Source organism: Lysinibacillus sp. JK80, from assembly GCF_027557635.1.
In the GTDB taxonomy this organism is placed as follows: Bacteria; Bacillota; Bacilli; order Bacillales_A; family Planococcaceae; genus Lysinibacillus; species Lysinibacillus capsici.
On the sequence record NZ_CP058997.1, the window covers coordinates 4,585,177 to 4,642,847 of the forward strand.

At 37.2% G+C, this 57,671-nt stretch carries 52 protein-coding genes, 1 rRNA gene and 1 riboswitch (1 of these 54 running past the window's edge); of the genes, 13 read left to right on the forward strand and 40 right to left on the reverse strand.

All coding sequences use genetic code 11. The features are described 5' to 3' along the window. Nucleotides 1-215 precede the first annotated feature (215 nt). Nucleotides 216-1,406, forward strand: coding sequence for an MFS transporter (locus HXV90_RS23055; protein WP_269898063.1), 1,191 nt, complete (start codon nt 216-218; stop codon nt 1,404-1,406). Between the two features lie 116 nt (nt 1,407-1,522). Here the strand turns inward: HXV90_RS23055 and HXV90_RS23060 are convergent, their stop codons facing one another. The 5 genes from HXV90_RS23060 to queF form a co-directional block, all read right to left on the reverse strand. Continuing rightward, complete coding sequence (locus HXV90_RS23060; RefSeq protein WP_054548832.1) at nt 1,523-2,062, reverse strand: VUT family protein; 540 nt, start codon at nt 2,060-2,062, stop codon at nt 1,523-1,525. Between the two features lie 41 nt (nt 2,063-2,103). Then, entirely contained in the window at nt 2,104-2,832 is a 729-nt protein-coding gene (gene queE, locus HXV90_RS23065) for a 7-carboxy-7-deazaguanine synthase QueE (protein WP_054548831.1), read from the reverse strand. Then, on the reverse strand, nt 2,825-3,295 hold the full coding sequence (gene queD / locus HXV90_RS23070; RefSeq protein ID WP_004233408.1) for a 6-carboxytetrahydropterin synthase QueD: 471 nt from the start codon (nt 3,293-3,295) through the stop codon (nt 2,825-2,827). Before queD ends, queE begins: the two co-directional genes overlap by 8 nt. Nucleotides 3,296-3,298: 3 nt before the next feature. Further along, complete coding sequence (queC, locus tag HXV90_RS23075) at nt 3,299-3,958, reverse strand: 7-cyano-7-deazaguanine synthase QueC (RefSeq protein ID WP_054548829.1); 660 nt, start codon at nt 3,956-3,958, stop codon at nt 3,299-3,301. A gap of 104 nt (nt 3,959-4,062) precedes the next feature. Continuing rightward, a complete protein-coding gene (queF, locus tag HXV90_RS23080; RefSeq protein ID WP_269898064.1) occupies nt 4,063-4,563 on the reverse strand; it encodes a preQ(1) synthase in 501 nt (166 codons plus the stop codon). A 125-nt stretch (nt 4,564-4,688) separates the two neighbouring features. Then, nucleotides 4,689-4,735, reverse strand: a riboswitch (PreQ1 riboswitch). A 309-nt stretch (nt 4,736-5,044) separates the two neighbouring features. On the opposite strand from queF, the gene HXV90_RS23085 reads away from it, so the two are divergent. Then, the gene (locus HXV90_RS23085; RefSeq protein WP_269898065.1) at nt 5,045-8,896 is read left to right on the forward strand and encodes a S8 family serine peptidase; all 3,852 of its coding nucleotides are present in this window, start codon (nt 5,045-5,047) and stop codon (nt 8,894-8,896) included. A 199-nt stretch (nt 8,897-9,095) separates the two neighbouring features. Here HXV90_RS23085 and HXV90_RS23090 read toward each other — a convergent pair whose 3' ends face one another. From HXV90_RS23090 to HXV90_RS23145, 12 genes are all read right to left on the reverse strand, one after another. Then, complete coding sequence (locus tag HXV90_RS23090) at nt 9,096-9,824, reverse strand: amino acid ABC transporter ATP-binding protein (RefSeq protein ID WP_167444822.1); 729 nt, start codon at nt 9,822-9,824, stop codon at nt 9,096-9,098. Nucleotides 9,825-9,851: 27 nt separating this feature from the next. Continuing rightward, on the reverse strand, nt 9,852-10,517 hold the full coding sequence (locus HXV90_RS23095) for an amino acid ABC transporter permease (RefSeq protein WP_004233396.1): 666 nt from the start codon (nt 10,515-10,517) through the stop codon (nt 9,852-9,854). A 31-nt stretch (nt 10,518-10,548) separates the two neighbouring features. After that, on the reverse strand, nt 10,549-11,331 hold the full coding sequence (locus HXV90_RS23100; protein WP_259951254.1) for a transporter substrate-binding domain-containing protein: 783 nt from the start codon (nt 11,329-11,331) through the stop codon (nt 10,549-10,551). A 232-nt stretch (nt 11,332-11,563) separates the two neighbouring features. Continuing rightward, nucleotides 11,564-12,043: a 23S rRNA (pseudouridine(1915)-N(3))-methyltransferase RlmH gene (rlmH, locus tag HXV90_RS23105; protein ID WP_054548823.1), complete on the reverse strand. Its 480-nt coding sequence runs from the start codon at nt 12,041-12,043 to the stop codon at nt 11,564-11,566. 90 nt (nt 12,044-12,133) lie between these two features. Continuing rightward, nucleotides 12,134-12,298: a CxxH/CxxC protein gene (locus HXV90_RS23110; protein ID WP_004233391.1), complete on the reverse strand. Its 165-nt coding sequence runs from the start codon at nt 12,296-12,298 to the stop codon at nt 12,134-12,136. 245 nt (nt 12,299-12,543) lie between these two features. Continuing rightward, complete coding sequence (locus tag HXV90_RS23115) at nt 12,544-13,839, reverse strand: S1C family serine protease (RefSeq protein ID WP_048395254.1); 1,296 nt, start codon at nt 13,837-13,839, stop codon at nt 12,544-12,546. Nucleotides 13,840-14,006: 167 nt separating this feature from the next. After that, complete coding sequence (locus tag HXV90_RS23120) at nt 14,007-14,795, reverse strand: MBL fold metallo-hydrolase (RefSeq protein ID WP_048395252.1); 789 nt, start codon at nt 14,793-14,795, stop codon at nt 14,007-14,009. Then, complete coding sequence (locus HXV90_RS23125; protein ID WP_048395249.1) at nt 14,795-15,619, reverse strand: two-component system regulatory protein YycI; 825 nt, start codon at nt 15,617-15,619, stop codon at nt 14,795-14,797. The genes HXV90_RS23120 and HXV90_RS23125 overlap by 1 nt, the downstream gene beginning before the upstream one ends. Then, a complete protein-coding gene (locus HXV90_RS23130) occupies nt 15,606-16,931 on the reverse strand; it encodes a YycH family regulatory protein (protein WP_269898066.1) in 1,326 nt (441 codons plus the stop codon). Before HXV90_RS23130 ends, HXV90_RS23125 begins: the two co-directional genes overlap by 14 nt. Then, nucleotides 16,928-18,793 carry a cell wall metabolism sensor histidine kinase WalK gene (gene walK / locus HXV90_RS23135; RefSeq protein ID WP_048395245.1) on the reverse strand — a complete coding sequence of 622 codons (1,866 nt, stop codon included), beginning with the start codon at nt 18,791-18,793 and terminating at the stop codon, nt 16,928-16,930. Before walK ends, HXV90_RS23130 begins: the two co-directional genes overlap by 4 nt. Before the next feature lie 5 nt (nt 18,794-18,798). Continuing rightward, entirely contained in the window at nt 18,799-19,512 is a 714-nt protein-coding gene (yycF, locus tag HXV90_RS23140; RefSeq protein WP_036077923.1) for a response regulator YycF, read from the reverse strand. 214 nt (nt 19,513-19,726) lie between these two features. Further along, a complete protein-coding gene (locus HXV90_RS23145) occupies nt 19,727-21,187 on the reverse strand; it encodes a peptidoglycan DD-metalloendopeptidase family protein (protein WP_269898067.1) in 1,461 nt (486 codons plus the stop codon). 401 nt (nt 21,188-21,588) lie between these two features. Here HXV90_RS23145 and HXV90_RS23150 point away from each other — a divergent pair, with 401 nt between their 5' ends. Continuing rightward, the gene (locus HXV90_RS23150) at nt 21,589-22,428 is read left to right on the forward strand and encodes a YitT family protein (protein WP_227744975.1); all 840 of its coding nucleotides are present in this window, start codon (nt 21,589-21,591) and stop codon (nt 22,426-22,428) included. A gap of 46 nt (nt 22,429-22,474) precedes the next feature. Here HXV90_RS23150 and HXV90_RS23155 read toward each other — a convergent pair whose 3' ends face one another. From HXV90_RS23155 to rpsF, 8 genes are all read right to left on the reverse strand, one after another. After that, on the reverse strand, nt 22,475-23,764 hold the full coding sequence (locus tag HXV90_RS23155) for an adenylosuccinate synthase (protein WP_004233375.1): 1,290 nt from the start codon (nt 23,762-23,764) through the stop codon (nt 22,475-22,477). 244 nt (nt 23,765-24,008) lie between these two features. Then, entirely contained in the window at nt 24,009-25,370 is a 1,362-nt protein-coding gene (gene dnaB, locus HXV90_RS23160; RefSeq protein ID WP_004233370.1) for a replicative DNA helicase, read from the reverse strand. Between the two features lie 13 nt (nt 25,371-25,383). After that, nucleotides 25,384-25,830 carry a 50S ribosomal protein L9 gene (gene rplI / locus HXV90_RS23165; RefSeq protein ID WP_004233368.1) on the reverse strand — a complete coding sequence of 149 codons (447 nt, stop codon included), beginning with the start codon at nt 25,828-25,830 and terminating at the stop codon, nt 25,384-25,386. Then, nucleotides 25,830-27,800 carry a DHH family phosphoesterase gene (locus HXV90_RS23170; RefSeq protein WP_004233367.1) on the reverse strand — a complete coding sequence of 657 codons (1,971 nt, stop codon included), beginning with the start codon at nt 27,798-27,800 and terminating at the stop codon, nt 25,830-25,832. The genes rplI and HXV90_RS23170 overlap by 1 nt, the downstream gene beginning before the upstream one ends. A gap of 13 nt (nt 27,801-27,813) precedes the next feature. After that, nucleotides 27,814-28,755, reverse strand: a complete 942-nt coding sequence (locus tag HXV90_RS23175; RefSeq protein ID WP_066038355.1) for a YybS family protein — start codon at nt 28,753-28,755, stop codon at nt 27,814-27,816. A gap of 250 nt (nt 28,756-29,005) precedes the next feature. Continuing rightward, nucleotides 29,006-29,242, reverse strand: coding sequence for a 30S ribosomal protein S18 (gene rpsR / locus HXV90_RS23180; RefSeq protein WP_004233359.1), 237 nt, complete (start codon nt 29,240-29,242; stop codon nt 29,006-29,008). A 40-nt stretch (nt 29,243-29,282) separates the two neighbouring features. Next, a complete protein-coding gene (gene ssb / locus HXV90_RS23185) occupies nt 29,283-29,849 on the reverse strand; it encodes a single-stranded DNA-binding protein (protein ID WP_054548816.1) in 567 nt (188 codons plus the stop codon). A gap of 43 nt (nt 29,850-29,892) precedes the next feature. Continuing rightward, nucleotides 29,893-30,180, reverse strand: a complete 288-nt coding sequence (gene rpsF, locus HXV90_RS23190) for a 30S ribosomal protein S6 (protein ID WP_016992320.1) — start codon at nt 30,178-30,180, stop codon at nt 29,893-29,895. Nucleotides 30,181-30,356: 176 nt separating this feature from the next. On the opposite strand from rpsF, the gene HXV90_RS23195 reads away from it, so the two are divergent. Continuing rightward, on the forward strand, nt 30,357-30,926 hold the full coding sequence (locus HXV90_RS23195; RefSeq protein ID WP_269898068.1) for a DUF3267 domain-containing protein: 570 nt from the start codon (nt 30,357-30,359) through the stop codon (nt 30,924-30,926). A 67-nt stretch (nt 30,927-30,993) separates the two neighbouring features. Here HXV90_RS23195 and HXV90_RS23200 read toward each other — a convergent pair whose 3' ends face one another. The 4 genes from HXV90_RS23200 to HXV90_RS23215 form a co-directional block, all read right to left on the reverse strand. Beyond that, complete coding sequence (locus HXV90_RS23200; RefSeq protein WP_054548814.1) at nt 30,994-32,034, reverse strand: acyl-CoA dehydrogenase family protein; 1,041 nt, start codon at nt 32,032-32,034, stop codon at nt 30,994-30,996. Between the two features lie 87 nt (nt 32,035-32,121). Continuing rightward, nucleotides 32,122-33,222, reverse strand: coding sequence for a redox-regulated ATPase YchF (gene ychF / locus HXV90_RS23205; protein ID WP_016994923.1), 1,101 nt, complete (start codon nt 33,220-33,222; stop codon nt 32,122-32,124). Between the two features lie 97 nt (nt 33,223-33,319). Beyond that, nucleotides 33,320-33,520 carry a DUF951 domain-containing protein gene (locus HXV90_RS23210; RefSeq protein ID WP_048395226.1) on the reverse strand — a complete coding sequence of 67 codons (201 nt, stop codon included), beginning with the start codon at nt 33,518-33,520 and terminating at the stop codon, nt 33,320-33,322. Between the two features lies 1 nt (nt 33,521). Next, entirely contained in the window at nt 33,522-34,394 is an 873-nt protein-coding gene (locus HXV90_RS23215; protein ID WP_048395224.1) for a mechanosensitive ion channel family protein, read from the reverse strand. Nucleotides 34,395-34,485: 91 nt separating this feature from the next. Between HXV90_RS23215 and yyaC the strand changes: the two genes are divergently transcribed. Next, nucleotides 34,486-35,118: a spore protease YyaC gene (yyaC, locus tag HXV90_RS23220; protein WP_048395222.1), complete on the forward strand. Its 633-nt coding sequence runs from the start codon at nt 34,486-34,488 to the stop codon at nt 35,116-35,118. Here yyaC and HXV90_RS23225 read toward each other — a convergent pair. The 11 genes from HXV90_RS23225 to rpmH all read right to left on the reverse strand — a co-directional run bounded on the left by HXV90_RS23225 (nt 35,038) and on the right by rpmH (nt 45,642). Next, a complete protein-coding gene (locus HXV90_RS23225) occupies nt 35,038-35,751 on the reverse strand; it encodes a DUF554 domain-containing protein (protein WP_048395220.1) in 714 nt (237 codons plus the stop codon). The two genes, yyaC and HXV90_RS23225, sit on opposite strands and share 81 nt — an antisense overlap. A gap of 78 nt (nt 35,752-35,829) precedes the next feature. Next, complete coding sequence (locus HXV90_RS23230; protein ID WP_048395218.1) at nt 35,830-36,678, reverse strand: ParB/RepB/Spo0J family partition protein; 849 nt, start codon at nt 36,676-36,678, stop codon at nt 35,830-35,832. Further along, a complete protein-coding gene (locus HXV90_RS23235) occupies nt 36,671-37,432 on the reverse strand; it encodes a ParA family protein (RefSeq protein WP_048395216.1) in 762 nt (253 codons plus the stop codon). The genes HXV90_RS23230 and HXV90_RS23235 overlap by 8 nt, the downstream gene beginning before the upstream one ends. Nucleotides 37,433-37,655: 223 nt before the next feature. Next, nucleotides 37,656-38,555 (reverse strand): nucleoid occlusion protein, encoded by a 900-nt coding sequence (gene noc / locus HXV90_RS23240; RefSeq protein WP_048395215.1) that lies wholly within the window; start codon nt 38,553-38,555, stop codon nt 37,656-37,658. 179 nt (nt 38,556-38,734) lie between these two features. Then, entirely contained in the window at nt 38,735-39,451 is a 717-nt protein-coding gene (gene rsmG / locus HXV90_RS23245) for a 16S rRNA (guanine(527)-N(7))-methyltransferase RsmG (protein ID WP_066038358.1), read from the reverse strand. A gap of 115 nt (nt 39,452-39,566) precedes the next feature. Beyond that, complete coding sequence (gene mnmG / locus HXV90_RS23250) at nt 39,567-41,459, reverse strand: tRNA uridine-5-carboxymethylaminomethyl(34) synthesis enzyme MnmG (protein WP_269898069.1); 1,893 nt, start codon at nt 41,457-41,459, stop codon at nt 39,567-39,569. Between the two features lie 27 nt (nt 41,460-41,486). Further along, nucleotides 41,487-42,872 carry a tRNA uridine-5-carboxymethylaminomethyl(34) synthesis GTPase MnmE gene (gene mnmE / locus HXV90_RS23255; protein ID WP_048395209.1) on the reverse strand — a complete coding sequence of 462 codons (1,386 nt, stop codon included), beginning with the start codon at nt 42,870-42,872 and terminating at the stop codon, nt 41,487-41,489. Nucleotides 42,873-43,121: 249 nt separating this feature from the next. Next, nucleotides 43,122-43,922 carry an RNA-binding cell elongation regulator Jag/EloR gene (gene jag / locus HXV90_RS23260; RefSeq protein WP_269898070.1) on the reverse strand — a complete coding sequence of 267 codons (801 nt, stop codon included), beginning with the start codon at nt 43,920-43,922 and terminating at the stop codon, nt 43,122-43,124. Then, nucleotides 43,919-44,689 carry a membrane protein insertase YidC gene (gene yidC / locus HXV90_RS23265; RefSeq protein WP_025115704.1) on the reverse strand — a complete coding sequence of 257 codons (771 nt, stop codon included), beginning with the start codon at nt 44,687-44,689 and terminating at the stop codon, nt 43,919-43,921. Before yidC ends, jag begins: the two co-directional genes overlap by 4 nt. Before the next feature lie 373 nt (nt 44,690-45,062). Next, entirely contained in the window at nt 45,063-45,407 is a 345-nt protein-coding gene (gene rnpA, locus HXV90_RS23270; protein ID WP_048395204.1) for a ribonuclease P protein component, read from the reverse strand. A 100-nt stretch (nt 45,408-45,507) separates the two neighbouring features. Further along, nucleotides 45,508-45,642: a 50S ribosomal protein L34 gene (rpmH, locus tag HXV90_RS23275; RefSeq protein ID WP_004233310.1), complete on the reverse strand. Its 135-nt coding sequence runs from the start codon at nt 45,640-45,642 to the stop codon at nt 45,508-45,510. Between the two features lie 547 nt (nt 45,643-46,189). Between rpmH and dnaA the strand changes: the two genes are divergently transcribed. The 8 genes from dnaA to HXV90_RS23315 all read left to right on the forward strand — a co-directional run. Next, entirely contained in the window at nt 46,190-47,584 is a 1,395-nt protein-coding gene (gene dnaA / locus HXV90_RS23280) for a chromosomal replication initiator protein DnaA (protein WP_369700628.1), read from the forward strand. A 169-nt stretch (nt 47,585-47,753) separates the two neighbouring features. Then, nucleotides 47,754-48,890, forward strand: coding sequence for a DNA polymerase III subunit beta (gene dnaN / locus HXV90_RS23285; protein ID WP_004233305.1), 1,137 nt, complete (start codon nt 47,754-47,756; stop codon nt 48,888-48,890). A gap of 113 nt (nt 48,891-49,003) precedes the next feature. After that, on the forward strand, nt 49,004-49,228 hold the full coding sequence (gene yaaA, locus HXV90_RS23290) for a S4 domain-containing protein YaaA (protein WP_269898071.1): 225 nt from the start codon (nt 49,004-49,006) through the stop codon (nt 49,226-49,228). Between the two features lie 3 nt (nt 49,229-49,231). Beyond that, nucleotides 49,232-50,347 (forward strand): DNA replication/repair protein RecF, encoded by a 1,116-nt coding sequence (gene recF / locus HXV90_RS23295; RefSeq protein ID WP_048395200.1) that lies wholly within the window; start codon nt 49,232-49,234, stop codon nt 50,345-50,347. Nucleotides 50,348-50,440: 93 nt separating this feature from the next. Next, the gene (gene gyrB / locus HXV90_RS23300) at nt 50,441-52,375 is read left to right on the forward strand and encodes a DNA topoisomerase (ATP-hydrolyzing) subunit B (RefSeq protein ID WP_048395198.1); all 1,935 of its coding nucleotides are present in this window, start codon (nt 50,441-50,443) and stop codon (nt 52,373-52,375) included. Nucleotides 52,376-52,400: 25 nt separating this feature from the next. Further along, nucleotides 52,401-54,866 (forward strand): DNA gyrase subunit A, encoded by a 2,466-nt coding sequence (gyrA, locus tag HXV90_RS23305; RefSeq protein ID WP_269898072.1) that lies wholly within the window; start codon nt 52,401-52,403, stop codon nt 54,864-54,866. A 141-nt stretch (nt 54,867-55,007) separates the two neighbouring features. Then, on the forward strand, nt 55,008-56,090 hold the full coding sequence (locus tag HXV90_RS23310; RefSeq protein WP_269898073.1) for an HD-GYP domain-containing protein: 1,083 nt from the start codon (nt 55,008-55,010) through the stop codon (nt 56,088-56,090). Between the two features lie 395 nt (nt 56,091-56,485). Then, nucleotides 56,486-57,671, forward strand: a 16S ribosomal RNA gene (locus HXV90_RS23315) (it continues 366 nt past the right edge of the window).

The window sequence follows — 57,671 nt, forward strand, 5'->3', positions numbered from 1 at the left end:
TAGATATCAAATTGATAAAATTGTAAAGTTAATCTTCCAATTAAAAAATTCGAGTAATATTTACAAAATCCTTCTTTAGAGGAAAATAACCGGAAACAAACACTGATATTTACAGAAAACCAATCTAATTTCTCATAAATGCATTTTATGATATGATGTTTAAATTGTGTGTCTACTAAGTAGCACAGTTACATTCTTCAAAGAAAGAGGTATTTATGCATCATACACACTTATCCAAGCGACATTGGTTACTTATCTTAACACTTGCATTATTAACATTTGTTCTTGGGACAAGCGAATTTGTTATTGTCGGGATCTTAACTGATATTTCTTCAAGCCTTCATATGACAAATGCAAAAGCAGGCACACTCGTTTCTGCGTTCGCTATCACATTTGCCATCGCTACACCACTCGTGATGTCAGCAACAAGCCATTTTCCAAAGCGTAAATGGATGTTGTTTTTGATAGGTTCCTTCATTGCCTTAAATGCTCTGTGTGTAATTTCAACGAGCTATATTATGCTCCTTATACTTCGGGTTATGACCGCGATTGTAACAGGTGTATTGATCTCTCTAGCCATGATTGTTGCAAGCGAAACCATGCCAATTAATAAACGCGGCCTTGCTATATCATTTGTTTTCGGTGGTTTTACACTGGCCAATGTAGTTGGAGTACCCATTGGAATTGTAATCGCTGAATGGTACGGCTGGAATGCCACTTTTATGTTAACCACTCTTCTCGGAGGGTTGGCGTTTGCGGCATCTTTTTTTGTCTTACCTACTCGACTCAGCCAAGTACGAAGCTCAATACGGGATCAATTTTCTTTAATGATTCAGCCTCGAATTTTAATTGCCTTTTTCATTCCTGCTCTCGGGTTTGGTGCAACCTATGCAGTCTTTACGTACCTTGTTCCTATTTTAAAGGGAATGGGTGCACCAAATAATTCTATAAGTTTAATCTTATTCGGCTACGGCTTTCTTTCGATTTTCAGCAACATTCTTGCCGGTAAAATTGCCACTCACAATGCCATCGGCCGACTTCGGTTTGTCTTTCTCGCACAAGCTATTGTATTGACAAGCTTATTTTGGACAACAAACCATTTTATTTTAGGATTAGCGAATATCGGACTAATGTCACTAATGGCCATCCTCTTAACAACATCTACTCAACTTTATTTAATAGATTTGGCCGAAATTTATAAACCAGATGCTAAAGGACTCGCTGCTTCTCTTATGCCCGTGGCAAGTAACGTAGGCATCGCTTTTGGGTCTGCATTAGGCGGCATTGTATATCATCAAGGAAATTTGATGAATGTCACATGGGTCGGTGGTATAGTTGCCGTCAGTGCAAGTCTACTAACTTTCTTTAGTTATCATTTAGACCTTAAACAAAAGAAAACAGCATAAAAAATGCAAGAGGTACCTTAGAAAGAATATAAATCAAACAGACCCATTCGAATAAAGCGAATGGGCCTGTTTTTAAAAAGCTTACTTGTGATCCGTATCTTCATAATAAGGAATAATTATTCTGGAATAATATATTTTTCTTTCATTGGCCCAACTTTATTTAAAATAATTGCGCCAATCATTTGTATAATCGTCTTCACAATAATTTGCCCCAAAATGGCGGCAGGTACCGCTTCCCATGGCAATATATTGGCACCAAGTGGACTTAAGCCGATTACTACGAAAATTGCAGAATCTAGAAATCCTCCAACAATACCACTGTAGAACACACGCCAAGCCATTGGTAATTTTAATCGAGTATAAATTTCAGTATCGGCCGTTTCTGCGACAACAAATGATAGTGCTGAGGCTACCACAATTAAAAGTGTATCACCTAGTAGGAATGACACCACAGCTGATAAAATTAAAGCTGTAATAATAAATAAATACGTCTTTTTTCTACCATATTTATTTTGTACTAGATCCCGAAAAATAAAGGTGGCCCCAATTAAAAGCGTTCCCATTGGAACAATAAACATACCAAAATGGAATGGTGCAAATGCTGCCGTTACCACATTAGCAATAACAATAGATAATAAATAAAATAATATTCTCAAACTATTACTCCTCAAGTAAATTTAATTTTTGTAATGGCACACTATACACCTCTTTTATTTCCCCACACAAGGGCATGTAACTGTGGCAGTACTTTAACATCTCTTAAATCCTCATCCTTCATTACTCTATCAATCAGTGCACGATATTTATCCAATAAATCCATCATTAATTGTGAATTATCAGTTGCCGTGAGATCATCATTACCGACTTGAAGATAAAAAGGAATCATTGGATATCGATGGTGAATTTGTTTAGCATAATCGTAATCCTCTTGATTAAAAACGACTATTTTGAGGGATACATGGTGATTGCTGTTCCGATCTTTAAGTTTTTCGAAGATATAAGAGAGCACCGAGTAGTCTGTGGTCATTCCAGAACTAGGTGGCTTTGGAGATATTGTCAGTTCATCAATCTCATACATCCATTTTTGCCACCTACTCCCCTGTGTTTCTACCCCGATTTTTATGTCATTTTCTTTTAAAATGGCAATAAGCTCTGCTAGATTCGGATTGAGTGCAGGATTGCCGCCTGAAATTGTGACAAATGAAAAACCATTGCCCCCTAAACGTTTCAACTCAGACCAAATCTCTTCCGCTGTCATTTGGACAATAAGGTGCTTTCCACTGCCATCCCACGTAAACGATGAATCACACCAAGAACAGGAATAATCGCAGCCCGCAGTTCTTACAAACATTGTCTTCTGGCCAACGACCATACCCTCTCCTTGAATCGTTGGCCCAAAAATCTCGATAACAGGTACTTTACTCAACTTCCATCCACTCCCTTCTAGCTTCTGCATAGCTTGTTGGAGTCTCGTAAAGCCTGATAAACTCTACACGTACACCGTTATATCCTTCATCAAGCAAGGCCTCAGTCAACTTTTCGTAAATCCAAACAACAATATTCTCTGCCGTCGTATTCATGAGTGGAAGCGTTTCATTTAAATAACGGTGATCCAAATGAATCTCTATTTTATGTTTCCATATTTCTTTTATATCGCCGAAATCAATCATCAAACCACGTTCATCTGTGTAGCCACTCAGTCCTAATATAGCTCGATAGGTATGCCCATGTAGATTTTTACATTTCCCTTCATAATGATGTAGATGATGGGCAGCATCGAAGGTAAATTCTTTGCTTATGAGAACACGCTTTGCATGATATTTCAATTGATTTCTTTGAATATCCACATCAATTCTCTGGAGTCTCTCAACGATTTTAAAATCTGACATGCCTTAAGACTCCTTCCTATAACTTAAATACTCATCAAGCCCTTTATTTCGCAATTTACATGCTGGGCATTCACCACATCCATCTGCTATGACACCGTTATAGCAAGTCAACGTTCTTTGTCGTACAAACTCAAGTGCCCCAAGCTGATCAGCTAATTCCCATGTTTGTGCCTTATTCAGCCACATCAAGGGTGTATCAATCACAAAGGAATCATCCATCGATAAATTTAACGTTACATTTAAGGATTTAATAAAGACATCTCGGCAATCCGGATATCCACTAAAATCAGTTTCACAAACACCTGTTACAATATGCTTTGCCCCTACTTGGCTCGCTAAAACGCCCGCAAATGAAAGAAAAAGGAGATTGCGGCCAGGCACAAAAGTCGATGGGAGCTCACCATTTTCTCCGTCCTTCACCTTTATGTCTTGTCGTGTCAATGCATTCGGAGCAAGTTGATTCAGGAGAGACATATCAAGTATGTGATGCTTGATACCAAGCTCCTCTGTTATCACCTTCGCACAGTCAATTTCAAGACGATGCCTTTGACCATAATCGAAAGTTACTGCCTCAATCTCTTCAAAGCGTTCTTTTGCCCAGAACAAACAAGTTGTGCTGTCCTGACCTCCACTAAATACTACAATTGCTTTTTCCTTTTTCATCTATAAAGACTCCCTTATATCGAAAAAACAGCACTCTAAGAAAAAGTGCTGCTTTCTTCTTAGTTTTTTTAAGAGGGTAGCTAAAAACCTCTGTCTTGCTTCATTTATCGATTATCAATTTTTTCTGGGTTAAGATCGTGGTTCATTAAACGATAATTGGCGATTTCTTCGTATTTAGTTCCTGGCTTCCCATAGTTACACCATGGATCAATCGAGATACCCCCACGTGGAGTAAATTTCCCCCAAACCTCTATATATCTTGGATCAAGTAATGCAATTAAATCATTCATAATGATATTCACGCAATCTTCATGGAAATCGCCGTGATTTCTAAAACTGAATAAATACAACTTTAGAGATTTACTTTCAACAATTTTTTTATCTGGGATATATGAAATGTACATCGTTGCAAAATCCGGCTGACTTGTAAGCGGACATAAACTGGTAAACTCTGGGCAATTAAACTTAACAAAATAATCTCGATTAGCATGAAGATTATCCACTGCCTCTAATACCTCAGGTGCATAATCATAGGAATACTTTGTACCTTGATTACCTAATAGGGTCAAATCCTTTAATCCTTCTTCATGACTTCTGCCAGACATAAAAAAACCTCCTTGTAAAATGTTTCCCAACACTTTTCAAGAGAGGCATCACCAATCATTCTATTTAAAACATAAGTAAACAGATAAAAAAAGCCACGTCCGATATGGACATGGCATATTGTCATGTTTCCATAGTTTTTTATAGAGGGTATCAGCTATGAACCTCTCCCGTTCTAGTCCGGGCATTCTTTTCTTCAATATCGTACAAAAAATAATACAGGACGTCAAATGGATTTTTTATAAAACTCTTAAATGATAAAAAGTATGAATCACTGTAAGTCAATACTCATTTGAAAGTTCTACTTTTTTATTAAATTACTAGGAAAATAGAATTAATCCATTTTTAACAAAGTAATACTAATTATCAATATTTTGAGATTTTTCAATATTCCGATATTCGAATTATCTCACCTGTGATAAATTGGAAATATCACACTAAACTGAAAAGTGTGATAATTAAGAGCGGAGGGAGAAATGAGATTTGAAAAAGTTTAAGTTTACGAAGTTTTTAAGTAGTATGATAGCTTTCGTTATGGTGCTTTTTCTATTGGTTCCATTATCGAGTGCTAATGCTGAAGATTCGAAGCCATTCAAGCAGGATAGCCAAAGTGAAAGTATACTTCAATTAAAGGCGGCTATCGCTGAACAGCTAAGCTTGTCTAAAGATGGTCCAACTCTTCACGAAAGCTTACAAAATGTATCAGGCAATCAAGAAGTTGCAGTCATCGTACATTTATCTGAAAAGCCTGTGGCACTAGAGCAAGGAATGAGCCAATTGAAAGGCCAAAAGTTCTCTAATGCGCGAGCAAATGAAGTTCGATCAAATGTAAAATCTCAACAAGCACAAGTTAAGAAAGAATTAGCTACTAAAAATGTTCAAATGACTCAAGGCTACACATTTGATACTGTTTTAAACGGTTTTGCAGCAACTGTGAAAGCAAATGATCTCCCAAAGCTGCTTTCAATAGAAGGAATAACATTAATTGAACCTGATGCAATTGTTTACGCATCTGAAGATAATACAATGAAATCATCAGAACTGATTAAGGAAGATCAACTAGAGGCTCAAATGAATACAAGTATTTCTTTCCTCGGCATCGAACAGCTTTGGAATGAAGGAATTGAAGGACAAGGTATAAAGGTAGCAGTATTAGATACTGGTATTGACGCAGATCACCCTGAGTTCGCTGGAATTTACAAGGGTGGGAAAAACTTCATTCCAAATTCATCAACTTACACAAAGCCTCGGGCAGATGACGATGCATCGGAAACCTTGCCTTCTGAGCGTCCTGCTGGAACACCTGAATTTAATGAAAAGGGAAGCTCGTTCTATACTTCTCACGGTACCCATGTTGCTGGAACCATTGCAGCAATTGGAGCTAACAATTTCGGCATTAAAGGAATTGCTCCAAAAGTAGACCTTTATGCTTACCGTGTTCTTGGTGCATATGGAAGTGGGGCTACATCTGGTATTGTTAAAGCAATTGAAACGGCTGTAACAGAAAAAATGGACATAATCAACCTTTCTCTTGGTGGGGGGGCTAACTCTGAAACGGACGCTGGTTCATTTGCTATTAATAATGCAATGATGGCTGGAACAATCGGAGTAATTGCAACAGGGAACTCCGGCCCAAATCGAGGAACAATGGGCACGCCTGCAACCGCTCGTTTAGGAATTGCTGTGGGTAACACAACAAATCCAGAAACAATGTATAACGGTGAAGTGAATGTTACAGTTGGTGACTACAACTTAACAAAACAGCTCCCATTAATGGGAACAACTTTTGGAAGGGATTTAGCAACACAGCTTCAAGGAGAATTTGACCTAGTTGCTATTCCTGGAAACGGAGAAGTAAAAGACTATGAGGGAATTGATGTAGAAGGTAAAGTGGCATTAATCTCTCGTGGCAGTATCGCATTTGTTGATAAAATTGCGAATGCAAAGGCAAATGGAGCAGTCGCCACAATTATTCATAACTTTGCTGGTGGAACAAATGCACCTAATATTTCAGGTACATTCCTAGGTGATTCCTTTGCTTTTCTACCAACATTTGATATGTCCCAAACGGATGGCAATGCAATTCGTGCTGCATTAGCCGGTGGAACTGGAAAAGTTAGCTTTAGTCAATTTACTTCCACAAAGACACTGGGAGATGAAGTAAACGATTCAAGCTCCCGTGGCCCATCTACGCCAAACTTTGATATTAAACCAGATGTAAGTGCACCTGGAACAAACATTATGTCAACGATTCCAATGTATAAAAAGGACTTCCCTAATGCAGATTATGCAGAGGCATATGATCGTAAAACAGGAACCTCTATGGCAACACCGCATATTACAGGTATTGTTGCATTACTTAAACAAGCAAATCCTGATTGGAATGCGTTCGACATAAAAGTGGCGCTTTCTAATACAGCAAAGGTTTTAGATAAAACAAAATACGATGTGTTCTCTCAAGGTGCAGGTCGTGTAAATGCTTATGCTGCAGCACATCCAGAAATTCTTGCCTATGCATTGGATAGTGCAATTTTAGATGGAACAGGAGCTGTTTCAGAAAACTTAAAAGGGACAGTTACTTTTGGTCCACAATCACTTAAAGACCAGGATATTTCCGTAACGAAACAAGTTTTAGTAAAAGATATAAAGGGGAACGGCGGTAATTATAATGTATCAATTGATGTGACAAAATCATTTGGTGATGCAACTGTTACAGTCGACCAGCCAACATTTAATCTAGTTGGTGAGCAAGTGTTAAATCTTACATTAACGGCTTCACAAGCTAAAGCTCCAAACGGCTCGGAAATACTGGGGTATATTCACATCAGCGGTGGTGCTACAGAAATTTCATTGCCATTCGCAGCTGACTTTGGAAGTGAGGCAGTAACTGAAATTAAAGATTTAAAGATTACAGAAACAGACCTATCCTTTAATGGAGATGGCGTGAAAGATTCAGCTGTTCTTTCATTTACATTAACTGGCGATGTAACAACTAACTATATCGAGCTATGGGATATTATGAATCCTCAAGGTGGAGAATATGGTGATGGCTACATCGGTTATCTACATGCAGGTACTGCGCTAGGAAAAGGCTCTTATACGCTAAATATCGCTGGGCAATACAAACCATGGGGAACAGAACCTGCCACAACAATTCCCGATGGTCTCTATACTATTGACTTTACTGGTCTTGCGGCATCAGGGGTAGTTTCCGATTATGTTGGACCAATTATCGTGAAAACGACTAAACCAGAAATTACTGGTTCAGTAGCTGAAGGTGTCGCTACAGGAAAGGTAACAGATAAGTATATCGACTACAATGAAGAGTTATATTTATATGGTTTAAACTACAATTTAAATGATAAATTAAAAGCTTCCTATATTGCGACTGTGAATGGCGAAATACAAGCGCCTGTTCCTTTTGAATTAAATCAAGACGGTAGCTTCACATTCCCAGTAACAACAGAAACTAATGCTGTATCAGTAAAAATTGAAGACGCTGCTGGGAATGTTGGTGAAGCACTAATATTTGAAAAAGATGTAGTTGAACCAAAAGTAACACTTTCTGTCAATCCAACTGAGCTAGACCTAACAGCTGGGGAATCTGCACAACTTACGGTAACAGAGACATCTACTCCTCCAGAAGGTGAAGCAACAGAGGAAGATGTAACTTCAAAAGCAACTTATGTTGTGGGAGATGAAAATGTTGCAACAATAGCAAATGGATTAGTAACTGCTGTAGGTGAGGGCACGACTACGATTACTATTTCATATGGTGATCATGAAGTTACGGTAAATGTTACAGTAAAAGCACCTGTTGTAGAAACACCAATCGTAACACTAGAAATTGACCAAGCTCAGGTTGAAACTAGAATAGGTAAAGAGGTTATGGTTAAGATTACTCAAGTAACTACTTTTGAGGGTAGAACAACAGAAAAAGATGTTACTACGCTTGCAACCTACGAAGTAGCAAATGATAAAATAGCTACTGTAAAAGCAGGGGCTGTAAAAGGTAAAGGTCAAGGTACTACGACAATTACAGCAACGTATGGTGACCACACATTAACATTTGATGTATTAGTTGAAAAGCCGGGCAATGGTAACGGCAATGGCAATGGCAATGGCAATGGCAATGGCAATGGCAATGGCAACGGCAATGGTAATGGCAATGGCAATGGCAATGGCAATGGCAATGGCAACGGCAATGGTAATGGCAATGGCAATGGCAATGGCAACGGCAATGGTAATGGCAATGGCAATGGCAATGGCAACGGCAATGGTAATGGCAATGGCAATGGCAACGGTAATAATGAAGTTACCGAAGTTGAGTTATAATTAAATAAGTACCGTTCCAGCAAAAAGAGAAATTGCGCTTTGCAATTTCTCCTTTTGCTATTTAAATTTCACTTACTCATGATAAGGTTGGCTGTAACGAGTCTATGTACAGTTTTTCTGTACAAGCTTTATCTAGTAATCGAATATTTAATGCAAAACCATAAGAGATCCTAACATTACCGTTCAGAACCTTTTAGTTTTATTTAAGCATTGTTGCAGTTAAAAATTCTCGTGTTCTCTCCTCTTTTGGATGATTGAAAAATTGTTCAGGTGTGCCGCGTTCAATAATTCTCCCATCATGCATATAGACAATCCAATCAGCTACCTCTTTTGCGAATCCCATTTCATGGGTTACAACAACCATAGTCATTCCTTCTTCAGCCAAATCTTTCATGGTTGTTAAAACCTCTCCCACAAGCTCAGGATCGAGTGCCGATGTTGGCTCATCGAAAAGCATAATGTCTGGTTCCATCGCAAGTGCTCTAGCAATCGCCACCCGTTGCTTTTGCCCCCCTGATAGTTTACTAGGATAGACATCCGACTTATCCTCCAAACCTACTTTTTTCAGTAATTGTTTTGCTTTGATGATAGCTTTTTCTTTGTCTACACCCTTTACCATAACAGGTGCTTCAATAATATTTTCTAAAACCGTTTTATGTGGGAATAAGTTGAAATTTTGAAACACCATCCCAACCTTTTCTCTAATCTTGTTAAGATCATCTGTCCGTGGATTGACTTCATTTCCCTCAATTATAATATTGCCATTATCTTTTCTTTCTAAAAAGTTCAAGCAGCGAAGGAGGGTGCTTTTCCCTGACCCACTCGATCCTATTAGACAAACAACATCGCTCTCGTAGACTGTCATGTCGATATTTTTCAATACATGTAAGTCTCCAAACGATTTATTCAATTGACTTATTTTAATCATTTCCTTAGTGTCCAATTTTTTCAGCTCCTATCTGTCGCTTACTGCTAATTTTAATTCAGTTCGGTTCACTACAAATGTCATCAACGCTACCAGCAATAAATAGTAGACTGCTACAATGAGTAAGTAGGTCATTTCATCGAAATTATTCGACCCAAGTGTTGTCGCCACATTAAACAGCTCATTCATGGAGATAAATGCGGCTAACGAAGAATCTTTTAAACTGATGATAAATTGATTGCCTAAAGGCGGCAATGCTCTACGGAATGCCTGTGGGAGAATAATCCTTCTTAATGTCAGTGTCTTTGTCATTCCCAAAGAGCGTCCTGCTTCAAATTGGCCATTATCGACTGACTGAATTGCTCCACGAAGGATTTCAGAAATATAAGCTCCATTATGTAGCGCTAGAGCAAGGGAAGCAGCCCAAAAATCAGGAAGAAGGAAAATCCCGCTAATTCCGAAGTAGAGGATAAATATTTGAACAATCAGTGGTGTTCCTCGAACCAAATAGACATATATATCTGAAATAAGTTCTAAAATTTTTATATTAGAAATTTTTAATAAGGCAAAGACTAGTCCGATGATGATTCCCAGTAAGATAGAAACCACCGTCAGCTCTAATGTTAAAAGCATAGCTTTAAAGAATACACCTTTTGTTTCCATTAGTATTTGAAAAAAATGCGAAAAACTTGGCAAAGTACTACTTCCTTTCTTTTATAGCATTGGTTTATTCTGATTTTTTGGTAATGTCCTCACCAAAATATTTGATGCTAATTTGAGTCAATGTTCCATTTTCCCGAAGTTGTTCCAAAGATTCATTAACTCGCTTCAATAGCTTTGGATTATCCTGAGGCAAAACAATCGCTTGTTCACTGCGATTAATTAATTGTTGTCCTTTAATCTTAAAACCTTCCTTTTCAGCAGTTTTTCCTGTAACAAAATCTGTAATTACTGCATCATGACGCCCACTACTCAACGCCTTTAATGCCGTAATATCGCTGTCATATGTTTTGATGTTGTCTGTATACTTGGAAGCTGTATCGGCATATGTTGATCCTTTTGCAACAGCTACTTCCTTTCCCTCTAAATCTTCGACAGTCCTAATTTTACTATCTGGTCTGGTGAAAATTTTCGGTCCTGAATAATAATAGGGGGTAGAGAAAGAAACATGTTTACTCCGCTGCGGGTTAATCGTGTGACTTGCAACGGCTGCATCCGCTCTTCCCGTTTTCACCCCTTCAACAATCCCTTTGAACTTGATTCGTTTCTGAACCGGCTCAAGGCCCATTTCCTTTGCAATCGCTTCACCAACCTCAATATCAAAGCCCGACATTGTAAGATCGTCATTTATATAACTAAATGGCTTAAATTCACCAGAAGTAGCAAAAACAAATTGATTTTTATTGATCAGTTCAGATCCATCTTCAAGCTTCTGCTTCTCTCCACAACCAGACAACATGCAGGCTACGATTGTACTTAAGACCAATAAAAACTTTTTACTCAACAACATGTTGGCTATAACTCCTTTCTCTTTCGATTATTCCTACAATCCTTTCTTGCTATATAACTTGCTTATGATAGTTAATACCCAATCCACTCCCAATAAAACAAAAAAGTATCAGGCACTTTTAATAGTGCCTGATACTTTTTCTACAAATTTCGCATTATATAATTATCTTTCAAGTCTTCTCTTTCCTCTAAAAATGTAGCTTTTTAGATGTATAGAACTAAGAAAACCGCACTTACTTATGATACGGTTCACCCTTCATAATCCTAAAACTACGGTAAATCTGCTCGACTAGTACAAGCTTCATGAGCTGGTGAGGAAGTGTCATTTTGCCAAAGGATTGCTGTTCGTCGGCTCGTTTTAGGACATCTTCATGTAGACCGAGGGAGCCGCCGATGACGAAGGCGATTTTGCTTTTGCCGTAGGTCATGAGGGATTCCATATCGGCAGCCATTTGTTCGGAGGTTTTCATTTTGCCATTGATGGCTAGGGCGATTACGTAAGCATCTGGGCTAATTTTCGCCAGGATGCGTTCGCCCTCTTTTTTCTTGACGATATCCATTTCAGCTTCACTTAGCTGTTCAGGTGCCTTTTCATCTGGCACTTCAACCAAATCCATTTTTGCATAGCCGCCAAGACGTTTTACGTACTCATCGATCCCCATTTTTAAGTACTTTTCTTTTAGTTTGCCGACTGATACAATCGTTATATTCACACGTTATCCACCTTTACAATTCATTTACAAACAAATTATCCACAAAAGTTATCAACATATCCACAAGCACTCTCTATATATTGTGTAAAGTTATTTACTTGATACAATATATTCTGCTGCCTGTTCACAGTAGCTACACTTTGTGGATAACTTTTTATCCTCTTCGATTTTATCCATAATTGGGAACACTTTTTGCTCTGCTACAAACATGTCTAAAGCGTGATCTATATGGCTTTCACAGCTGTACTTTTCCATTTTTTGATGTCTCCTTATTTTCCGAAATTTCCACAAACTTATTCACAAATCAGTCTATGTTATCCACAATCTATTGTAACAAAGTAATAGCATGTATGGAAGAAGTGCCTTTTACTCCCGATTTACTGTGCGGAATTAGTATTCGCAATTTTCTAGTTATCCACAATATTTCATAAAAGTATTTTCTCCATCCTCATAAAAAAAGCGATGGAGATTGATTAGATCTCCATCGCTTTTCATATTCTTTACAATGTATTACCGTTTGTTAATGTTAGTGATAGCTCGACTAATTTACCTTGACGGTACACTTTTAATGTTAGCTTATCACCAATTTTTTTGTCATTATATAAATGTTTGCGTAAATCAATAGTTGTTTCAATTTTTTGACCATCCATCTCTACAATAACATCGTATTGTTGAACCCCTGCTTTTGAGGCTGGTGAGTTATTCATGACATCTGTTACAACAACGCCTGTTGTCACCTCTGCAGGTAATTTTAATGTTTGTTGTTGATAGAATGATGGCACATCTGTTAAATCTGCAAGTGAAACTCCCATTGTTGGACGTTTCATTTCTCCATTTTTCTCTAGTTCCTCGATAATTGGAATAGCTGAATTAATTGGAATAGAGAACCCTAAACCTTCAACTGAGGATTCAGCAATTTTCATGGAGTTAATTCCTACTAATTCTCCAGCTAAGTTCACAAGTGCTCCACCACTATTCCCTGGGTTAATCGCAGCATCTGTTTGCAATACTTCTTGTTGCCAATCTTCTGTGCCATCACCATTTAAGTCTACTGGTACAGAACGGTCTTTACCTGAAACAACACCAGTTGTCACAGAACCATAGAAGTCTAAACCAAGTGGGTTACCAATGGCAATCACTGTTTCACCTTGTTTTAATACATCCGAATTCCCGAATGTCGCAACTGTTTTAACATTTTTAGAGTTAATAGAAATAACTGCAAGGTCCGTCCAAACATCGTGACCCACTAATTGTGCAGGTTCTTTTGTTCCGTCTGGCATTGTGACCTCTAACTGCTTTGCCCCTTCAATAACATGGTTATTTGTGATGATAAAGGCTTTGTCACCTTCAATTTTATAAACGACACCTGAACCGCTTCCTGCCTCTTTTGTTGTCGTTGATGGTGGGCTCCAAAAACCTCCGCTTGTGACTTCTTGAATATTTGTGATACCAACAACTGCTTGTGAGGCTTTATCAACTGCAGTTGTCACATCTGTCGTTACTTCTGTAGCTACCTGATTAATTGTTGTGTTATTTTTTCCTGTATTACTTGTTGTTGTTCCAGGCATTTGATTGACAAGTCCCGGTAGCATAAGCCACACAAGTAAGGCACCTATAATGACACCGACCAGACCACTAAAGAAATAGCCGCCTTTACCTCCTCCACCTTTCTTTTTCATGCGCTTAGTCTGCATTTCTTGCTCCTCGCGCTCTAGTCTTTCTTGAAGAGGTGATTTCGGTACTTCATCATTTTTAAGGAAATCACTGTTTTTATCATCATCTTGGAAATAGCTCATGTTCGTCATCCTTTCCTTTGAGTGCTATCTAATTAGTTGTTACCCTAATCTTACGATTCAAACATTAAAATCAGATGAAAACCAAATAAAATAGGCATAAAAAAAAGCTGCTCAATGCATTTTTTTATGCGTTGAACAGCTTCAAATTTTATCTAAATAGCCTATGATTAAACCGTCACCAATTTTGTTGGTTCTTCTGCATCCGTATCAAATAGATGAACATGCTCACCAACAAGGATGCCACAAGATTGTAAGGTTTGTGCGACACTCATACGTGCTAGCTCTTTCATATTATTATCTTTACTTAAATGTGAAAGATAAATATTGGTCGTCTTATCAAATACAACCTCACTCATTGCAATTGCTGCATCCTCATTAGACACATGTCCTACATCACTTAAAATACGACGTTTAATAGACCAAGGATAGCGTCCCATTTGCAGCATATTGACATCATGATTACTTTCAAAGACAAAAGAATCCGCGCCTCGAATAATTCCTTTCATACGATCACTGACATAGCCTGTATCTGTAATAATAACAAGCTTGCGATCATTTTCATGAAAAGTATAGAACATTGGATCTGCTGCATCGTGTGAAACAGCAAAGGATTCAACAGCTAAAGAACCAAAATGCTTCACTGTATCCATTTCAAATTCAAAACGTTGCTCTACAGGAATGTCCCCAATAAGCCCATCCATTGCCTGCCACGTTTTGGCGTTTGCGTAAATTGGTACATTATATTTCCGTGCCAGTACACCAATTCCTTTAATATGATCACTATGCTCATGTGTAACAAAGATACCACTGAGCTGCTTCATATTACGGTCAATTTTTGTAAATAACTGCTCCATCTTTTTCCCACTAAGACCCGCATCAACGATAAAAGCATGATCGTCATTCTCTACATAAATCGAATTCCCTGTACTGCCACTTGCTAAAACACTAAATCGCATTATTCAACTCCCCAGTCTTCTTCTTCGCTCTCTTGCTTGTCCTCCTGGATTTCGATGACTTTACCTTCTACTGCATTCACAAAGTACTCCTCTTTTGTCCCATCAGATAATTTCACTTGAACTTCCCATGTTGGCACCAATACCTGAGTACGTGTCAATTTAACAAGCGTTGAGTAACCTAGTTTCATTTGTGTAATGCGAGAATCTGGCTTGAGCGGTCCCTTTGCATACAAAGTTTGAATAATTTGAAGTGGAGGAATAACTGTTTCCTGCTGTTCCATTTCTTCAATATTATCAATCATTGTTTGTTCATACATTGTTACTTCGTTATTAGCATTCCATTTTATTTTTAATGAACCACTATAATAGAACATTCGATTGTTTGTCTTTTGGAAAAAAATTGCGACTCGTTCTTCGCGGTCTATTTTCCATAAAGCATAAGATGCACCTTCAATGATGTTTGCTAAGACAAAATCTGTAAAGCTTGCGTCATCACTTACATTACGTAATTTAACAGGCCTCATAAAAATAACACGAGCCTTTGTATTATTATCATCCTTAAATTTAACTTGCTGGTTACTATTATTAAATTCGGCTGGTGTGAATTTATGCACTTGAGCTGTCATATACGAAGCAGATTCAATATTATTTGGTAATGTGCCGTACGTAATATTATCATCCTTTAAACGAGCTTCTATTGTTCTTTCACCTGGTACCTCAATATCTTTTGCTTCATTATAGCGATTGACATAAAGTGAATACAAGAAGATGTTCAGTATTAAAAAAACGAATATAAAAATAGATTTTGTTCTATTCCAATCCATTTTTAACACCTCCTAATACTTCAGGAGTCAGTTTAGTCCATGTACCATTACGAATAACAAACCAACAAGGTTCAAATATAAATATATTCTGTTCTTGATTTTGTGTTAAATAATAGCCTAAGACGATTTCATCGATATCAGGCAGAGGAATACTGTTAGCGCTTTTTAATCTCTCTGCGATCTCCGCACCTGATGCTAATTCTTTGATTTCTTTCTCCAATGATATATCCATATCCAATGAGAAGTATGGACGCTTATAATGGAAAATTCGACTATCTCCCCAAATCGTTGTCATTCGTGTAATGACATGATTGCTATAGACAGGGAAACCTTGCAAATACATTTGATAATCTATTTGATTTTTATTGGTATTGGATGAAGCATAGCGGAAATCTGCGGTAAATCCTCCATGCTCATTAATAAATTCAAAGCTATCCTTTAAAAGCTTGGATGGCTCGACTCTAATACTACTTTCTGCAGCAGGATAAACATAGTTTAATGATTTAAGATTTGTTTCTAAGGTCATTAACGACATACCATCTGTATATTTTTCAGAGGATGCACTTTCCACATTCCGCTGCACAATATTTGGATCTGGGAATAATACATTTTTAAATAGTTCTGGCGTAATATCCTCAATAAAATACGTATATTTTACAGATTCAATATTACTGTTCGCCAAATAAAGAGATGTATAGCCTTCTCTTTCTACTTCTTTAAAAACCTCATATTTTTTGGCAGGCTCTATGACTTCCTGTATAAATTGATTCATGTTTGGCACACTGACATGTGAGCGGAATAATGATTGGTTATTACCACTAATGTAATACAACATCAATTCTTTGCTATTGTAATTACTCCAATCTATAATCATACGATTGAACGTTGTTTCTGGTAATTCCTTATCAGTGAACTGAAAGGTTGTGTTAAAAGCTGAAAAAGGAATCTCTCCTGTAAAAAATATTGTCATTCGATGATCTGCGCCAATAATTTGATTCACATAGTTTGCAGAAAGATTATTGTTTACAGACACCAAATCTAAAACATTCCAGCCTTTAAATACTTTCATCATGTCTTTCATAGCTGCATTAGAAACAGTGCCTGTAAACTCTTCTTCAGATCGGAAAATAGCCTTGTATGGTCGAATAATATCCTCCATATCCTTTTGCGGCTTAATTAAAATTTCCTCGCCCTCTGTTTTTTCAATATATTTATAATCAGGTGTATAGGTCCAAATTAAAAAAGTTAAAATCACACTCAGCATAACAAGTAGAAATAATACAACAGATTTAACTGGCTCTATATATTTCATTCCCACTCACCTGCCTCACCAAATTCATCTGCATCATATGGTAATGTGAAGAAAATTGTTGTACCCTGTCCTTCTTCACTTTCAGCCCAAATCTTACCGCCGTGTGCTTCAATCATTTCCCGCGCAATAGCTAGTCCCAAGCCTGTTCCTCCCATAGAACGAGCGCGTGCACGATCCACACGATAGAAGCGATCAAAAATACGGCCAACATTTTCTTTAGGAATACCCATGCCATCATCTGAAATCATGACTTTCAACATGTCATCCTGTCCCGTAAAGCCGAAGCGAATATTGCCACCATCTGGAGAATATTTAATAGCATTGGAAATGATATTATCAATAACTTGTGTGATTTTATCCGTATCAATTTCTACATAAAAGGAGGTTTCAGGGAATAATCGTTCAAAATGTACCTTGTCAGACTTAGACATTTCAAATCGGTCTATAATACGGTTAAAGAATGAATTAAATAAGACAATATCTTTATTCAACTCGTAATCTGAACTATCCATTCTTGATAACTGCAGTAAATCATTTACTAGACGAATCATACGCTCTGTTTCGGTTTGTGTCACATTTAAAAACGTAGGAGCAATATTTTCATCTTTCCATGCACCATCTGCAAGTGCCTCTAAATAACTACGCATTGTTGTTAATGGCGTTCTTAACTCATGTGAAACATTCGAGACGAATTCCCGACGATCCATTTCAATCTTTTCTTGCTCTGTTATATCGTGCAAAACAGTAATCAGACCATTAATAAAGCCTGTTTCTTTTTGAATAACAGAGAAATTAGCACGAAGTATATAGGGAGCATCTGCTGTACTGAAGTTTAAATTCACGGCATCATTCATATGAATTAAGTCTTCAAAACTATATTCCTGATCAATCCCCAATACAGAGGCGATAGGGCGCCCTAATGTAATATCTCTTGAAATATGCAGTAATTCCAATGCAGGGTCATTGATGAGAATAATACGTCCCTTACGATCTGTTGCAATTACACCATCTGTCATATTACTCAGAACTGAATCTAGCTTTCGACGTTCAGCTTCTGTGGTCGATTGTGCTTCCTGCAAACGGTTGGTTAGATGATTAAAGGTAATGGCTAGCTGGCCGATTTCATCTGTACCATATACACGTACCTTTCGAGAATAGTTCCCCTTCGCCATTGCCTGAGCCTGCTTTCGCATATCAGCAATAGGCTGTGTAATCGTTCTTGCCACAAGAATACCTAAGAAGATGGTAATGACCAAGGACATTGCCGTACCACCAAGGAAAATCTGATTAATATCATTCATTTGTTCAAAAACGGATTCAATATTGGCTTCAATATAGAGTACACCAATGATTTCATCATCTGGTCCTGCACCCGCACGAATGGGATTCGCTAAAACCCACACACGATTTCTCGTCTTATTGTCCAGCTTAATAATATCAAACAGTGTTTCGGCAGATATCGCTCGACGTACAAGATCAGTATTAGAGCGCTGACCTATTAAATTCTGATTTTCAAGCTCAGATGTTGCAAGTATTCTTTGTCTATCGTCAATGACACGAATTTCTAAAATATCACCATTTGAAACATCCCTTAAACCAGTAGAAAACTCCATAACAATTGACTTTAGGCTCTCCTCTAGTTTAGGCATGCTTTCATCGCGTTCCTTTAAAATTTCCTCACGAAGACTATATTGCATCAAGTCAACTCGCTGAAAAATGGAATCTTGGAAGTTGCTCTTCAAATTTCTTTCTAATTCACGAGCGAAATAGATACCGATAATTTGTAAAGCAAGCAATATTAATAAAATATAAATCAGCACTAGTTTGACATGAATGGATTTAAAGAAGCTCACTTTCTGCATTCCTATTACTCCTGTTCAGGATTTCGTAAATAATAACCTACACCACGTCGTGTGACAATCCAAGCGGGATGACTAGGATTATCCTCAATTTTTTCACGTAAACGGCGAATTGTTACATCAACAGTTCGTACATCACCAAAGTAATCATAGCCCCATACTGTTTGTAGGAGGTGCTCCCGTGTCATTACTTGTCCAATATGTTTCCCTAAATAATGAAGTAACTCAAATTCTCGATGTGTCAATTCAATTGCTTCATCACGCTTCATTACTAAATAAGCATCTGGTTGAATAACAAGCGAACCTACGACAATCTCATTCGACTCCTCCTCAGCCTCTTCTGCTGCTGGAGCGACTACTTGTAAACGGCGCATATTGGCCTTTACACGTGCAATCAGCTCTCTTGTACTAAATGGCTTTGTGACATAATCATCTGCACCCATCTCTAATCCTAATACTTTATCAATTTCAGAGCCTTTAGCTGTTAGCATAATAATCGGAAAATCATATTTTTTACGTACTTCTCTACAAACTTCCATCCCATCGCGCTTTGGCAGCATAATATCTAAAAGCATTAAATCTGGTTGCTCTTCCTCTACTTTCTTTAATGCCTCATCACCATCATAAGCACAAATAACTTTATAGCCTTCTTTTATTAAATTAAATTGCAAAATATCTGCGATTGGTTTCTCATCATCAACAACTAAAATTGTTTTATTCATACATACTCTCCCTTTCGCTTCTTATCTATTCTTAAACAATGTGTATTTGTAAATTCACTACTCTTAACTCTATCATGCTTTCGGATTCTATGCATTAATCGATATTCAATCCCTCTAATACTGTGACAAAAAGCGATGTAATTCAACAATTATTTCTCGGGAAATAATAGAAAAAGACAGTCCATTATTCGGACTGCCTTCTATTCAACATGTTTTATCGGCCTACATAAGATAACGGATTTTCTAATGAACCGTTCTTTTCAACTTCAAAGTGCAAATGTGTACCTGTCGAATTTCCAGTGGAACCCATAATACCAATCACAGAACCTTTTTCCACTACTTGTCCGACTTCAACATTAATAGAAGATAAATGTCCATAAAGTGTTGTAAAACCATTATTGTGATTAATAACAATACGATTACCATAGGTGCCAGAAGTGCCAGCAGCAACAACTACACCATTATCAGCAGCTAAAATATTATAGTTACTTGGTCGAGCGATATCAATACCACGATGGAAGGCTCCCCAACGTTCACCCATACCACTTGAAATATAGCCCCCGACTGCTGGCCATGCAAATTCTCCAGTTCCACGTGAAGAAATAACCTTTGTACCAACTACTTCAATTTCATCTACTGGCTGTTGAAGTATTTTTTCCTCTAAGGCAACTTTTGATGTCTGTGTACCATTTTCAGATGTTAATGCATAAGTTGTTTCTTTTTTTCCATTAACACCTTCTTGCTTGATGACCTTTTCACCTTTATACATTGTAGGATCTTCTTCAATTACTTTTTTAAACGGAATGACTTCCGCAACTTTCTTTTCCTTTTTTACTTCAAGTGTCACAAATGGCTTTGCCACAGTAACATTTAATTCTTGTCCAATTTGTAAAACTGTATCTACTGTGATATCCGGATTTAGAGCTAGTAGTTCACTTGTTGTTAAATTATGTTTTTTAGCAACTGACCCTAACACGTCTCCTGATTCAATTTTATATGTTTCTTGCTCAAGATAGCCTGTCATTAAAAACTTCACGGCTTGCTCAGGTGATAATATATCAGTGGGTGTCACTTTTTGTGATAACCCTGAAACGCCTTGTTTAAAGGAAACATTTAGAAGTCTAGCCTCACCATCTTTTAATTCTGGTAGATTATTGCTAGCTTGGCGTTTTGATAAGTTATCTAATTCTTGCTGAGAAACATATTGTAGCTTTAACATTTGAACAGTTTTCTCATAAGCTTCCGTATTCTTTAGTGATACTATTGGTTTATGATTTACTAATAATGTAAAGGCATCTGATTTGGCCACTAAAGATTGCTTAAGTTTCGATAATGTTTCTGCATCTTTTGTTTCATTTGCAAATACTTGTTCTGGGATTATTTTAACAGCTGAGCTAGCATCAATGGATAAACCTTTGAATTGCTGACTTGCCACTTTTTCTTTTGATGCAATTATTTCTTGAATTGCTTTCTCATCAGATACTGCACCAATATATTCATTCCCCACATAGACGTGGTAAATTTTATTTAAGTTTTCTTTGTTATATTCCTTAGCAAATCCCATGTTAATCGTTAGGCTTGTCATTAAAACTACAATGATTGAAGCCTTTTTAAAAGAAGAAAAATTGTAGGTGAATCTATTGTTTTCTTCTTTTCTTTTCCAAAACGAATTCATCAATAAAGCCCCTTCCAACTTTACCCTACTGTAGGATGATTTACCCACAAGGATTTTTTGCACCCCTATAATGTACCATAAAGAAAATGACGTTTGAACGATTTCACTCTTTTGTAATGTAAATGTATTATTTATCTACTTATTGTTACATAGAATATATTTTATATAGTTTATAAATACTGTAATTTTATTCATATATTGGTTCTTAAAATTCAATTTAACTATCGTTTGTATACTGTTCTCAAATTTTTTCAAGTGAATTTTGACTTAATACTTTTTACTTTTTTAATATTCCGATAAAATATATATAGAAGGTACACTATTTGATTGGAGCGATTAAATTGAGTGATTCACAAACCTCTGAGATCACAACAAAAGTGTTGAGACCTCAGAAAAATAGCATGCGTAAAGTTTTTGCAAGAATTATTATGGTTTCGCTAGGCGCGATTATAATGGCATTGGGCTTGGAACTGTTTTTAGTACCCAACCACATTATGGATGGTGGCATCGTAGGTGTTTCCATTATCACATCTCATTTATTAAAATTACCCCTTGGTATTTTCATCTTCATTTTAAACTTACCTTTTATTTTTTTAGGCTATAAACAAATTGGTAAAACCTTTGCATTGTCCACAGGTCTAGGTATTACCGTACTCTCATTTTCAACACTCGCCTTACATAATATCCATCCATTTACGGAAGACACATTATTGGCAACAGTCTTTGGAGGAATGATTTTAGGAGTTGGTGTCGGAATTGTCATTCGTTATGGAGGTTCATTGGATGGAACTGAAATATTAGCTATTTTAGCTAATAGCAAAACACCTTTTTCAGTTGGTGAAATCATCATGTTCTTCAATATCATTATTTTTACGGTGGCAGGATTTATTTTTAATTGGGAGCAAGCCATGTACTCCATCATTGCATACTATATTGCCTATAAAATGATTGATATTGTTATTCAAGGATTGGAAGAATCTAAATCTGTTTATATCATAAGTGATGACATTGATGAAATTGGACAAACGATTATGGATCGACTTGGTCGTGGCGTTACTTTCCTTCACGGAGAGGGAGCTTATACGGGGAATGACAAGAAAGTCATATTTACCGTTATTACTCGTTTAGAAGAATCTAAATTGAAAACAATCGTCGCTGAAATAGATGACAATGCTTTTCTAGCCATCGGTAATATCGCCGAGGTAAAAGGTGGTCGCTTTAAGAAGAAAGATATTCACTAAAAAAGGGCATGCCGCATTTGGCACGCCCCCTTTTCATTTTATTTTATTATGCTTCCCAAACGTCCACTAACACGTTTGTTTGCTCACGTGCAGGTCCAACAGAGAAAGTAGCAATTTGAATGCCCGTTAGTTCGCTGATACGCTCCACATAGCGGCGTGCATTTTCAGGTAGCTCTTCTAAAGTTCTGCAGCTTGTTACATCTTCAGACCAGCCTGGAAGCTCCTCATAAATCGGCTCACATTGTTCAATAATATGAAGGTTTGCTGGATACTCTGTGATTGTTTCACCTTTATAGTTATAGGCTGTACAAATTTTTACTGTTTCTAAGCCCGATAAAACATCGATAGAGTTAAGAGCAAGATGAGTAATGCCACTTACACGGCGTGAGTGACGAACAACGACTGTGTCGAACCAGCCTACACGACGTGGACGACCTGTTGTTGTACCATATTCGCGACCAACCTCACGAATTTGTTGACCTACTTCATCGAACAACTCCGTTGGGAATGGTCCATCTCCTACTCGAGATGTATAGGCCTTAGATACACCAATAACGCTTGTTACGCGTGATGGCCCAACACCTGCACCAATCGCTACTCCCCCAGCAACAGGATTTGAAGATGTTACATATGGATACGTACCTTGATCGACATCAAGTAAAATTCCTTGTGCACCTTCGAATAGCACTTTACCGCCCTCATCAAGGACATCGTTCAAAATTTTAGACGTGTCCGTAACATACTTAGCAATTTCTTGTCCGTAACCATAGTATTCCTCGAAAATTTCTTCGAATGTTACGCCTTCAACTTCATAGAATTTCTCAAATAACTTATTTTTAATGGCTAAATTATGACGTAGTTTTTCCTCAAAGATTTCCTTATCAAGTAAGTCAGCCATACGAATCCCAATACGTGCTACTTTATCTTGATAACAAGGTCCAATACCTTTACAAGTTGTGCCGATTTTATTGTCTCCACGACTTTCTTCATCCGCAATATCTTGTTTAATATGATAAGGCAAAATCACATGTGCACGATTAGAAATACGTAGATTATCTGTATTAATACCACGCTCTTGTAAACCTTTAAGCTCTGTTACTAATGATTTTGGATTCACAACTAATCCATTACCAATTACTGAAGTTTTATCTTTATAGAAGATCCCTGATGGAATTAAATGTAATTTATAAGTTTCACCATCAATTTTAATGGTATGTCCTGCATTATCTCCACCGGCAAAACGAGCGATGGCATCGGCTTTGTGCGAAAGGAAATCTGTAATTTTACCTTTTCCTTCGTCTCCCCACTGTGTTCCTACAACTACTACTGATGTCATAATCAGCACCTCCGTTAGATACCTTTGTATCTCAATTTTCAAGCCTCAATTATTGTAACAATGATAGAAACAACTCGTCAATAAAAAATAGCGAAAAAACACGAACATAAAATCAAAAAATCTGATTCAACGTTCGTGTTTAATAACAGAATGGTATGAATATTATCGAACATTCAGATTAATTTAATCTAAGGGTAATATTTCATTACTAATAGGCAACTTATCTGAATGACGAGTAACTTGACTAATCACGTGGCGGTGGAGGTGGCATTTGTGACCAATCCACATTAATGAATTTATTGAATTCTTTTTTAAAGGCCAATGTAACAGTTCCTGTTGGACCATTACGTTGTTTCGCAATGATAATTTCGATCATATTTTTATTCTCAGATTCTTTATCGTAATAATCATCACGGTATAAAAACGCAACAATATCAGCATCTTGCTCAATACTTCCCGATTCACGTAAGTCACTCATCATTGGCCGTTTATCTTGTCGTTGCTCAACACCACGAGATAACTGTGATAACGCAATAACAGGTACCTTTAATTCACGGGCTAATCCCTTTAAGGAACGGGAAATCTCTGATACCTCTTGCTGACGGTTTTCTCCTGGCTTGCCGCTCCCCTGAATCAACTGTAAATAATCAATTAAGATCATTCCTAGTCCATTCTCCTGAGCTAAACGACGACATTTTGCACGGATTTCATTGATACGTACACCTGGAGTATCATCAATAAAAATCCCTGAATTCGATAAACTACCCATTGCCATAGTTAGTTTACCCCAATCTTCTGTAGTTAAAGCACCTGTACGTAAAACTTGTGCATCTATATTTCCTTCTGCACAAAGCATACGCATGACCAGTTGCTCTGCACCCATCTCTAAAGAAAAGATTGCAACATTTTCACGAGCTTGTACAGCAACACTTTGCGCAACATTCAATGCAAAGGCTGTTTTCCCTACAGATGGACGAGCAGCAACAATGATTAAATCGTTGCGTTGAAAGCCTGCAGTAATGTTATCTAAATCACGGAAGCCAGTCGGGATACCCGTTACTTCTCCCTTTTGTGATTGCAGTTGCTCAATATTATCGAAAGTTTCCACTAGCACATCTTTAACATGCTTAAAGTCACCTGCATTCTTTCGATTGGCAACCTCCATCATTTTCTTCTCTGCCTCGCCTAATAATGCCTCTACTTCGTCTTCACGGGTATAGCCGTCCTCGACAATTTTCGTAGCCACTCGAATTAATCGACGTAAGAGGGCCTTTTCCTCAACGATTTTGGCATAATGAGCGACATTGGCAGCTGTAGGGACAGCATTGGCGAGCTCTAGTAAATAAGAAAGCCCGCCAACGTCCTCAATCTCTTTTTTAGCTGATAATTCTTCTGTAACTGTTACAACATCTATCGCTTTTCCTTGATCACTCAAGCGCAACATCGTTTCGAAAATTTTCTTATGGGCATTTAAATAAAAATCATCTGCCAATAAAATTTCTGATGCTGTTATTAATGCCTGTGGCTCAAGGAAAATAGCACCGATAACCGATTGTTCCGCCTCCCGGTTATGCGGTGGAACGCGGTCCATCATCGGTTCACTCATGGATTGTCGCTCCTTATTCTTCCGTTACATGGACTTTTAACGTTGCTGATACTTCATGATGTAGTTTTACAGGAACATTTGTAAAGCCAAGTGAACGAATCCCATCAGGTAAAGTCATTTTACGTTTGTCAATTTTAATGCCGTGCACTTTTTGTAATGCATCAGCAATTTGCTTTGTAGATACTGAGCCAAATAAGCGGCCACCATCACCTGATTTTGCTTTTAGCTCAACTGTTAGTGCTTCTACTTTTTCCTTTAATGCTTGTGCTTCAGCTAATTCGGCAGCAGCATTTTTGGCCTCTAATTTCTTTTGCCCCTCTATTTGGCTTAAAGCTTGCGCATTTGCTTCCGCTGCATAGCCATTCTTGATTAAGAAATTTTGTGCATAGCCATCAGCTACGTTTTTAATTTCACCTTTTTTTCCTTTTCCTTTAACGTCTTTTAAAAATACTACTTTCATTAGTCAGAACTCCCTTCAAAGACCTCATTTATGGCCTCTTCTAAATGTTTTTTCACACCATCGATGGATTTAGCATCTATTTGGCAGGCAGCATTCGTTAAATGTCCACCGCCGCCAAGCCTCTCCATAATTAGCTGTACATTGACCTCGCCAAGTGATCGTGCACTTATACCAATTTTGCCATCTGCCCGATGTGCAATGACAAAGGATGCACTAACATCCTTCATCGTTAGTAAAATATCGGCTGTTTGCGCAATTAAGACAGAGTCATACACTTTTGATTCCTCACCTACAGCAACAGCTACTCCTGGTTTTACGAACTTAACTGTTTGCACAATTTTGGAGCGCTCTATATATGTGTCCACATCCTCCTTTAAGAGACGTTGGACCAATACTGTATCGGCACCATTTGTTCGTAAGTAAGAAGCTGCTTCAAATGTACGTGCTCCTGTTCGAAGTGTAAAGCTTTTGGTATCAACGATAATACCCGCTAGTAATGCAGTAGCTTCTAGCATATTAATTTTTGCACGCTTCGGCTGATATTCTAGTAACTCTGTCACTAGCTCTGCTGTGGATGACGCATATGGCTCCATATAAACGAGTGTAGGATTTTCAATAAAGTCCTCACTTCGACGATGATGGTCGATTACAACCACCTTTTCAGCTAATTTCAATAGGTGTGCATCAATTACTAAATTCGGCTTATGTGTATCAACAATAACGAGCAACGATTTCTCAGTCATTTTACCAGCGGCTTCCTCTGGTGTAAGGAAATTTTCATAGAAATCTGATTTACTCTCTATTTCATTCATTAATCGTGTAACGCTACCATTTAATTCATCAAAATTGATAATGACATAGCCCTTTACATCATTCATTTGTGCCATTTTACGTACACCTACAGAAGCACCAATGGAGTCCATGTCAGGATTTTTATGTCCCATAACAAACACTTGGTCACTGTCTTGAATTAAATCGCGTAATGCATGTGAAATAACGCGCGCTCTAACACGTGTACGTTTTTCGACTGGATTTGTTTTTCCACCATAGAATTTAAGTTTTCCAGTAGGTTGCTTTATTGCCACTTGGTCTCCACCCCGTCCTAATACAAGATCAAGACTGGATTGTGCCAACTCACCAAGCTCCACTAATGAGGATGATCCAGCTCCTACACCAATACTTAATGTTAATGATAAATTCTTTTGAGCTGTTTTTTCTCGAATGGTATCTAATATAGCAAATTTTTTCTTTTCTAGCTCCGTTAAAATGGATTCATTTAAGACTGCTAAGAAACGATCTGATGATATTCGTTTGACAAATACACCATGCTCTGCAGCCCATTCATTGACAATTGAAGTAACCATTGTGTTGGTTAAACTACGTGGTTGATCGTCCATGGCTTGCGTGATTTCATCGTAATTATCGACAAACAATATAGCGATTACTGTACGGTCTGCATAGTATTGCTTTTCAATGGCAATCTGTTCAGTTATATCAAAGAAATACAGTAGTCGTTCCTCTTTTTTATAATAAACACGATATTTCCGATCACGTAGTGTAATCGTCGCCTCATTAGTCTCCTCGGTCTTCATTAATACATAGATGTCATCAGATATATTTACAATACCTTCTCCAACTAATGATTCCATATTTAAAATGCCTTGCATATATGGATTAGACCATTCGATTTCATACTGCTCATTAACCAGCAGTATCCCAATTGGCATTTCAAGCAGTGCCTCTTCCCCCACTTTTTTCATACGGAAGGAGATAGATTCAATGTGCTTTTCTGTTTCCTCAAAAGCTATCTTCTCTACTTTCCATGTGTAGGCCATCAGTAAAACAAAACCTACACCATAACCGATGCCTATCCCGATATTCCAAATACATAGAAGCACGAACGTCACAGTTCCAAATATGGAAAGAACAAAAAGCGGATAGCGAATTGGTCGTTTTCTAAATGTCCCCATTACAATCAGCCCCTTATTCTTTAGTCTTCCCCTTTACAAGTGAACGCACGTCAAAACCTAAATCAACAATACCGAGTAAGATCATAAAGGATGATAATGGAATTGCTAATAAAGTTGCTACCCATTTAACTCCATTTGGCATCCCCTTTTTAGAGATAAAATAATGGATAAAAGATATTCCTTGTAAAATCAGTAACAACCATAAAATATAAGAAACATTTAATACAATAATATCTAGCGTAGAGCCAGCCTCAGGACGCATGAATAAATTAATACATAAAACAATCATGTAATACCATAAAATAGAGCGTGGTAATCTCATATTTTGGAATGGAGCAAATTTTGGAACATCTACCCCTAGTCGTTTTAGAGCTGGTAAATTGACTGTAATGATAATAAATGCAGCAAAAAATGCTGAGATTGTTATCGTTGCAGGCATAGTCAGTTCAATTGTTTTAAACATTGCCTCAAGCTGCTCTGGATTAATGGCTACTTGGCCTGTTACATTCTTCGCAAATTCATTAGATTGCTCATAATTTTTACGTGCCATCTCTAAACTCATGCTTATGAAGTCAATCCCTGAAAGCTTTACATAAGCAACATAAACAATTGCCATCGAAAGGAGATTAGCAATCCCCGTTGACATAAATAAATAAAGCTTACTCTTCTTCAAATAAATGGCGTTACCCATAACGACACCTACTAGCCCTAAAATAAAGGCAAATGGCAGCATGGATATTCCACTCGTTATAGTGGTTAGGATACAGCCTACTATTGCTACGAGTATTGATGTGGAACGCTTGTAATTTGCGCTATACCAAGCAATCGGTAGTGGAGCGAATAATAAAGCTACTATAAAGATGAATGGTACATATGCAGAAATTAGCATTAAGATTGTAAAAAGTGCAACCATCATTGAGCCTTGTACAAGCGCTTTTGTTTGATTATTCGGCATTGAAAACCTTCCTTTTTTTCAGTCAAACTTACTACCCTTTATTGTACCATTTTTTCATAGTATTGAACAAAAATCACTTAGATCACTATGTACATTGTCATTATTTTTTCAATTTTAATTCGAACTTTTACCTAACTAGTTGATAATTTTCTTTTTAACCATAACAAAAAACCAGCATACCCGATACGAATATCGTAATATGCTGGTAGTTAAAATTGATGTAAGGTCAGTTACCTTAACGTCATCAATCTTATTTATCTTCTGCTACGAATGGAAGTAATCCCATGATACGAGATACTTTGATAGCTGAAGTTAATTTACGTTGGTACTTTGCACTTGTGCCAGTTACGCGACGTGGTAAAATTTTACCGCGCTCAGAGATGAATTTTTTTAATAAATCTACATCTTTGTAGTCGATGTGCGTAATATTGTTTGAAGTGAAGTAGCAAACTTTACGGCGTTTGCGGCCTCCGCGACGTGGTGCCATAGTGTGTCTCCTCCTTATCTTTTTTTATCATTTAGAAGCATTAGAATGGAAGATCATCCTCAGATACTTCTATTGGCCCTTTGCTATTCGCAAATGGATCCTCATCTACACGTGTATAATTCGGCTGATTCATAGGTGGTTGATTTTGCTGATACGAATCGCCGCCATAGGAACCCTGCCCTGGCATAGCGCCACTAAACTGTTGTTGTGGTTGACCACCGCCATATGACGGTTGGTTATTACCGTAAGTTTGTCCACCATATTGAGGAGCAGGAGCACCGCTACCATTACGGGGTTCTAAAAACTGTACGCTATCCGCCACGACATCTGTTGTGTATACTCGCTTACCATCTTGTCCTTCATAACTGCCTGTCTGGATACGACCTTCTACCCCAATTAAACTTCCTTTTCGCATGAAGTTCGCTAGGTTTTCAGCCTGTTTACGCCAAGCAACACAGCTAATGAAATCAGCTTCGCGTTCACCTTGTTGATTTGAGAATGCACGGTTTACAGCTACTGTAAATCTTGTAGACGCAACTCCATTCGGTGTATAACGTAGCTCAGGATCTTTTGTTAGTCTTCCAACTAATACGACACGGTTAATCATCAGAATACAACCTCCTTTTCAGCGTTTTGTAAAAAATTAATTATTAAGCTTCTTCACGAACTGCAATGTGGCGAATGATGTCTTCGCTGATGTTAGCAAGACGTGTATACTCGTTGATTGCATCTGAAGTAGCGTTTACTTTTACGATTTGGTAGTAACCTTCGCGGAAGTCTTGAATTTCATAAGCTAAGCGGCGTTTGCCCCACTCTTTTGATTCGATGACTTCTGCACCGTTAGAAGTTAACATTTCGTTGAAACGTTCAACTAAAGCTTTCTTCGCTTCGTCTTCAATGTTCGGACGTACGATGTACATTAATTCGTATTTTCTCATCTGTTTACACCTCCTTATGGACTTAGGCTCTCCTAATTAAGGGAGCAAGGAGCAAGTAATTAATTATTACTCACATCAATGAATTGTAACATATAGGTACATGTCTTTCAAGTCACAAACTAATAATTCGTTATATAATGGCAGTATATTTCATTATCTATGAAAGGAGTGCCTTCATGTTAACCAACGATAAGGAGCCTATCGTTATCGAATTAGATTTAAAGAAGTTAATGATCGACAATTTTGTGATTACAAGTGGTCTTGTCATATTATTTATTGCCATTCAATATATTTGCTTTAAAGATTTCCATTTTTCTTTTTGGAAGATGATTGGTGGCACAGCACTATTTGTTGTGCTGTATATAATTTTTATTATCCTACACGAGGCTTTTCATTTAATTGGCTTTATAATTTTTGGCAGAGTTCCCTTTAAAGCTTTAAAATATGGCATAAATTTAGAGCAAGGTATTGCCTATGCAACTACTGAGCAACCTCTCCCCAACCATGCTATGAAAAAAGCTTTATTACTGCCATTCTGGACGACTGGAGTACTTCCAACCATTGTTGGGTTTTATCTTAACAGTACTGTTTTAATATTGATAGGGGCGGTGTTAATAGCTGGAGCTGTAGGCGATTTTGCCATGTATAAAGAGCTACGTAAATATCCACGTAATGCTATCGTACAGGATGATCCTAAATTACCAAAGCTGTATGTTTATCTATTGCAGGAAAAGGATCATCATTAAAATAAGACTACATAATTAAATAGAATCTGTAGATTAGAAATGAACAACTACAGATTCTATTTATACTTTAAGGAGTTAAAAATCCATGCTGGGCTGCTGTATATAAATTTCTCCAAATACGGTTAATCGTAGATGTTTCTGTAATAGCATCCATACCGAGACTGCGTATTAAATTATTCGCTATCTCTAAGCAAGCAGCAGCAATATCCTTAGCCAATTGAGTAAATTGTGATAATTCCTCTTCCGTTAATTGTTCACCTTTTTGATGCTGTTGCCAAAAGACAGATAATGTTGCATAAAACTGTTCCTCGCATTGCTTGAAACGTTTATGCTGCTGCATCCATAAAAATTGGAAGGCTCCAATTCGCTCAGTTCTGCTTCCATCATGATTTCGTTGCTTCATTAAAGCAAAAGCTTCTTCTAAAAAATTCTCTGTCATCCCAAGACAAACGCCTAAAAAGGAAGCCTCTGCAAAAGTGGTAAATGGAAAGCTATGTACTGAATTGCCATAATCATTTCTGATGACCCCTAATTGAAAAGTAGCTTCCTGTGGTACCCAAACATTGTTTACACGGATTGTATGACTAGCTGTTGCCTTTAAACCCATTGCAGACCAATCATTCAAAATTTCTACATCATGTGGATTTACTGAGCAGCTAATAATTTTTTCGGTTTTGATACCATCTTCTTCAATTAAACAATTCATCGTAAATGTTGATGCATAATTAGAACCACTACAATACTTCCATTGCCCTGTTACATAATAGCCTCCAATTGTTTTTACAGCTATCCCTGTTGGATATCCACTACCTGCTATAACTGCTTCTTTAGGAGAATAGATTTTTTCACAAATTTCCTTACTGAATGTTGGAATAAATGCGTTTCCACCTGTACCAATAGTAATGAGCCATCCAAAATTGCCATCAAGTGCAGACATCTGTTGAAATATCTTTACACCTTCTACTAAATTTAAATCCATACCACCTAATTCTCTTGGAGTGAACAATTTGAATAATCGTTGTTCATAAATATAATCTAAGACATCTTGTGGTAACATCCCCAGTTGCTCAAACTCTAAACCACGTTCCTTAATTTGCACAGGATTCATTCATAAGTCGCCTCTCCATACATTAAAAATTCTGATAACTAAGCAATCGAAAAAGGGCAACCATTTTAGATTGCCCTTGTAAGTTTTTTATACATTAAAGCGGAATAACATAATATCGCCATCTTGTACTTCATATTCTTTACCTTCAAGACGTACTTTACCAGCTTCCTTAGCCGCTGCTTGCGAACCTGCCTCAAGAAGATCATCATATGCCACTGTTTCTGCACGAATAAAGCCGCGCTCAAAGTCAGTATGAATAATACCTGCACATTGAGGTGCCTTCATTCCTTTACGGAACGTCCAGGCACGTACCTCCTGTACACCTGCAGTGAAGTAAGTAGCTAGTCCTAATAAGTCATAAGAAGTACGAATTAGTTGATCTAAACCAGATTCTTTAATTCCTAATTCTTCTAAGAACATAGCTTTTTCTTCATCATCTAACTCAGAAATTTCTTCTTCGATTTTTGCACAAATAGTAATGACCTGTGCACCTTCAGCGGATGCATACTCACGTACTTTTTTCACATACTCGTTGTTGTCTGCATCTGCTACTTCATCTTCTGAAACGTTTGCTACATAAAGCATTGGTTTAATTGTCAGCAGATGAAGACCTTTAATTACCTTCAATTCATCATCTGATAGCTCAGCTGCTCTAGCTGGTTTACCGTTTTCTAGTTGCTCTTTAATTTTTAGAAGCACTGGCTCTTCTATCATAGCCTCTTTATCTTTTTGTTTCGCCATTTTGCTAACTCGTTGTAAACGTTTATCCACAGATTCTAAGTCAGCTAGTGCAAGCTCTAGATTAATAACTTCAATATCATCAATTGGATCTACTGCACCAGAAACGTGAGTAATGTTTTCGTCTACAAAACAACGTACTACCTGACAAATTGCGTCTACTTCACGAATATGAGCTAGGAACTTATTTCCTAATCCTTCACCCTTGGAAGCACCTTTAACAATTCCAGCGATATCTGTAAATTCAAATGCAGTTGGCACAGTTTTTTTCGGTACCACTAATTCTGTTAATTTATCTAAACGTGCATCAGGTACTTCAACTATACCAACGTTTGGATCGATCGTTGCGAATGGATAGTTTGCAGCCAATGCGCCCGCTTTTGTTATTGCGTTAAATAATGTTGATTTTCCAACGTTAGGTAAACCAACGATTCCAGCTGTTAATGCCATGGATGGACACAACCTTTCTATACTCAGTTCAAATTTTCTCTCTTATAACCTTATCTATTATATTGATTCACCCAGAAAAAGTCTAATGTGCCTGATGTTACGACTCTTCCGCAGAAAATAAAACCTTTTTCATTTTTTTCTCAAATTCACGACGTGGAATCATGACACTATGCTGACATCCTTCGCATTTGATACGTACATCCGCCCCCATACGAATAATTTTCCATTTATTAGTACCGCATGGATGTTGTTTTTTCATTTCAACAATATCGTTTAAACCAAATTTTTTTGCCTCCATCTTACACACTTCTCCCCTCATCTTTGCCATAGAACATCATTTTTGGATAGACCATTGGTATATTATTTTCTTCAAAGAGTTTCGTAATATCGCGGCGTATGGTACGTGCTACTCCATATTGTTGCTGCGGTAATGTTTCAGCAGCTATACGAATGGTTACTTCTGTCCCTTTCACATTTTGCACACCTAGAAATACCGGAGCTGCAATTAATTCTTTATGCATCTTAGGCAATGTCTCTAAATACTTATTAATAACCCCTTCTGCTTTCTCAAAATCAGCGTCCGTGGCCATTTGTAAATCTATAAAAATTTTGGAGTTGTTAACAGAATAATTGACGACTTCGCCTATGGCACCATTGGGAATGATGAACTGTTCACCAGTAGCACCATTAATTTTTGTTGTACGTAAGCCAATTTCTACAACTGTACCTTCTGCAGCATTTATTTTTATATAATCGCCTACACCAAACTGGTCTTCAAAAATAATAAAGAATCCAGTAATAACATCCTTTACTAAGCTTTGAGCACCAAAACCTATTGCTAAACCAACAATTCCTGCACCTGCTAATAAACCTGCTACCTTTATATTTAAGGAAGAAAGGATACCAATGATTGCAGAGAAATAAACGACATAGGAAATCACGCTTTGTAATAATCTTGAAATTGTTCGTTGGCGTCGCTCTGAGTGGCTCAATGGTGAACGCATACGGATTAAAAACACCTTTTTAATAAATTTTTTACCTAATCTTACAGCGATCCACGATACTAATAAAATGAGCAAAATTTCTATAGATGCATCAATAACCTTTTCCCAAAGATCTTCAGATGTGAGCTTGTCCCAGTATTTTTCCATTAACTTTTTATTCTTTTCCATCATTACCACCTCTTGAATAACTTGCTAAAAATTTGCGTATACTGCATAAAAATTGAGCACTTCTAAAAATAAAAAGAAAGTGAGTTTTTTTATGAATACTATACCAAATTTGTTACTACCTTATTCCCTTCATCATGAGAGTAAAAATGCTGTTTGGCAATTAAGTACATTATTTTTAGAACATATACCGTTTCATCATGAAAGACTAATTTTTTGTTGTATTGGCAGTGACCGATGTACGGGTGATACACTTGGTCCATTAACTGGTAGCTTTTTAAAAAAATCTGTTAGCTTTCCTTATGAAATTGTAGGTTCCTTAGAAGACCCTTTACATGCTCTAAACCTAGATTCTACAATGCAACAGCTACACAATCATACTACAAAACCATTCATTATTGCGATTGATGCCTGTCTCGGCAGTGAGCAAAATGTTGGTCATATTTCAGTTCAAAGTGGACCCATTTTCCCTGGAAAAGCTGTAAAAAAAGAATTACCCCCAATTGGAGACATTTCCGTGAAAGGAATCGTCAATATTGGAGGCTTTATGGAAATGCTTGTTTTACAAAATACCAGACTTCATATTTCTTATGCAATGGCTGAAAAGCTATCAAGAGCATTATTACTGGCTGCTCATCGTTATTCACTAAAAAATGTAGAAGATAGCCACCATAATACCAACAATGACGATACCTGGAAGCAAGTTAGCAGCTTTGATCTTAGCTAAGCCTGCAATGTTTAACCCTATTGCCATAATCATAACCCCGCCAACAGCTGTCATTTCTGTAATGAACATTTGTAGTGCGGCATCAGGGATAAAGGAACTTATAACACCTGCAAAAAGAGCTATTAATCCTTGATAAACAAAGACAGGTACAGCGGATAGCATTACACCTATACCTAATGTCGAGGCTAGAATAATGGATGTAAATCCATCGATTAATCCTTTAGTAATGAGTACATTATGATCATTACGAAGACCACTATCAAGAGCACCTATAACAGCCATTGATCCTACAACAAAAATTAGTGAGGCAGTTACAAAGCCCTCTGCTATGCTAATTTGATTTTGGTCATCCCGTTTTGTACGAAATAAACTCTCTACCCATTTACCTAGACGATTCATTTGTTTATCTAAATCTAACCACTCACCTATTACTGTACCTACCACTAAACTTACTACCAATATAATAAAATTATCACTTTCAAAGCCCATTTTTATCCCTAATAATGTGACGGCTAAACCAATAATAGAAAGAACCGTAGATTTCATAGATTCAGGGAGATTTTTAAAAATGCGCCCTACTAATGCTCCTACTATAATTAACACAGCATTTATTAATGCCCCTAGTAATACCACACTTAAGCCTTCTTTCTCTCTAAAAAATAGAGAGCGCCTATTTGCTTGGCGCTCTGATTAAGTTATAGAAATATTATTTTATTCTTCCTGTATGTTTAATATTTCCAATATTCGTTCTAAATCATCTTCAGAATAAAATTCAATTTCTATTTTCCCTTTATTGCTTGTTTTCTTTATTTGAACATTTGTTCCAAAGTAGTCTCGTAATTGTGACTCCTTTGCAGTTACAAAGATATCTTTTTTCTTAGGAGGGATTGTTTCACGTGAAACTTCTTCATTTAAGTTTTGCACTAATAATTCAACTTGACGTACGTTCAATCCTAAATTTATTACCTTATTAGCCACTTCTGATATTCTTCTTTTATTTTTTAAACCGAGTAATGCCCGTCCCTGCCCCATCGATAGAGTTCCATCATTCATCAATTTACGTACATCTTCTGGTAATGCCAGGAGCCGAACATGATTGGCAATATGTGGTCTACTTTTTCCTAATCGCTTCGATAACTCTTCCTGAGTTAAATGTAAGTTTTCCATTAAACTCTGATAGGCTTCTGCTTCTTCAATAACAGTTAAATCCTCACGTTGGAGGTTTTCTAAAATAGCAAGCTCCATCATTTGTGCATCTGATAGCTCTTTTATAATGACAGGAATAACCTCGAGGCCAGCTAATAGACAAGCTCTGTAACGACGCTCTCCCGCAACAATTTCAAACTTGCGTGCTTTTTTACGCACAGCAATTGGCTGCAAAATTCCATGTTCTTTAATAGAATCAGCTAATTCTTGTAAACTTTCTTCATCGAAAATTTTACGTGGCTGAAATGGGTTCGCAACAATTAAATCTAATTGGATTTCTTCCACTTGACCACTGTGTTCTAAAGACTCTCCTGGAAATAATGCCCCAATACCCTTTCCTAGACCTTTAGCCATTTTTAATCACTTCCCTCGCCATCTCTAAATAAACTTCTGCACCTCTAGATTTTGCATCATAAGTGATGATTGGTTGACCATGACTTGGTGCCTCACTTAATCGCACATTACGGGGGATTATTGTTTTATATACTTTATCTTGGAAATATTTTTTCACTTCCTCAATAACTTGTAAGCCTAAGTTTGTGCGTGCATCTAGCATTGTTAATAAAACGCCATCGATATAAAGCTGTTGATTCAAATGCTTTTGAACGAGGCGAACTGTTGATAGTAATTGACTTAACCCTTCCAGTGCATAATATTCACATTGTACGGGAATAATAAGCGCATCTGAAGCTGTTAACGCATTGATTGTTAAAAGCCCTAAAGATGGTGGACAGTCAATAATTATATAATCGAAATCCTCTTTCACATTTTGTAAAGCATGTTTTAAACGTACTTCTCTGGAAATAGTCGAAACCAATTCAATTTCTGCACCTGCAAGTGAGATTGTTGCTGGCACGATAGATAAATTTTCAACATTTGTTTTTTGAATGACATTTTGAACATCTTCATCATCAATGAGCACATCATAAATACAACCCTGTATTTCTCCTTTATTAATACCAAGTCCACTTGTTGTATTCCCCTGCGGATCAGTATCAATTAAAAGCACTTTCTTACCTAAGTATGCTAGGCAAGCGCTCAAATTGACCGAAGTTGTTGTTTTACCTACGCCACCCTTTTGATTGGCGATTGCTATAATTCTACCCATTTAAAAGCACCTGCTTTCATCTATCAAAGTTTACTTTGACAAATCATTTGTAAAATCACTATTTAATCCGCTATCTAACTTTCATTCTATCAAAAAATTTGAAGAGAGTTGTATAAAATATTAAGAATAAATACAAAAAAGGAGATATCTCTATTAATCTTCTGAGATATCTCCCCTGTACAGTGATAAATTTGATCATAAATTATTTTTCTAAAATAATTTATTACACTTTTTTCTTTTTAGGAATCTTCACTGTAATTTGATAGTATTCTTCTGTATCTTCTTCTTCAGTTTTCACCGTAATCCCACTTTTCGTTACCATCGTTAAAGACTGTTTGATGGTATTCAAAGCAATACGTACATCTTTACTTATAGCTTTACGTTTCGGTTTAGCTTTCTTTGGAATTGATTCTTCCTGCTCATCAACTACAGGATGTAATATAGCCTGGATTTGCTCCTCTAACTGTCGCACATTCCAATCATTTTCAATTGCTAGCTGCAAAATTTCTAGTTGCAATGGTTGATCTTTAATAGCAATTAAAGCACGTGCATGTCGTTCAGATATTTTTCGCTTCAAAATAGCTTGCTGTACTTCATCTGGCAGCCTTAATAAACGTAATTTGTTGGCTACAGTGGATTGTCCTTTTCCAAGTCTTTGGGCAAGAGCTTCCTGTGTTAGCTCATGAAGCTCTAATAATTTTTGATAGGCTACCGCTTCTTCAATAGCAGTTAACTCCTCACGCTGCAAGTTCTCTATTAACGCAATAGATGCTGTTTCCTTATCAGTTAAATTACGTACAATAGCAGGGACTTCTGTCCATTGTAGCTTTTTCATCGCTCGATAACGACGCTCACCAGCGATAATTTCATATTGATTGTCTGATGTTTTACGTACAACAATTGGCTGAATCACACCATGTGTATGAATGGTTCTTGATAATTCTTCAATTTTTTCATCATCAAAAATAGTACGTGGCTGAAAACGGTTAGGTACAATTTGATCAATAGGCAACTTTATGACTTCTTCCGCTGCATGAACCGCCTCTGCTTGTTCTACTTCATTTTTCACAATAGGCTCTGTTTTACTTCCGCCTCCAAAAAAACGTGAAAAAGGACTTTTCATCCAAGTGGCACCACCTTTAAGTAACTATCTTGCTCTGTGTCATTCTATTATTATTTATTATATTTCTTGAAATGTATATAGTTCATAGATGTCTTTTGCGTGAACCATCCATAACTAGTATGTATGCTCAAAATAGAAAAAATATTTTCCACTTTGAGAAGTTTCACATGAAACACTAATTATTGAATCGGTGTTTTATTTGGTACACCTGGCTTACGCGGATATTTTTTCGGTGTTCCTTTTATTTTATCAAATATATATAAAATGCGTTCACTTTCTTCAACAGGTAGCTTGAAAGAAAATTCCTCTCTCAGTTTAACACCCAGTGTTGTTAAAGCTTTTTTAGCATCCTTTAGTTCTTCTGCCCCAGCTGCGGCTTTTAAAGCAACAAAATATCCATCTTGTTTCGCTAAAGGTACACATAACTCTGCTAGAACGGATAAACGAGCTACAGCTCGTGCTGTTACCACATCAAATTGTTCGCGGTATTTTAAATTTTGGCCAAACTCTTCCGCTCGAGCATGTACAAAATGCATATTCTCTAATTGTAACTCATCACTTAAATGATTTAAAAAGGTAATTCTTTTATTTAAGGAGTCGACAATTGTAACTTGTAAATGTGGGAAACAGATTTTAATTGGGATACTTGGGAAACCAGCTCCTGCCCCAACATCACAAACAGTTATGACTTTTGAAAAATCAAAGTAAAATGAAGGACTAATCGAATCGAAGAAATGCTTTAAATACACGCCTTCTAAATCTGTAATGGCAGTTAAATTCATCTTTTCATTCCACTCAACAAGTAATTCAAAATACTTTTTAAATTGAGCAATCTGTATATCAGAAAGTTCGATACCTTTCTCTTTCAGAGCCTCAATAAATTGTTGTTCGTTCATGTAAAGTCTCCTTTGTTGATCTAGCTATACAACTCCAACAAATAGTATAGCTTTAAAAATAGGAAGCGGGCACAATGGTATGCCCGCCTCTTATTCACTTTACTGTTGTTGATGATCAGCTGCTTACTTTCGCAATTTTACCTTGTTCAATATAAACAAGCAGAATTGAAATATCAGCTGGATTAACACCAGAAATACGAGAGGCTTGCGCAATAGATAGAGGTGTAACTTGTTTTAATTTTTGACGCGCTTCTGTTGCTAAACCTGAAATAGCATCGTAATCAATATTTTCAGGAATTTTTTTGTTTTCCATTTTGTGTAGTTTCTCTACCTGTTGCAATGCTTTTTCGATATAGCCTTCATATTTAAGCTGGATTTCAATTTGTTCTTTCACTTCATCCGCCAATTCGATTTCTGCCGGAATTAAAGAAGAGATTAACTCATAATGCATTTCAGGGCGTTTTAATAAGTCTGCACCACGTATACCGTCTTTTAATTCACTACCACCAACAGAACGAATAACAGATTGTGTCGCTTCATTTGGCTTAATAATGACTTCACGAAGACGTGCAATTTCATTTTCAATCAGCTCTTTTTTCTCATTGAAACTAGCATATCTTTCTTGTGGAATCATCCCCATATTGTAAGCTAACTCTACTAATCGTAGATCTGCATTATCATGACGTAATAGTAAACGATATTCTGCACGAGATGTTAATAAACGATATGGCTCATTTGTTCCTTTTGTCACTAGGTCATCGATCAAAACGCCAATATAAGCATCCGAACGGCTTAAAATTAATTCGTCTTTACCTAGTACATTAGCAGCAGCATTCATGCCCGCCATTAAGCCTTGCGCGGCAGCTTCTTCATAGCCAGATGTGCCGTTGATTTGACCCGCTGTATATAAGCCTTTAATACGTTTTGTTTCTAAAGTTGGCCATAGTTGTGTTGGCACAATTGAATCGTATTCAATAGCATAACCAGCGCGCATCATTTCCGCATTCTCTAAGCCAGGTATAGATTTTAGTAAACTTGTTTGAACATGCTCTGGTAGGCTTGTTGACAAACCTTGAACATAAACCTCACGTGTATTGCGGCCTTCTGGCTCTAAGAAGATTTGGTGTCTTGGCTTATCATTAAAACGTACAACTTTATCTTCAATAGATGGGCAATAACGTGGACCTGTCCCTTTAATCATCCCTGAATACATCGGTGAAAGATGTAAATTTGCTTCAATAATTTCATGAGTTTCAGGGCTTGTATATGTTAACCAGCAAGGTAGCTGATCCATGATGAATTCAGTCGTTTCAAAACTAAATGCACGTGGAACATCATCACCTGGTTGAATCTCTGTTTTGTCATAATCTATTGTTCGATTATTCACACGTGGTGGTGTACCTGTTTTAAATCGAACTAGATCAAAACCTAGCTCTTTTAAATTATCAGCTAAGCGAATTGACGGTTGTTGGTTATTAGGACCACTTGAATATTTAATATCACCAATAATGATTTCACCACGAAGGAAAGTACCTGTTGTCACGACAACTGTTTTAGCACGATAAACGGCACCAATTTGTGTAATGACCCCTTTTACTTCCCCATCCTCAATAATTAACTCTTCAACCATCCCTTGATGGATTGTTAAGTTTGGTGTTTCTTCTAATACTCGTTTCATTTCTTGCTGATACAAAACTTTGTCCGCTTGTGCGCGCAATGCACGTACAGCTGGGCCTTTCCCTGTATTCAACATTCGCATTTGAATATGCGTTTTATCTATCACTTTCCCCATGACGCCTCCTAAAGCGTCAATCTCACGTACGACAATTCCTTTGGCAGGACCACCAATAGATGGATTACATGGCATAAATGCAATCATATCTAAATTGATTGTTAGCATTAATGTGTTAGCACCCATTTTAGCTGCGGCATGTGCAGCTTCTGAACCTGCATGACCAGCACCAATCACAATCACATCAAACGTGCCTGCCTCATATTTTGTTGGCATGCTCGTACCTTCCTTTCTTTCTGAAAATTATTTTCCTAAACAGAACTGAGAAAATAGTTGATTGATGAGGCTTTCTTGAACAGTATCACCAATGATTTCGCCAAGTATTTCCCATGTTCTTGTTACATCAATTTGTACCATATCAACTGGTACACCATCCTGTGCAGCTGCTATTGCATCTTCTACCGTTGCTTGTGCTTGGTGTAGAAGGGCAATATGTCTTGCGTTTGAAACATATGTTAAATCGCCCGCTTCGATTTGTCCCTCAAAGAATAGTGCAGCAATGGCTTCTTCTAGCTCTGTAATACCTTCCTCTTGTAGCAGAGAAGTTGTTACAATGCGATGCTCACCAGCTAATTCCTTGACACGAGCCAAATCAATTTTTTGCGGTAAATCTGTTTTATTGACAATAACGATGTAATCCATCGCTTCAATTGTTTCGAATAGACGCTCATCCTCAGCAGTTAATTCATCTGCATAGTTTAATACAAACAGAATTAAATCAGCTCCACGAAGAGCTTCCCGTGAGCGTTCTACTCCAATTCGTTCAACAATATCTTCTGTTTCCCGAATACCCGCTGTATCCACTAAACGAAGTGGAACACCTCGGACATTGACGTACTCCTCTATAATATCACGAGTAGTCCCTGCAATATCTGTCACTATGGCCTTATTTTCTTGTACTAAGCTATTTAATAGTGAAGATTTCCCTACATTCGGACGACCTAAAATAACTGTTGATAATCCCTCACGTAAAATTTTTCCTTGAGAAGATGTTTGCAAAAGCTTTATAATTTCATTTTTTACCCATGTACATTTCTCTACTAATACAGGTACAGTCATTTCTTCTACATCATCATACTCTGGATAATCTATATTAACCTCTACTTGGGCTAATGTCTCTAGTAAAGCTTGGCGCAAATCACCAATAAGTCTCGATAATTTTCCATCCATTTGACCCAGAGCCACATTCATCGCACGATCTGTTTTAGCTCTTATCAAATCCATTACTGCTTCAGCCTGTGATAAATCAATACGTCCGTTTAAAAAGGCACGTTTTGTGAATTCACCTGGCTCAGCTAACCTTGCTCCATTTGTTAAAGCAAGTTGCAACACGCGTTTGACTGAAACTAATCCACCATGACAGTTTATTTCAACTACATCCTCACGTGTGAATGTTTTTGGCCCACGCATCAGCGATAGCATTACTTCCTCTACTACCTCATTAGTTTTAGGATCGACTAAATGTCCATAATGAATAGTGTGCGAATCTTTGGTTGTTAAACTTTTTCCCCCGGGTGATTTGAATATTTTGTCTGCAATCGTCACAGCCTCGTCTCCACTTAAACGAACGATGGCTATGGCACCTTCACCCATCGGTGTGGATATCGCAGCAATTGTATCGAACTCCATTTAATGACCTCCTCAACGTTATCCACATGTGGATAATCAAAACCGACCAATACTTACTAACACCTTAGACTAACATATTTTCAGCAAAATCTAAAGTAAGGATCATTTCCAAATGTGGATAAAATCAATTTTTCGCTAATCATATTTTCGACAAAATTTGCTACGTTTCATTAAAAAAGGTCATTTTATCTAAAAGATAAAATGACCTTTCAAAATATATTGTCTGTATGATTATGTGAAGCAATCTAATTATTTTTTTACTGGTTCTATTACTAAATAACGATTAGGCTCCGTACCTTCTGAATACGTTTCAAGATCTAGACGATTTGCTAATTGATTATGAATTATCTTTCGTTCGTAAGACGGCATTGGTTCAAATGCCACACGTTGATTTAAGCGTAATGCCTTATCCGCCATTCGATCCGCAAGTAATTCTAAAGCTACTTGTCGACGCTCGCGATAGTTTTCTACATCTAGTTTCACCATTAAGAACTGCTTTGCGCTTTTATTTAATACGAGTTGTGTTAATTGCTGTAAGGAATTTAATGTTTGACCTCGTTTCCCTATAAGCAGGGCAGCTTTCTCACTTTTTAGTTGAAATAATACATATTTCCCTTCGCGTGTCGTAGCAATCTCAAGATCATGAATAGCCAATTGTTCAGCGATATTACTTAAATAAGCCTTTGCCTCTTCAATTGGATTTGCTGAGTCTCCATCCTCATCTTGTTCTTTAACGACTTGTTGAACTTCTTCCATTTCACTTGGTTGTTCAGAAACTTGTGAACTTAGTGTTTCAACATCATCTACTTCTATTGGTTCATATAATTGAGTTACTACCTGCAATTGCGCATTGTCGCTTTCAATTGTCGGAACCTGAACTTCTTTTACTGTTACACGTACCTCTGCAGAACGTGCACCAAAACCTAAAAATCCTTTTTTACCTTCTTGTAAAACTTCAACATCTACTTGTTCACGGGTTTTGCCAAGTTTCTGTAACGCCAATGAGATCGCTTCTTGTGTTGTTGCGCCTATTTGCGTAAGTTGTTTCACTTTTTAGCCCCTCCATTTTGAGCAGGTTGTGTTTTATCTTTATTCCAAGGTTTATAAATGTACAAGTTTTGGAAAATCGAAATAATGTTTCCGATTACCCAGTATAATGATAATGCAGCTGGTAAGGCCATACCAAAACCAATAATCATGAATGGCATAATATACATCATAATTTTCATTTGAGGATTATCCATTGCTGGTCCTGTACGTAACACGATAAATTGCATTAAGCCAGCTGTAATAGCTAATGCAGGTGCAGGATCTGCTAGCGGGAAGATAAAGAAATTCCCTAAATCAAATGTTGATGTTGCATTCATACGGCTAATTGCATGATAGAAACCAATTAAGATTGGCATTTGAATGATTACTGGTAAGCATCCTGCAAGTGGATTTACTCCAGATTCACTCATTAACTTCATCATTTCTTGCTGATATTGTTGTTGTGTCTGAGCATCCTTAGAAGCATACTTCTTTTGCAGTTCCTTCAATTTTGGTTGAATTTCTTGCATCTTTTTAGAACTCTTTGTTTGTTTGATCATCAATGGCAAAATTGCTAAACGAATAATAATCGTTACGGCAATAATCCCCCATGCATACGTACCTAGCAGATCAGCAAAGTATTTTATTGCTGATACCAACGGCCAAACAATGAATTCATTCCAGAAGCCTGTGCTATCTTTGGAAATTGGTTCATTGAATTCTGTACAACCAGAAAGTAGTAAGGCTACCGATACTAGTGACAAAATTACCCAATGTTGTTTTTTCAACCTTCTTCCCCCTACAATTACTATTCACTTTTTCTTATTCTATATGGTTCTTTTTGTACCGACAGTTTCCTATCACATAATCGGTTTAACGTCAGTAGCCTTATCTTTAATTCAGTCCACTTTTGAGAGTCCTCGATGAAGATAAAGTTATCAGTTATTTTATCATGCCTATAACATTCACTCTACTAAATATTCTAATTACACACACTTATTCCTAAGATAAGTTGTGAATTTTACATATTTTTAAGCGAAAACTCTCGCCACGAATACCCCCGTGTGTATAATTCTCTTACATATAATTTTATGCAAAATCACATATTATTTATTCTATTGCTAACAGTACAGGCGTAATTTCACCACTTGGTTGCATACATTACACTTTTTTCATTACCTTTGCGATTCGTAGTACATGCTGCAAACTTTGTTTCACTTCATGAAAATCCATAGTGGCCGCCGGATGTCTGGCGATAATAACATAATCCATATTCGGCTTTAGCTCATCTTTTAATTCATGAATACTTTGTCGAATATAGCGTTTTACTTGGTTGCGTGTTACCGCATTCCCAAGCTTCTTACTAACTGATAAACCTACACGAAATTCCGTTTGTCCCTCTTTTACTAAAAAATAAACAACAAACTGACGATTAGCGAAAGATTTACCTTTTTTAAACACCTTTTGAAAATCATCATTCTTCTTCACTCGTTGGCGTTTTTTCATTTCTTTCACCTGCTATTAGATAATATCTTTTGATCCTCATTTCTAGGTTTACCAAAAATAAAGAAAAAAAAGACCACTGATGTGGCTCAGTGGACTTATTTTATGCTGATAAAACTTTTCTTCCTTTACGACGACGAGCAGCAAGAACTTTGCGACCGTTTTTCGTGCTCATACGTGCGCGGAAACCGTGTACTTTGCTGTGCTTACGTTTTTTTGGTTGGTAAGTACGTTTCATTTATATAGACACCTCCTGATATGAGTTGAATTTTCCAACATACAGACTCGAATATTATATAAAGTATCTAGTTATTTTGTCAATGAATTTCACAAATTTCTTTTAATCCGTCGAACTATCTATTTATTCTATGCTCAATTTTCTAGTGTTTGGATCTCTACTAGAAATATTTTTTTCTACATAAACATAAAAATATTTATCCACAGAGTACTTGTTTTTTTTACACAGAGTTGTGTATAGTATTTTTTGCATTATTTTTTATCCACAACAATTATCTACAGGTTTCTCACATAAGCAGTGCTTGTGGACAACTATAAAGTGCATAACTGCAAGCTATGTGGATAAGTTTCACAAACTATTGAAATAGCTTTGTTTTTCTGATACGATTACTGTGCTTCACTTTGTTGAAAACTAAAACGAACATTTTAATTATCCACAACTGTTAATATGCTGTGGATAATTTTCATCACAGCCTTTGGTTAACTTTTATCCACAACTTGTGATTATGTGGACGAGTTATAAAATGAACGTATTTACAATTCTATAAATGCGATTTTTTTTTGTATTGAACACTGTAAAGGAGATTAGTAGCTTGGAACATTTAGAAGAACTATGGAACAATGTCCTGGCTCAAGTTGAACAAAAAATTTCTAAACCAAGCTTCGAAACGTGGCTAAAGTCTACGAAATTACTATCTTACAATGGTAGTGGGTCCACTGTGACAATTGCTGCGCCAAATTCGTTTGCTCGAGACTGGCTTGAAAATCATTATATTCATTTGATTACAGGTATATTAACGGAGCTAACAGGCGAAGACTTGCTTATTAAATTTGTTGTTCAAAAAAACCAGGATTCGGACGATTTTGATTTGCCAGCGCCGATTATCCAAGCAAAAAATAATGAACATCATGATATTTCACCAGGTATGTTAAACCCGAAATATACTTTTGACACGTTTGTTATTGGCTCTGGTAACCGCTTTGCACATGCAGCTTCGCTAGCTGTAGCTGAAGCACCTGCTAAGGCATACAATCCATTCTTTATTTATGGGGGAGTAGGGCTAGGTAAAACGCACTTAATGCACGCTATTGGTCATTATGTATTAGAGCATAATCCAAATGCTAAAGTAGTGTACTTATCATCCGAGAAATTTACAAATGAATTTATTAACTCAATTCGTGATAACAAAGCACTTGATTTTCGCAATAAGTACCGCAACGTGGATGTACTGCTAATTGATGATATTCAATTCCTTGCTGGAAAAGAATCAACTCAAGAAGAATTTTTCCACACTTTTAATACTTTACATGAAGAATCCAAACAAATTGTTATATCAAGTGACCGACCTCCTAAGGAGATCCCAACTTTAGAAGATCGGCTCCGTTCACGTTTCGAGTGGGGGTTAATAACTGATATTGCGCCACCCGATTTGGAAACTCGTATCGCTATTTTGCGTAAAAAAGCAAAAGCAGACGGTTTAGAGGTACCAAATGAAGTAATGCTTTATATTGCGAACCAGATTGACTCCAATATTAGGGAGCTTGAAGGTGCGCTTATTCGCGTCGTTGCCTACTCATCTCTTGTAAACAAAGATATTACAGCGACATTAGCTGCCGAGGCATTGAAGGATATCATTCCAAATTCAAAACCGCGAACAGTGACAATATTAGACATTCAAAATGCAGTAGGGGAACATTTTAGTATACGTTTGGAAGATTTCGCTGCTAAAAAACGTACTAAATTAATTGCTTTTCCACGTCAAATCGCTATGTACTTATCGCGCGAGTTGACAGATTTTTCGCTGCCCAAAATTGGCGAAGAATTTGGTGGCCGCGATCATACGACTGTCATCCATGCGCACGAAAAAATATCTTCTATGTTGAAAAATGACGTTCAACTTCAACAAGATGTTAAACAAATTCGTAGTATGCTAGGCAAGTAATTGCTGTGGACAAACTAACTATTTAAACACAAACTTATACACAGTCTATCTACATGTGGATAGACTGATTTTATTCATAAAAATATACTTATCCACAAATCCACAGGGCCTATTACTATATCTTTTTATTTTATATAAATAAATAATATAAATATGTGAGGGAAAACGAATGAAATTTGATATTTTACGTGACCGTTTATTAGAAGGTTTAAATGATGTCATGAAAGCAGTAAGTTCAAAAACAACTATTCCGATTTTAACTGGTATTAAAATTGACGTAACAGAGGAAGGGATCCGCTTAACTGGTAGTGATGCTGATATAACTATTCAAACATTTATTCCAGTAGAAGAAGATGGACAACAAATTATTCACATTACAGAAACAGGTTCAATTGTTGTACAAGCACGTATGTTTAATGAAATCGTACGTAAATTACCAACAAACGATGTTGAAATTCAAGTAACACCAGGTTTCCAAACGCATATTCGTTCAGGGAAATCGGAATTCCATTTAATTGGCTCAGATGCAGCAGAGTATCCTTTATTACCAGAGCTTACAGAAGATCAAAAATTTACTATTCCTGCTGATCTCTTAAAAACAATTATCCGTGAAACAGTATTCGCTGTTGCCACTTCAGAAAGTAGACCCGTGTTGACAGGTGTAAACTGGCAGATCAAAAATGAAACATTAATCTGTGTTGCAACAGATAGTCATCGTTTAGCAAGACGTAAAGTGCAACTCGAAAATTTACCAGAAGTTGAACATAGTGTAGTAATTCCAGGGAAAAGTTTGAATGAATTAAATAAAGTACTTGAAGATTCTACAAATCTTGTCCAAATCGTTATTACAAGTCAGCAAGTATTATTTAAAACTGGTGATGTATTATTCTTCTCTCGCTTACTGGAAGGAAATTATCCTGACACAACTCGTTTAATTCCTGAAGAGTATCAAACAAATGTAACAATTAATGGTAAATCTTTATTACAAGCTATTGACCGTGCATCACTTGTTGCACGAGGAGATCGTAATAATGTTGTCCGTTTTGAAATTTTAGATAACCAAGCAGTTGAGGTTTCTTCTAATTCTCCTGAAATCGGTAAAGTACAAGAAGAAATTCCTGTGGAAGCATTAGAAGGGGAAGGTTTGAAAATCTCATTCAGTGCAAAATATATGATGGAAGCATTAAAAGCAATAGATGGACAAGACGTAGTTATTCAATTTACTGGGGCAATGAGACCGTTTATTTTACGTTCCGTTCATGATGATGCTATTTTACAATTAATTTTACCTGTACGAACTTACTAAAGAATATAAGATCTGTTAAGATAGTCGCTCATTGTGACTATCTTTTTTTACTTATGGCGTAATTTTAGGTATGATAGAGAGATAGACAGTCTGTATTCGGAGGGGAACACACTATGCAGGACATTAAAATTGATGAGGAGTTCATCACGTTAGGGCAACTTTTAAAAATTACTGATGCCATTAGTTCAGGTGGTATGGCCAAGTGGTTTTTACATGAACATGCTGTATATGTAAACGGAGAAGTAGACGATCGTCGAGGTCGTAAATTACGTAACGGAGATATTGTAAATATTCCTGGATGTGGTCGTTTTCAAATTATAGGACCAACTGGACAATAAATTATGTATATTGAGCAAATAAAACTTACAAATTACCGTAACTATGATGCCTTAGCTTTAAACTTCTCTCCAAAAATTAATGTTTTCATTGGTGAAAATGCACAAGGAAAAACAAATGTTATGGAGTCCATCTATGTTTTAGCAATGGCTAAGTCCCATCGAACAACGAACGATAAAGAATTGATACGTTGGGATTCAGACTATGGTAAAATAGAAGGGGCCGTTAAAAAAAGGCATGGTATTTTACCGATCGAACTTACGATTACAAAGAAAGGTAAAAAGGGCAAGATAAATCATATAGAGCAAAGTCGCCTTAGTCATTATATTGGTCAAATGAATGTCGTTATGTTTGCGCCAGAGGATTTGAACGTTGTAAAGGGAAGTCCGCAAATACGTCGGCGTTTTATTGATATGGAGATTGGGCAAATTTCGCCTGTCTATTTACATGATTTATTAACCTTTCAAAAAGTTTTAAAACAACGTAACCATTTTTTAAAAATGAACCAAGGCAAGTCCATGCCAAATGATGTGATGTATGAGGTCTACAATGAACAATATATTCACGCTGCTACCCAAATTATTCGTAAAAGATTTCAATTTATGGATTTATTGCAAGAGTGGGCGGAACCCATACACGCAGGTATATCGCAAGGTAAGGAAACACTGGTTATAAAATATCGTACGGTAGCTGGTATTGAAAAAGAACACTCTACTAGTGAAATTGAAAATACTTTACATCAAAAATTAATTGAAGCGAGAGAACGTGAATTTGATAGAGGCGTGACATTAGTTGGTCCACACCGAGATGATTTACAGTTTTTAGTGAATGGCTATGATGTTCAAACTTATGGTTCACAAGGACAGCAGCGTACTACTGCATTGTCTTTAAAGCTTGCTGAAATTGAATTAATTAAACAAGAAACAAATGAAACACCCATACTACTTTTAGATGATGTTTTATCGGAACTCGATGATTATCGCCAATCGCATTTATTAAATACCATTCAGGGTGAAGTCCAAACCTTTGTTACAACCACAAGTGTGGAAGGAATTCATCATGAAACGATGGAACAGGCTCAACTGTTCCACGTGAAACAAGGTGCGATTGAAAGAAGTTAGCCAGGGTAGTTTTTTAGATTACAAAAAGAATGGTAATAGTCAGCTCGGTTGACTGTTCATTCATTTACACACAATGATGTTATGAAGGAGTAGATGAAAGCCGTGGCTATAGAGAACGAAGGTTTACAAAACCAAGCTTATGAGGCCGATCAGATACAGGTATTAGAAGGTTTAGAAGCAGTACGTAAAAGACCAGGGATGTATATCGGTTCAACTAGCTCTAAAGGGCTTCACCATTTAGTATGGGAAATTGTTGATAATAGTATCGATGAAGCACTTGCAGGATTTTGTACAGATATCAAAGTAACAATTGAAAAAGAAAACTGGATTCGTGTAGAAGATAACGGTCGTGGTATTCCAGTTAGTATTCAAGAAAAAATGGGTAAGCCTGCTGTTGAAGTTATTATGACTGTTTTACATGCTGGTGGTAAATTTGGCGGTGGAGGCTATAAAGTTTCTGGTGGTCTTCATGGAGTTGGAGCATCAGTAGTAAATGCACTTTCTGTTGAAACAATTGTTCAAGTACATCGTGAAGGTCATATCCATGAAATAAAATTTGAACGTGGAAAAACAGTTCAAGAGTTAATGGTTATCGGTGACACAGATCATAATGGTACAACAACGCGTTTTAAAGCTGACCCAGAAATATTTAAAGAAACTACTGTTTATGAATATGATATTTTAGCTCATCGTATTAGAGAATTGGCTTATTTAAATCGTGGTATTAAGATTACGATTGCTGATGAACGTGAAGAAGAGATTCGCTCAACAACATACCATTATGAAGGTGGTATTCGCTCTTATGTTGAGCATTTAAATCAATCTAAAGAGCCAATTCATGATCCAATTGATGTTCTTGGAGAGAAGGATGGCATCACAGTAGAAATTGCTATGCAATATAATGCTGGATTCTCTTCTAATATTTTTTCATTTGCTAATAACATTAATACGTATGAGGGCGGTACACATGAGTCAGGGTTTAAAACAGCCCTTACACGCGTTATTAATGACTATGCACGAAAAAGTGGATTACTAAAAGAATCTGACGCTAATCTTACAGGTGAGGATGTACGAGAAGGGTTAACAGCTATAGTTTCTGTGAAACACCCAGATCCGCAATTTGAAGGACAAACAAAAACAAAGTTAGGGAATTCAGAAGTAAGTCAAATTACCAATTCTTTGTTCTCAGATGGCTTTGAGCGTTTTATGTTAGAAAATCCAACGGTTGCACGAAAGATTGTGGAAAAAGGATTAATGGCAGCCCGTGCTCGTGTAGCTGCGAAAAAAGCACGTGAGTTTACTCGTCGTAAAAATGCCCTCGAAGTATCTAGCTTACCGGGTAAATTAGCTGACTGTTCTTCTACTAACCCAGCTGATTGTGAAATTTATATTGTTGAGGGTGATTCTGCCGGCGGTTCGGCTAAATCTGGACGTGATCGACACTTCCAAGCAATTTTACCTTTACGTGGTAAAATCCTTAACGTTGAGAAAGCTCGTCTAGATAAAATCTTATCGAATGCGGAAATCCGTGCGATGATAACAGCATTCGGCACTGGTATTGGTGAGGAGTTTAATTTAGAGAAAGCTCGTTATCATAAAATCATTATCATGACAGATGCCGATGTCGATGGGGCACATATTCGTACATTACTTTTAACATTCTTCTTCCGTTTCCTTCGACCACTTATAGAAGCAGGCTATATTTATATTGCACAGCCACCACTTTATCAAGTGAAACAAGGTAAACATATTGAGTATTGCTATGATGAAGAGACATTAAAAGAAATTTTAGAACGGCTACCAAAAATGCCAAAGCCAAATGTGCAGCGTTATAAAGGTCTTGGTGAAATGAACGCTGAGCAGCTTTGGGAAACAACAATGGATCCTGAGTACCGCACATTATTACAAGTAGAATTAGATGATGCAATTAAAGCAAACCAAGCATTTGAACGTTTAATGGGCGATGAAGTTGAACCTCGTCGTCAATTTATCGAGGAAAATGCCGTATACGCTAATTTAGATATCTAATTTTTCTTGAGAGGAGGTCTACACTTTGTCAGAACAAGAACGCTCCGGTGTTAAAGGAGTTAATATAACAGAAGAAATTGAAACATCCTTTCTTGATTATGCAATGAGTGTAATTGTATCACGTGCATTACCTGATGTACGTGATGGATTAAAACCAGTTCATCGTCGTATTTTATATGGGATGCAGGAATTAGGTAATACAGCAGATAAAGCCTACAAAAAGTCAGCACGTATCGTTGGGGATGTAATGGGTAAGTACCATCCACATGGTGACTCTTCCATCTATGATGCAATGGTACGTATGGCACAGGATTTTAGCTATCGCTACATGCTTGTTGATGGTCACGGAAACTTCGGTTCTGTTGATGGTGATGGCGCAGCAGCCATGCGTTATACAGAATCACGTATGTCTAAAATAGCAATGGAAATGCTCCGTGATATTAATAAAGATACAATTGACTATACAGATAACTATGATGGATCAGAAAAAGAACCAATAGTTTTACCAAGTCGCTATCCAAATCTTTTAGTCAACGGTGCTGCAGGGATTGCTGTAGGTATGGCAACAAATATTCCACCACATCAATTGGGCGAAACAATTGATGCTGTTATAGCACTTTCTGAAAATCCGGCCATTACGACTGAAGAGCTGATGGAAATCATTCCTGGCCCTGATTTTCCTACTGGTGGATTAATTTTAGGACGTAGTGGTATTCGTAGAGCCTATGAAACTGGTCGAGGTTCCATTATCATCCGTGCGAAAGTGGAAATTGAGCAAAAGGCAAATGGTAAGGAAACTATTCTTATTCATGAATTGCCTTACCAAGTGAATAAGGCTAAGCTTATTGAAAAAATTGCAGAGCTTGTACGTGATAAAAAAATAGATGGAATCACAAATTTACGTGATGAATCAGACCGTCGTGGTATGCGTGTAGTGATTGAAGTTCGTAAAGATGCAAATGCTAATGTTGTACTGAATAATTTATATAAACAAACAGCTATGCAATCTAGCTTCGGTATCAATATGCTATCTTTAGTAAACGGTCAGCCTAAAGTATTAGGCTTAAAAGAAATGCTATACCATTATTTAGAACACCAAAAAGTAATTATTCGTCGTCGTACAGAGTTTGATCTTCGAAAAGCTGAAGACCGCGCTCACATTTTAGAGGGCTTACGAATCGCACTCGATCATATTGATGAAATAATCGCTATTATACGTGGTTCACGTAGTGGTGAAGAAGCAAAACCTCAATTAATGGAACGCTTTAACTTATCGGAGCGTCAGGCTCAAGCTATTTTAGATATGCGCCTCGTTCGATTAAGTGGCTTAGAACGTGAAAAAATTGAAGCAGAATATCAAGAGCTTCAAGTTCTTATAGCTGAATTAAAGGCAATCTTAGCAGATGAAGAGAAAATTGTAGATATTATTCGTACTGAAATCTTAGAGTTGAAAGAACGTTTTAATGATACACGCCGTACTGAGATTACATCAGGTGGAATTGAAATGATTGAGGATGAGGATTTAATTCCTGTTGAAAACTCAGTTGTTACTTTAACACATAATGGCTATATCAAGCGTTTAGCTGCGAATACATATCGTAGTCAAAAGCGTGGTGGTCGTGGTGTACAAGGAATGGGTACAAATGAAGACGACTTTGTAGAGCATCTAATGAATACTTCTACCCACGATACAATTTTATTCTTCACGTCTAAAGGTAAAGTATTTAGAGCAAAAGGATATGAAATTCCTGAGTTCGGTCGTACTGCTAAAGGGTTACCAATCGTAAACTTGCTTAATATAGAAAAAGGCGAAAAAGTAACAGCTATGATTCGTGTTGCGTCGTTTGATGAAGATGCTTACTTTATCTTTACCACAAAAACAGGTATTACAAAACGTACCCCTGTATCACAATTTGCTAACATCCGAACAAATGGTTTAATCGCAATCAGCTTGAGAGAAGACGACGATCTTATTTCGGTACGTCTTACAGATGGAGAGAAACAAGTGATTATTGGTACTCGCGATGGTATGCTCGTTCGTTTCCAAGAAGAAGACATTCGATCTATGGGCCGTACAGCTGGTGGTGTTCGAGGCATTAAGCTACGTGATGGTGATGAAGTAGTTGGCATGGAGATTGTTGAACCAGGGCAAGAAATATTAGTAGTAACTGAAAAAGGTTACGGTAAACGTACTTCTGAAGAGGACTATCGTTTACAAAGTCGTGGTGGAGTAGGACTGAAAACTATTCAGATTACAGATAAGAATGGCCCAATGGTGGCTGTAAAAACCGTCGATGGTTCTGAGGATTTAATGCTTATAACTATTAATGGTATGCTTATCCGTATGGATGTAAATGATATTTCATTAATTGGGCGCAGTACGCAAGGTGTACGTTTAATTCGACTAGGAGATGACGAATTGGTTGCAACTGTCGCTAAAGTGGAAAAAGCAGAAGAGTCTTTAGAAGACGAAGAGGAAGTCGAAGAATAATATAATCCGATGACGACATTATTGAATGTCGTCATCGTTTTTTTTACGTAAATAATGAAAAATAAGTAATTATTTTGAATTCCATGATAAAATGATAATACCTTATTTTGAAGCAAGAAATAGTGGAGAGGTGTTCATTCTGTGGAAACTATACATGTTCCAATTTCAGAGCTAGGTGTTGGCAAGGTAATTTCTGAAAATATATTTGCTAATACACAGTATCCGATTATTTTCAAAGATACAATGATTTCTTATGTACACTTGCAAGTTTTTCATGCATTTAATATTTTCACCGTCCCCGTTTATAAAAGTGAAAATGATATTCGTGTAGAAAAGAATGAAAGTGATGTCGAAGTTATAATAGAAGAACTTCCGACTTTTAGGAAAATCTATAATCATTCTGTTGAACAGTTTAAAAAAGAATTTAAAAACTGGGAAGCGGGCGCCAAGGTAGATATTGCAAAGGCCAGAACAATTATTTTACCTTTAGTAGAGATGGTACTAGAAGATCGTACTATTATTTTTGATTTAAATGAGTATTCAAATCCAAAAGACTACCTATATCATCATTGTGTAGCAACTGGTCTGATTGCCTCAGTTATTGCTCAAAAACTTGGTTATGATAGAGGAACCACTATTCAAGTAGCCATCGGTGGTTTATTGGCTGATTGTGGTATGGCTAAAGTACATCCTCGTATCAGGGATAAGAAGACACCATTAACAGAGCAAGAATATGATGAGATTTATAAACATCCTATTTATAGCCATAATATGGTGAAAGATTTGACCATTTTAAAAGAAACGATGAAAGAAGCGATCTTCCAACATCATGAACGTTTAAATGGTAGTGGATATCCGAAGAACGAAAAGATCGCCAATATTTCTATATTTGCACAAATCATTGCTGTTGCAGATGTTTTTCATGCTATGACATGTGAACGAGTATATAGAACGAAACAATCTTCATTTAAAGTAATTGAAATGATTAATGAATCTGAGTTTGGTAAATTTGATATTAAAGTAGTACGTGCATTAATTGATATTGTTGCAGACCTTCCGATAGGTACAATTGTAGAGCTTTCTAATTTAGAACGTGGGGAAGTAATGTTTGTAAATAAATTTGCCCCAACACGACCACTTATTAAATTAATTCATTCAGGGGAAATTTTTGATTTAGGGAAAAATCGCAGTTTTTATATTTCACGTATCATAACTAATTTATAGATAGACGGGCAAACTATATTATGTGGTTTGCCTTTTTTTTATTAGGTAAGAGATGTACTCTACGCAAGTGCTAATATAATTTTTTCTTAACAAACACTTCGCAATAATAGTAATCAATTAAATAGTGAGCATTTTAACCATAATTGTTTTTTGAAACATTTATATATTGTATTAAAATATTTTTGGAGAAACTGTTGACTTTGTTTTGGAATCTTGATATTATAAATGAGTCGCCAAGAGGTGACAACGAAATAAACAAAATGAACCTTGAAAACTGAACAAGCAAAACGTAATCAATAAAGTTTTAAGTAGCTAACCTTGAGTTGGTAAACGAAACAAAAATTTTGGACATCAAACATGATGCCAGCAAAACAATTTGAGCTAATCAAATTTCTTTTATGGAGAGTTTGATCCTGGCTCAGGACGAACGCTGGCGGCGTGCCTAATACATGCAAGTCGAGCGAACAGAAAAGGAGCTTGCTCCTTTGACGTTAGCGGCGGACGGGTGAGTAACACGTGGGCAACCTACCTTATAGTTTGGGATAACTCCGGGAAACCGGGGCTAATACCGAATAATCTCTTTTGCTTCATGGCAAGAGACTGAAAGACGGTTTCGGCTGTCGCTATAGGATGGGCCCGCGGCGCATTAGCTAGTTGGTGAGGTAACGGCTCACCAAGGCGACGATGCGTAGCCGACCTGAGAGGGTGATCGGCCACACTGGGACTGAGACACGGCCCAGACTCCTACGGGAGGCAGCAGTAGGGAATCTTCCACAATGGGCGAAAGCCTGATGGAGCAACGCCGCGTGAGTGAAGAAGGTTTTCGGATCGTAAAACTCTGTTGTAAGGGAAGAACAAGTACAGTAGTAACTGGCTGTACCTTGACGGTACCTTATTAGAAAGCCACGGCTAACTACGTGCCAGCAGCCGCGGTAATACGTAGGTGGCAAGCGTTGTCCGGAATTATTGGGCGTAAAGCGCGCGCAGGCGGTCCTTTAAGTCTGATGTGAAAGCCCACGGCTCAACCGTGGAGGGTCATTGGAAACTGGGGGACTTGAGTGCAGAAGAGGAAAGTGGAATTCCAAGTGTAGCGGTGAAATGCGTAGAGATTTGGAGGAACACCAGTGGCGAAGGCGACTTTCTGGTCTGTAACTGACGCTGAGGCGCGAAAGCGTGGGGAGCAAACAGGATTAGATACCCTGGTAGTCCACGCCGTAAACGATGAGTGCTAAGTGTTAGGGGGTTTCCGCCCCTTAGTGCTGCAGCTAACGCATTAAGCACTCCGCCTGGGGAGTACGGTCGCAAGACTGAAACTCAAAGGAATTGACGGGGGCCCGCACAAGCGGTGGAGCATGTGGTTTAATTCGAAGCAACGCGAAGAACCTTACCAGGTCTTGACATCCCGTTGACCACTGTAGAGATATAGTTTCCCCTTCGGGGGCAACGGTGACAGGTGGTGCATGGTTGTCGTCAGCTCGTGTCGTGAGATGTTGGGTTAAGTCCCGCAACGAGCGCAACCCTTGATCTTAGTTGCCATCATTTAGTTGGGCACTCTAAGGTGACTGCCGGTGACAAACCGGA

Bases quoted from the DNA above. Each gene is read 5' to 3' on its own strand.
- HXV90_RS23055 (WP_269898063.1), top strand. From the start codon at position 216: ATGCATCATACACACTTATCCAAGCGACATTGGTTACTTATCTTAACA.
- queD (WP_004233408.1), bottom strand. From the start codon at position 3,295: ATGTCAGATTTTAAAATCGTTGAGAGACTCCAGAGAATTGATGTGGAT.
- queC (WP_054548829.1), bottom strand. From the start codon at position 3,958: ATGAAAAAGGAAAAAGCAATTGTAGTATTTAGTGGAGGTCAGGACAGC.
- queF (WP_269898064.1), bottom strand. From the start codon at position 4,563: ATGTCTGGCAGAAGTCATGAAGAAGGATTAAAGGATTTGACCCTATTA.
- HXV90_RS23090 (WP_167444822.1), bottom strand. From the start codon at position 9,824: ATGATTAAAATAAGTCAATTGAATAAATCGTTTGGAGACTTACATGTA.
- HXV90_RS23100 (WP_259951254.1), bottom strand. From the start codon at position 11,331: ATGTTGTTGAGTAAAAAGTTTTTATTGGTCTTAAGTACAATCGTAGCC.
- HXV90_RS23110 (WP_004233391.1), bottom strand. From the start codon at position 12,298: ATGGAAAAGTACAGCTGTGAAAGCCATATAGATCACGCTTTAGACATG.
- HXV90_RS23115 (WP_048395254.1), bottom strand. From the start codon at position 13,839: ATGAGCTATTTCCAAGATGATGATAAAAACAGTGATTTCCTTAAAAAT.
- HXV90_RS23120 (WP_048395252.1), bottom strand. From the start codon at position 14,795: ATGCGATTTAGTGTTTTAGCAAGTGGCAGTACAGGGAATTCGATTTAT.
- HXV90_RS23125 (WP_048395249.1), bottom strand. From the start codon at position 15,619: ATGGATTGGAATAGAACAAAATCTATTTTTATATTCGTTTTTTTAATA.
- HXV90_RS23130 (WP_269898066.1), bottom strand. From the start codon at position 16,931: ATGAAATATATAGAGCCAGTTAAATCTGTTGTATTATTTCTACTTGTT.
- walK (WP_048395245.1), bottom strand. From the start codon at position 18,793: ATGCAGAAAGTGAGCTTCTTTAAATCCATTCATGTCAAACTAGTGCTG.
- yycF (WP_036077923.1), bottom strand. From the start codon at position 19,512: ATGAATAAAACAATTTTAGTTGTTGATGATGAGAAACCAATCGCAGAT.
- HXV90_RS23145 (WP_269898067.1), bottom strand. From the start codon at position 21,187: ATGAATTCGTTTTGGAAAAGAAAAGAAGAAAACAATAGATTCACCTAC.
- HXV90_RS23150 (WP_227744975.1), top strand. From the start codon at position 21,589: ATGCGTAAAGTTTTTGCAAGAATTATTATGGTTTCGCTAGGCGCGATT.
- HXV90_RS23155 (WP_004233375.1), bottom strand. From the start codon at position 23,764: ATGACATCAGTAGTAGTTGTAGGAACACAGTGGGGAGACGAAGGAAAA.
- dnaB (WP_004233370.1), bottom strand. From the start codon at position 25,370: ATGAGTGAACCGATGATGGACCGCGTTCCACCGCATAACCGGGAGGCG.
- rplI (WP_004233368.1), bottom strand. From the start codon at position 25,830: ATGAAAGTAGTATTTTTAAAAGACGTTAAAGGAAAAGGAAAAAAAGGT.
- HXV90_RS23170 (WP_004233367.1), bottom strand. From the start codon at position 27,800: ATGGGGACATTTAGAAAACGACCAATTCGCTATCCGCTTTTTGTTCTT.
- HXV90_RS23175 (WP_066038355.1), bottom strand. From the start codon at position 28,755: ATGCCGAATAATCAAACAAAAGCGCTTGTACAAGGCTCAATGATGGTT.
- rpsR (WP_004233359.1), bottom strand. From the start codon at position 29,242: ATGGCACCACGTCGCGGAGGCCGCAAACGCCGTAAAGTTTGCTACTTC.
- ssb (WP_054548816.1), bottom strand. From the start codon at position 29,849: ATGATTAACCGTGTCGTATTAGTTGGAAGACTAACAAAAGATCCTGAG.
- rpsF (WP_016992320.1), bottom strand. From the start codon at position 30,180: ATGAGAAAATACGAATTAATGTACATCGTACGTCCGAACATTGAAGAC.
- HXV90_RS23195 (WP_269898068.1), top strand. From the start codon at position 30,357: ATGTTAACCAACGATAAGGAGCCTATCGTTATCGAATTAGATTTAAAG.
- HXV90_RS23200 (WP_054548814.1), bottom strand. From the start codon at position 32,034: ATGAATCCTGTGCAAATTAAGGAACGTGGTTTAGAGTTTGAGCAACTG.
- ychF (WP_016994923.1), bottom strand. From the start codon at position 33,222: ATGGCATTAACAGCTGGAATCGTTGGTTTACCTAACGTTGGAAAATCA.
- HXV90_RS23210 (WP_048395226.1), bottom strand. From the start codon at position 33,520: ATGGAGGCAAAAAAATTTGGTTTAAACGATATTGTTGAAATGAAAAAA.
- HXV90_RS23215 (WP_048395224.1), bottom strand. From the start codon at position 34,394: ATGGAAAAGAATAAAAAGTTAATGGAAAAATACTGGGACAAGCTCACA.
- yyaC (WP_048395222.1), top strand. From the start codon at position 34,486: ATGAATACTATACCAAATTTGTTACTACCTTATTCCCTTCATCATGAG.
- HXV90_RS23230 (WP_048395218.1), bottom strand. From the start codon at position 36,678: ATGGCTAAAGGTCTAGGAAAGGGTATTGGGGCATTATTTCCAGGAGAG.
- HXV90_RS23235 (WP_048395216.1), bottom strand. From the start codon at position 37,432: ATGGGTAGAATTATAGCAATCGCCAATCAAAAGGGTGGCGTAGGTAAA.
- noc (WP_048395215.1), bottom strand. From the start codon at position 38,555: ATGAAAAGTCCTTTTTCACGTTTTTTTGGAGGCGGAAGTAAAACAGAG.
- rsmG (WP_066038358.1), bottom strand. From the start codon at position 39,451: ATGAACGAACAACAATTTATTGAGGCTCTGAAAGAGAAAGGTATCGAA.
- mnmG (WP_269898069.1), bottom strand. From the start codon at position 41,459: ATGCCAACAAAATATGAGGCAGGCACGTTTGATGTGATTGTGATTGGT.
- mnmE (WP_048395209.1), bottom strand. From the start codon at position 42,872: ATGGAGTTCGATACAATTGCTGCGATATCCACACCGATGGGTGAAGGT.
- rnpA (WP_048395204.1), bottom strand. From the start codon at position 45,407: ATGAAAAAACGCCAACGAGTGAAGAAGAATGATGATTTTCAAAAGGTG.
- rpmH (WP_004233310.1), bottom strand. From the start codon at position 45,642: ATGAAACGTACTTACCAACCAAAAAAACGTAAGCACAGCAAAGTACAC.
- dnaA (WP_369700628.1), top strand. From the start codon at position 46,190: ATGCGATTTTTTTTTGTATTGAACACTGTAAAGGAGATTAGTAGCTTG.
- dnaN (WP_004233305.1), top strand. From the start codon at position 47,754: ATGAAATTTGATATTTTACGTGACCGTTTATTAGAAGGTTTAAATGAT.
- yaaA (WP_269898071.1), top strand. From the start codon at position 49,004: ATGCAGGACATTAAAATTGATGAGGAGTTCATCACGTTAGGGCAACTT.
- recF (WP_048395200.1), top strand. From the start codon at position 49,232: ATGTATATTGAGCAAATAAAACTTACAAATTACCGTAACTATGATGCC.
- gyrB (WP_048395198.1), top strand. From the start codon at position 50,441: ATGAAAGCCGTGGCTATAGAGAACGAAGGTTTACAAAACCAAGCTTAT.